Annotated in this window: 55 protein-coding genes, 1 tRNA gene and 2 pseudogenes (2 of these 58 running past the window's edge); 33 read left to right on the forward strand and 25 right to left on the reverse strand. The window is 60.5% G+C overall.

Features of this window, described 5'->3' with window-relative positions:
• The 3 genes from OU999_17090 to OU999_17100 form a co-directional block, all read right to left on the reverse strand.
• Window positions 1-482, reverse strand: the start of a protein-coding gene (locus OU999_17090; protein WAC23426.1) for a fumarylacetoacetate hydrolase family protein. The gene continues 652 nt to the left of window position 1, outside the view; 482 of the gene's 1,134 nt are visible here — the first part of the coding sequence; the start codon lies at window positions 480-482; its stop codon lies beyond the left edge, outside the window.
• 524 nt (window positions 483-1,006) lie between these two features.
• Window positions 1,007-1,150, reverse strand: coding sequence for a hypothetical protein (locus OU999_17095; GenBank protein WAC23427.1), 144 nt, complete (start codon window positions 1,148-1,150; stop codon window positions 1,007-1,009).
• Window positions 1,151-1,177: 27 nt separating this feature from the next.
• On the reverse strand, window positions 1,178-1,513 hold the full coding sequence (locus OU999_17100; protein WAC23428.1) for an Arm DNA-binding domain-containing protein: 336 nt from the start codon (window positions 1,511-1,513) through the stop codon (window positions 1,178-1,180).
• A 569-nt stretch (window positions 1,514-2,082) separates the two neighbouring features.
• Here OU999_17100 and OU999_17105 point away from each other — a divergent pair.
• Window positions 2,083-2,451, forward strand: a complete 369-nt coding sequence (locus OU999_17105) for a hypothetical protein (GenBank protein ID WAC23429.1) — start codon at window positions 2,083-2,085, stop codon at window positions 2,449-2,451.
• Between the two features lie 65 nt (window positions 2,452-2,516).
• On the opposite strand, the pseudogene OU999_17110 reads toward OU999_17105, so the two are convergent.
• Window positions 2,517-2,903: pseudogene (locus OU999_17110) on the reverse strand (transposase).
• Here OU999_17110 and OU999_17115 point away from each other — a divergent pair.
• From OU999_17115 to OU999_17180, 14 genes and pseudogenes are all read left to right on the forward strand, one after another.
• Window positions 2,848-3,327, forward strand: a pseudogene (locus tag OU999_17115) (transposase). The pseudogenes OU999_17110 and OU999_17115 sit on opposite strands and share 56 nt — an antisense overlap.
• A gap of 785 nt (window positions 3,328-4,112) precedes the next feature.
• Entirely contained in the window at window positions 4,113-8,354 is a 4,242-nt protein-coding gene (locus OU999_17120) for an RHS repeat-associated core domain-containing protein (GenBank protein WAC23430.1), read from the forward strand.
• A gap of 11 nt (window positions 8,355-8,365) precedes the next feature.
• Window positions 8,366-8,740 (forward strand): energy transducer TonB, encoded by a 375-nt coding sequence (locus OU999_17125; GenBank protein ID WAC23431.1) that lies wholly within the window; start codon window positions 8,366-8,368, stop codon window positions 8,738-8,740.
• Between the two features lie 258 nt (window positions 8,741-8,998).
• A complete protein-coding gene (locus OU999_17130; GenBank protein ID WAC25464.1) occupies window positions 8,999-9,622 on the forward strand; it encodes a transposase in 624 nt (207 codons plus the stop codon).
• A 243-nt stretch (window positions 9,623-9,865) separates the two neighbouring features.
• Window positions 9,866-10,156, forward strand: a complete 291-nt coding sequence (locus tag OU999_17135) for a TrbC/VirB2 family protein (GenBank protein ID WAC25465.1) — start codon at window positions 9,866-9,868, stop codon at window positions 10,154-10,156.
• A 4-nt stretch (window positions 10,157-10,160) separates the two neighbouring features.
• A complete protein-coding gene (locus OU999_17140; GenBank protein WAC23432.1) occupies window positions 10,161-10,445 on the forward strand; it encodes a VirB3 family type IV secretion system protein in 285 nt (94 codons plus the stop codon).
• Window positions 10,445-12,811 carry a VirB4 family type IV secretion/conjugal transfer ATPase gene (locus OU999_17145; GenBank protein ID WAC23433.1) on the forward strand — a complete coding sequence of 789 codons (2,367 nt, stop codon included), beginning with the start codon at window positions 10,445-10,447 and terminating at the stop codon, window positions 12,809-12,811. The genes OU999_17140 and OU999_17145 overlap by 1 nt, the downstream gene beginning before the upstream one ends.
• Window positions 12,811-13,998, forward strand: coding sequence for a type IV secretion system protein (locus OU999_17150; GenBank protein ID WAC23434.1), 1,188 nt, complete (start codon window positions 12,811-12,813; stop codon window positions 13,996-13,998). Before OU999_17145 ends, OU999_17150 begins: the two co-directional genes overlap by 1 nt.
• A complete protein-coding gene (locus OU999_17155; GenBank protein WAC23435.1) occupies window positions 13,995-14,786 on the forward strand; it encodes a VirB8/TrbF family protein in 792 nt (263 codons plus the stop codon). The genes OU999_17150 and OU999_17155 overlap by 4 nt, the downstream gene beginning before the upstream one ends.
• Window positions 14,783-15,487 (forward strand): TrbG/VirB9 family P-type conjugative transfer protein, encoded by a 705-nt coding sequence (locus OU999_17160; GenBank protein ID WAC23436.1) that lies wholly within the window; start codon window positions 14,783-14,785, stop codon window positions 15,485-15,487. Before OU999_17155 ends, OU999_17160 begins: the two co-directional genes overlap by 4 nt.
• Complete coding sequence (locus OU999_17165; protein ID WAC23437.1) at window positions 15,487-16,605, forward strand: TrbI/VirB10 family protein; 1,119 nt, start codon at window positions 15,487-15,489, stop codon at window positions 16,603-16,605. Before OU999_17160 ends, OU999_17165 begins: the two co-directional genes overlap by 1 nt.
• Window positions 16,602-17,612: a P-type DNA transfer ATPase VirB11 gene (gene virB11 / locus OU999_17170; GenBank protein WAC23438.1), complete on the forward strand. Its 1,011-nt coding sequence runs from the start codon at window positions 16,602-16,604 to the stop codon at window positions 17,610-17,612. The genes OU999_17165 and virB11 overlap by 4 nt, the downstream gene beginning before the upstream one ends.
• A 5-nt stretch (window positions 17,613-17,617) precedes the next feature.
• Window positions 17,618-17,980 carry a TrbC/VirB2 family protein gene (locus tag OU999_17175; protein ID WAC25466.1) on the forward strand — a complete coding sequence of 121 codons (363 nt, stop codon included), beginning with the start codon at window positions 17,618-17,620 and terminating at the stop codon, window positions 17,978-17,980.
• A gap of 674 nt (window positions 17,981-18,654) precedes the next feature.
• On the forward strand, window positions 18,655-18,999 hold the full coding sequence (locus OU999_17180; GenBank protein WAC23439.1) for a hypothetical protein: 345 nt from the start codon (window positions 18,655-18,657) through the stop codon (window positions 18,997-18,999).
• 830 nt (window positions 19,000-19,829) lie between these two features.
• Here the strand turns inward: OU999_17180 and OU999_17185 are convergent.
• The 3 genes from OU999_17185 to OU999_17195 form a co-directional block, all read right to left on the reverse strand.
• The gene (locus tag OU999_17185; GenBank protein ID WAC23440.1) at window positions 19,830-20,864 is read right to left on the reverse strand and encodes an IS110 family transposase; all 1,035 of its coding nucleotides are present in this window, start codon (window positions 20,862-20,864) and stop codon (window positions 19,830-19,832) included.
• A gap of 1,590 nt (window positions 20,865-22,454) precedes the next feature.
• Window positions 22,455-23,222 carry a hypothetical protein gene (locus tag OU999_17190; GenBank protein WAC23441.1) on the reverse strand — a complete coding sequence of 256 codons (768 nt, stop codon included), beginning with the start codon at window positions 23,220-23,222 and terminating at the stop codon, window positions 22,455-22,457.
• Window positions 23,222-24,139 (reverse strand): zincin-like metallopeptidase domain-containing protein, encoded by a 918-nt coding sequence (locus OU999_17195; GenBank protein ID WAC23442.1) that lies wholly within the window; start codon window positions 24,137-24,139, stop codon window positions 23,222-23,224. Before OU999_17195 ends, OU999_17190 begins: the two co-directional genes overlap by 1 nt.
• Window positions 24,140-24,682: 543 nt before the next feature.
• Between OU999_17195 and OU999_17200 the strand changes: the two genes are divergently transcribed.
• Window positions 24,683-25,255 carry a hypothetical protein gene (locus tag OU999_17200; GenBank protein ID WAC23443.1) on the forward strand — a complete coding sequence of 191 codons (573 nt, stop codon included), beginning with the start codon at window positions 24,683-24,685 and terminating at the stop codon, window positions 25,253-25,255.
• Window positions 25,252-25,395 carry a hypothetical protein gene (locus OU999_17205; protein ID WAC23444.1) on the forward strand — a complete coding sequence of 48 codons (144 nt, stop codon included), beginning with the start codon at window positions 25,252-25,254 and terminating at the stop codon, window positions 25,393-25,395. Before OU999_17200 ends, OU999_17205 begins: the two co-directional genes overlap by 4 nt.
• 32 nt (window positions 25,396-25,427) lie before the next feature.
• Here OU999_17205 and OU999_17210 read toward each other — a convergent pair whose 3' ends face one another.
• The gene (locus tag OU999_17210) at window positions 25,428-25,595 is read right to left on the reverse strand and encodes a hypothetical protein (protein ID WAC23445.1); all 168 of its coding nucleotides are present in this window, start codon (window positions 25,593-25,595) and stop codon (window positions 25,428-25,430) included.
• A gap of 383 nt (window positions 25,596-25,978) precedes the next feature.
• Here OU999_17210 and OU999_17215 point away from each other — a divergent pair, with 383 nt between their 5' ends.
• The 4 genes from OU999_17215 to OU999_17230 all read left to right on the forward strand — a co-directional run bounded on the left by OU999_17215 (window position 25,979) and on the right by OU999_17230 (window position 30,869).
• Window positions 25,979-27,499 (forward strand): DGQHR domain-containing protein, encoded by a 1,521-nt coding sequence (locus OU999_17215; protein ID WAC23446.1) that lies wholly within the window; start codon window positions 25,979-25,981, stop codon window positions 27,497-27,499.
• A gap of 142 nt (window positions 27,500-27,641) precedes the next feature.
• A complete protein-coding gene (locus tag OU999_17220) occupies window positions 27,642-28,766 on the forward strand; it encodes a hypothetical protein (protein ID WAC23447.1) in 1,125 nt (374 codons plus the stop codon).
• On the forward strand, window positions 28,763-29,899 hold the full coding sequence (locus tag OU999_17225) for a DNA adenine methylase (GenBank protein ID WAC23448.1): 1,137 nt from the start codon (window positions 28,763-28,765) through the stop codon (window positions 29,897-29,899). The genes OU999_17220 and OU999_17225 overlap by 4 nt, the downstream gene beginning before the upstream one ends.
• Window positions 29,900-29,981: 82 nt before the next feature.
• Window positions 29,982-30,869 (forward strand): hypothetical protein, encoded by an 888-nt coding sequence (locus OU999_17230; protein ID WAC23449.1) that lies wholly within the window; start codon window positions 29,982-29,984, stop codon window positions 30,867-30,869.
• A 38-nt stretch (window positions 30,870-30,907) separates the two neighbouring features.
• Here the strand turns inward: OU999_17230 and OU999_17235 are convergent, their stop codons facing one another.
• From OU999_17235 to OU999_17255, 5 genes are all read right to left on the reverse strand, one after another.
• On the reverse strand, window positions 30,908-31,102 hold the full coding sequence (locus OU999_17235; protein ID WAC23450.1) for a helix-turn-helix domain-containing protein: 195 nt from the start codon (window positions 31,100-31,102) through the stop codon (window positions 30,908-30,910).
• A 717-nt stretch (window positions 31,103-31,819) separates the two neighbouring features.
• Complete coding sequence (locus OU999_17240) at window positions 31,820-32,749, reverse strand: HEPN domain-containing protein (protein WAC23451.1); 930 nt, start codon at window positions 32,747-32,749, stop codon at window positions 31,820-31,822.
• Between the two features lie 52 nt (window positions 32,750-32,801).
• Entirely contained in the window at window positions 32,802-33,050 is a 249-nt protein-coding gene (locus OU999_17245) for a sigma-70 region 4 domain-containing protein (protein WAC23452.1), read from the reverse strand.
• A 1-nt stretch (window position 33,051) separates the two neighbouring features.
• On the reverse strand, window positions 33,052-34,203 hold the full coding sequence (locus OU999_17250) for a tyrosine-type recombinase/integrase (GenBank protein WAC23453.1): 1,152 nt from the start codon (window positions 34,201-34,203) through the stop codon (window positions 33,052-33,054).
• Between the two features lie 143 nt (window positions 34,204-34,346).
• A tRNA-Ser gene (locus tag OU999_17255) sits at window positions 34,347-34,439 on the reverse strand.
• 289 nt (window positions 34,440-34,728) lie between these two features.
• Between OU999_17255 and OU999_17260 the strand changes: the two genes are divergently transcribed.
• From OU999_17260 to dut, 5 genes are all read left to right on the forward strand, one after another.
• Window positions 34,729-35,508: a DUF1134 domain-containing protein gene (locus tag OU999_17260; protein WAC25467.1), complete on the forward strand. Its 780-nt coding sequence runs from the start codon at window positions 34,729-34,731 to the stop codon at window positions 35,506-35,508.
• Window positions 35,509-35,711: 203 nt separating this feature from the next.
• A complete protein-coding gene (locus OU999_17265) occupies window positions 35,712-36,887 on the forward strand; it encodes an aspartate/tyrosine/aromatic aminotransferase (protein ID WAC23454.1) in 1,176 nt (391 codons plus the stop codon).
• 62 nt (window positions 36,888-36,949) lie between these two features.
• Window positions 36,950-37,273 (forward strand): hypothetical protein, encoded by a 324-nt coding sequence (locus OU999_17270; protein WAC23455.1) that lies wholly within the window; start codon window positions 36,950-36,952, stop codon window positions 37,271-37,273.
• 33 nt (window positions 37,274-37,306) lie between these two features.
• Entirely contained in the window at window positions 37,307-38,515 is a 1,209-nt protein-coding gene (gene coaBC / locus OU999_17275) for a bifunctional phosphopantothenoylcysteine decarboxylase/phosphopantothenate--cysteine ligase CoaBC (GenBank protein WAC23456.1), read from the forward strand.
• Window positions 38,502-38,966, forward strand: coding sequence for a dUTP diphosphatase (gene dut, locus OU999_17280; GenBank protein ID WAC23457.1), 465 nt, complete (start codon window positions 38,502-38,504; stop codon window positions 38,964-38,966). The genes coaBC and dut overlap by 14 nt, the downstream gene beginning before the upstream one ends.
• Window positions 38,967-39,161: 195 nt before the next feature.
• On the opposite strand, the gene OU999_17285 is transcribed toward dut, so the two are convergent.
• From OU999_17285 to OU999_17300, 4 genes are all read right to left on the reverse strand, one after another.
• Window positions 39,162-39,854 carry a DUF4136 domain-containing protein gene (locus tag OU999_17285; protein WAC23458.1) on the reverse strand — a complete coding sequence of 231 codons (693 nt, stop codon included), beginning with the start codon at window positions 39,852-39,854 and terminating at the stop codon, window positions 39,162-39,164.
• Window positions 39,855-39,970: 116 nt separating this feature from the next.
• Complete coding sequence (trpS, locus tag OU999_17290) at window positions 39,971-40,975, reverse strand: tryptophan--tRNA ligase (GenBank protein WAC23459.1); 1,005 nt, start codon at window positions 40,973-40,975, stop codon at window positions 39,971-39,973.
• A 35-nt stretch (window positions 40,976-41,010) separates the two neighbouring features.
• A complete protein-coding gene (gene murJ / locus OU999_17295) occupies window positions 41,011-42,588 on the reverse strand; it encodes a murein biosynthesis integral membrane protein MurJ (protein ID WAC23460.1) in 1,578 nt (525 codons plus the stop codon).
• Window positions 42,589-42,627: 39 nt separating this feature from the next.
• Window positions 42,628-43,134 carry a protein-export chaperone SecB gene (locus OU999_17300; protein ID WAC23461.1) on the reverse strand — a complete coding sequence of 169 codons (507 nt, stop codon included), beginning with the start codon at window positions 43,132-43,134 and terminating at the stop codon, window positions 42,628-42,630.
• Window positions 43,135-43,352: 218 nt separating this feature from the next.
• Here OU999_17300 and OU999_17305 point away from each other — a divergent pair, with 218 nt between their 5' ends.
• From OU999_17305 to OU999_17315, 3 genes are read left to right on the forward strand one after another with little or no spacing between them, the layout of a single operon-like run.
• On the forward strand, window positions 43,353-44,015 hold the full coding sequence (locus tag OU999_17305; GenBank protein WAC23462.1) for a Tim44/TimA family putative adaptor protein: 663 nt from the start codon (window positions 43,353-43,355) through the stop codon (window positions 44,013-44,015).
• 23 nt (window positions 44,016-44,038) lie between these two features.
• Complete coding sequence (locus OU999_17310; protein WAC23463.1) at window positions 44,039-45,352, forward strand: murein transglycosylase A; 1,314 nt, start codon at window positions 44,039-44,041, stop codon at window positions 45,350-45,352.
• A 3-nt stretch (window positions 45,353-45,355) separates the two neighbouring features.
• Entirely contained in the window at window positions 45,356-45,991 is a 636-nt protein-coding gene (locus tag OU999_17315) for a Smr/MutS family protein (GenBank protein ID WAC23464.1), read from the forward strand.
• Between the two features lie 125 nt (window positions 45,992-46,116).
• On the opposite strand, the gene msrB is transcribed toward OU999_17315, so the two are convergent.
• The 5 genes from msrB to OU999_17340 form a co-directional block, all read right to left on the reverse strand.
• Window positions 46,117-46,515: a peptide-methionine (R)-S-oxide reductase MsrB gene (msrB, locus tag OU999_17320; protein ID WAC23465.1), complete on the reverse strand. Its 399-nt coding sequence runs from the start codon at window positions 46,513-46,515 to the stop codon at window positions 46,117-46,119.
• A gap of 46 nt (window positions 46,516-46,561) precedes the next feature.
• Window positions 46,562-47,599, reverse strand: coding sequence for a DNA polymerase III subunit delta (locus tag OU999_17325; GenBank protein ID WAC23466.1), 1,038 nt, complete (start codon window positions 47,597-47,599; stop codon window positions 46,562-46,564).
• A 12-nt stretch (window positions 47,600-47,611) separates the two neighbouring features.
• Window positions 47,612-48,109, reverse strand: coding sequence for an LPS assembly lipoprotein LptE (gene lptE, locus OU999_17330; GenBank protein WAC23467.1), 498 nt, complete (start codon window positions 48,107-48,109; stop codon window positions 47,612-47,614).
• 154 nt (window positions 48,110-48,263) lie between these two features.
• Window positions 48,264-50,774, reverse strand: coding sequence for a leucine--tRNA ligase (gene leuS / locus OU999_17335; GenBank protein ID WAC23468.1), 2,511 nt, complete (start codon window positions 50,772-50,774; stop codon window positions 48,264-48,266).
• A 24-nt stretch (window positions 50,775-50,798) separates the two neighbouring features.
• Window positions 50,799-51,242, reverse strand: a complete 444-nt coding sequence (locus OU999_17340; protein WAC23469.1) for a DUF3576 domain-containing protein — start codon at window positions 51,240-51,242, stop codon at window positions 50,799-50,801.
• A 296-nt stretch (window positions 51,243-51,538) separates the two neighbouring features.
• Here OU999_17340 and OU999_17345 point away from each other — a divergent pair, with 296 nt between their 5' ends.
• Window positions 51,539-52,273, forward strand: a complete 735-nt coding sequence (locus OU999_17345) for a hypothetical protein (protein WAC23470.1) — start codon at window positions 51,539-51,541, stop codon at window positions 52,271-52,273.
• A gap of 147 nt (window positions 52,274-52,420) precedes the next feature.
• Here OU999_17345 and OU999_17350 read toward each other — a convergent pair whose 3' ends face one another.
• Entirely contained in the window at window positions 52,421-53,200 is a 780-nt protein-coding gene (locus OU999_17350) for an SDR family oxidoreductase (protein WAC23471.1), read from the reverse strand.
• A complete protein-coding gene (locus OU999_17355) occupies window positions 53,197-53,526 on the reverse strand; it encodes a nuclear transport factor 2 family protein (GenBank protein WAC23472.1) in 330 nt (109 codons plus the stop codon). The genes OU999_17350 and OU999_17355 overlap by 4 nt, the downstream gene beginning before the upstream one ends.
• 110 nt (window positions 53,527-53,636) lie before the next feature.
• Here OU999_17355 and OU999_17360 point away from each other — a divergent pair, with 110 nt between their 5' ends.
• Window positions 53,637-54,542: a LysR family transcriptional regulator gene (locus OU999_17360; protein ID WAC23473.1), complete on the forward strand. Its 906-nt coding sequence runs from the start codon at window positions 53,637-53,639 to the stop codon at window positions 54,540-54,542.
• Between the two features lie 37 nt (window positions 54,543-54,579).
• On the opposite strand, the gene OU999_17365 is transcribed toward OU999_17360, so the two are convergent.
• The gene (locus OU999_17365; protein WAC23474.1) at window positions 54,580-55,131 is read right to left on the reverse strand and encodes a thiamine phosphate synthase; all 552 of its coding nucleotides are present in this window, start codon (window positions 55,129-55,131) and stop codon (window positions 54,580-54,582) included.
• A 23-nt stretch (window positions 55,132-55,154) separates the two neighbouring features.
• Here OU999_17365 and OU999_17370 point away from each other — a divergent pair, with 23 nt between their 5' ends.
• Together OU999_17370 and OU999_17375 are read left to right on the forward strand one after the other, a co-directional pair.
• On the forward strand, window positions 55,155-55,826 hold the full coding sequence (locus OU999_17370) for a YggS family pyridoxal phosphate-dependent enzyme (GenBank protein WAC23475.1): 672 nt from the start codon (window positions 55,155-55,157) through the stop codon (window positions 55,824-55,826).
• 114 nt (window positions 55,827-55,940) lie between these two features.
• Window positions 55,941-56,514, forward strand: partial view of a hypothetical protein gene (locus OU999_17375; GenBank protein WAC23476.1) — the 5' portion only. Its footprint extends 206 nt past the window's final position; 574 of the gene's 780 nt are visible here — the first part of the coding sequence; the start codon lies at window positions 55,941-55,943; its stop codon lies beyond the right edge, outside the window.

Consider the following 56,514-nt stretch of genomic DNA (forward strand, 5'->3'; position numbering starts at 1 on the left):
CCGATCGCGACCTCCAGATATTGCGACCACAGCCCATCCTCGATCAGCGCCTGCTTGAGCGCAGCTGCTTCGGCGCTCGCCGGAACAACCGCAAGGATCGACCCACCGACGGAGGCTTCCAGACGCTCGCGAATGGCAGCCGCCACGCTCCAGTCACCGCGCGCGCGTTCCTCGATGACGCGCTCGATCGCCGAGACCGCGAAGGTGACGCCGCAGGCCTTGATGCACTGCAAGTCAAGCGGGCTAAGCAGCCTTGTCTCGTCGGGAATATAGCGGCCGAGATGGCGGCCGCCCGATGCGGTAAAATCGCCGCGTTCGACCAGGGCGGCGCAGGTGGGGGCCACTTGCGCCATGTCGTACAATTCGCCCCGCACGATAAGGATGGGGCTTGGTCCTGCTTCACCGAGCATCCGCCCCAAGAAGACACCCGTCTCCCAATCGTCAGGCAGCGCCGAACGAAGTTCCTGCAAATTCCCCTCCATAGAATAGCCTTATAGCGACTGATAGCGCTACCATGTCAGTTTTCCATGGCTTGTCAAGCATGCAACTGGGAGCGTGTTGGAATGATGCGGCAGCACTCGCTTTGCCTCCGTAGCGCAGGGGTCGGCAGCGATCGCGACAACAGCGATTGCGAGTGCTACCTCCTCTGACCGAGCGCGGGGATCATTGACCGTCGTCGACGGGCCGCAGCCGGGCGGGCGCGCCACGCCGCAAGCTGCCACAGGCCTCCCCCGGCAAGCGCGCCCGCGCCCATTTGGCGAAGGCCGACGCCGTCAATATGGGGTCCGCTTGAGGTGGCTGGCGGAAATTTCGACCTTCCCGAAAACGTCCGGCAAATCGCTTGCGTGATCGACCGAGAAAAAGCCCTGTATCTCGCGAGGCAAGTCCTGCAGTGGGAGCGCGGCGGGCACCGTTGCAAGTCCGGCTGGGTCTACATTCCCAAGCGCCTACGGTCGAACCACCGGCTGATGGAAATCCTTGGCTGGGACAACGCCGCCGCGCTCGTTCAGGAGTTTTCAGGAATGGCGCTGCCCATTTCGTCTTGCAAGCTCGCGGTGCCGCGCTGGCGAGACAGTGAGGTTCGGCTTTTTGCCGCCGCTGGCATCGCGATCGACAACATTGCGGAAATTTGCGGTTCCATGGTGCGCATCCACTGCCCATGGTGCTTTCCATTGCGTCAGGTCTTCGAACGAATGTCGAAAACCTTCTGCGCCGCGTCCTTGAAGTTGGGCGCCGCTTCGACCTTGCGCCGCTCGAACTGCGGGTCATAGCCCTGTTCGACCTGACGGCGCACAACCAGCGCCCGCTCGCGCGTTTCCTCCAGCCCGACCGTCTTGCAGCTGCCCAGGCCGAAATCTCTCAGGTGGCCCTTGTGCTGCACCCGGCAGACCCAGCTGCTGGTTCCTCCCGGCCTATCGCAGCGAAAGAGGCCGTCGCCAAAACTGACACGGCGGCTGGGCTGACCCTGAGCCTTCGGGCCAGTGTTCGAAGTCGTGCCCATGGAGCTGATCATAAAATTTGTTCCCACATTGGCAAAAATGTCGGTCTGGACGACGTGGGAAACGTGAGGATCCGAATCTCTAGCGAACCCCGCAGGAAAGCTGGACTGTCGGAGCTGATCAGCGATGTTGTGGGATTAGTAGGTGGCGGAGACGGAGGTTTGACGAAGTTAAGTATATGTATTTGATAGCAAAATTTAATATTCTTCCGCTATTCATATTCCCACGCCCGGTTCCCTGCGCATCAAAACGACGATCTCGGACCGTGCCTTTACTATGCCAAAATGCGCTATTGCTGTCGATGATTTTCTTCTCGCTACAATGCGGCTTCTGACCTCGGAGTTATCATGCGGATCGCCTTAGGCGATCAATGACTGACCTTGCTCTCACGAGTTACCATTGAGGCTGACCCTCAAGCTGGAGAAGCCAGCGAGTTGGATTGAAGAGAAGGGGCCGGTCGCTCTTGGCGCACCGCCCGTGAATGCGGGCGATACTGGTCGCGGTCCAAGTCTCGTCGATGAAGACCAGGCGCTCGGGATCGAGATCGAGCTGACCGTCGAACCACGCCTGACGGTGCCTCAAGATGTCGGGACGGTCTTGCTCGATCGCATGCGCGGTCTTTTTTGCGCGCGATGCCGCGGCGATCAAAGAACCGCCACAGTGTGCCGATCCCGATGTGAACGCCTTGCGCGGCGTGGCCCGACTGATTCTCCGCCAGCGTGATATCGCCGTTCTCGACCAGCATCGCCATAATCCGGTCAGCGTGAATATCGGTCTTCGACGAGCATTGATCGCCGCTCGGCTTGCCCACAATCGCCTGACCATGCTCGCGCGCCATTCGCCGCCGGCGAACCGCCGTAGCAACGCCAACCCCCAAAAGAGCCGCTGCTGCTCGGCAACTCATATCATCGTCAGTCGCCGCAACGACCCGGTCACGCAAATCTTGAGATAAAGCTCTGGCCATCCATGCTGGCCTCCAACCCAGCCAGCAGGATGAATAAGAGTCCGTTTGGAAAATCAGGGATGAGCGTTTCGTCGTAGGAGATTTCCGCCCATGGCGACGAGGATCATGGCCTGTGAGACATCGATGCGCTTCTCGTAGTCGCGGACCAATCGGCGCCACCGGATCATCCAGCCAAAAGTCCGCTCGACGACCCATCGTCGTGGCAGCACCTTGAAGCCTTGCTGCTGATCGCTGCGGCGGATGACCTCGATGACGAAATCCAGATAGCTGGCCTTGTCCATGAGCTTGAGACGGTCATAGGCGCCATCGGCAAACAGATGCTTGATCCATGGCCATCGCCTCCGAATGCCATCGAGGATGGTCTGGGCACCTGCGCTGTCCGAAATGTCTGCGGTGGTGAGGTTGACCATAAGCAACCGGCCGTCAGTATCCACGGCGAGCCGAGGGCGGATGGCCCGGATTGCCAAGAAGACAAAACGCTACCCCAGTGACCTGACCGATGAGGAATGGGATCGCCTGGCACCGTTGATGCCCAAGCCGGGGCGCAGGGGCCGTCCACGCGAGGTGGACTTTCGCGAAGTGATCAACGCGGTGCGCTATCTTGTTCGATCGGGCTGTGGCTGGCGCATGCTGCCGATCCATTTCGGGGCGCGGCAAACGGTCTATGGCTGGTTTCGTGAATTGGCGCGCAGATTCCTGTTCCAGACGATCCATGACATCGAGTTGATGCTGGATCGTGAGCGTCAAGGGCGCGAGGCAAGTCCGAACGCTGCGGTGATCGGCAGCCAGTCGGTCAAGGCGCCATCGGCAGATACGCGCGGGTTTGACGCGGCAAAGGAGGTTGTCGGACGCAAGCGGCACATCTGCTGCGTCCACATACAGAGCATGAATCAGACTGCTAACCTCAGCGCAACCCCTTCAGGCGATTTTCCAAACAGCCTCTTAGAAACGCTCTATACTCCGATAACTTTGCAGAACAGCCAACACGAATGGAGAAAATTTACCGATCAATTCAAAATGGATGTTTTTGATGATAGACTACTTGCTGGTTCTGTGTTGTGCTTCCAAGGTTGAATTCGTCGAAAGCAGCATTCAGCATAATGGCTCGATTCTTGCAAATGCGGGGCTCTAACAATAAATCTGAGCGTTATGGGGGCAATATGCTGAGAAGCGGCTTGGGACTTGGGCGCGCAAGCATGTTGGCGGGGGGGGTATCAACGCGAGGCCAGCTGAGTGACGGGGTGGCCAACATTTGCAATGCGATGGGACTGATGGCGCAGGCGTGGCGCACCTCAGCGGCGAATGGTGGTGTCCCTTCGAGTTGCAACCAGGATGCGGTCGGCGACCGCGCGAATGTGGCTATATCTGGCTCCAGCATTTTTAATGGTGAGCAACGTGGGTTCGGCAGCTCTCTTGGCGAAGTCAATTGAGCTCGGGTTTTTCATCTATTTTTCGCGAGATTTCGAATGTTAACAGGGGTTTTTAGGCGTTTCGCTTCAGGGGACATGGTTGAATCCTACCCATCTTCGTTAGATGCGGTCTTTCAAGCTCAGAGATATTGCGCAGAGAAGAATAGGTGGCATAGAATTTTGTGCAATTGCCTGTTTATTGCTATATTTTATTGTGCAATCTCTTCAGGTTGTGATCTTATGGCTCAGGACGCGTCTGGAGCCAATGTGCCAGTGATCAATCCTAAGCCAGATATAAACGGTGTCGATGTTGCGTCGGGTCAGTATTCGGTCGTCTCACCTTTTGGCTTTAACGCGCCTGGCGCTAGCGCATTGAACATCAAAACGGTCTTCAACGGTCGACGATTTACCAGTACCCTCAACACCTACTTAGATGATCAGACTCTGACTCGGCCCGATATCGGAGACCCTAATGAGCGCCACATTCGGGTGCACTTTGGTGGCGCTGACCAGCTCTTTATTTGCCAAGGCATTGGTGCCTGCAGCCAGGTTGGCAACATAGACGGATCGCAACTGATGCGCACCGATTCAACTTCATATGTTTATCGAGATGGGCAAGGTACTGAGGTGGCATTTTTTCCGATGTCTATTCAGTCACTTGATTACTGTGAGGACGTTGAAACTGGATGTAATGCGGCGCAATATAACGGCTACTCTTATGCAAGGTCGATTCGCTTCAGTAGCGGGGAAACTTTAAAGTTTGCTGATTTTCCGATCGTGGTTTCAGGAAATTTCGTTGATACGATTGAAAGCAATCTTGGATATTCGCTGGATATCGTGACTCCATGCAGCCCATGCTCGGTTAACTTTAGCTTCGCTGGAGCTTACTGGTTAACGCACAGGACCGGTATGTCTTCATCTACGTTTCGACTTAGAAGGGGTGGGAGCGTTTTAGGCAGTATATCTTCTAGTCGGTCGGTTACGCCCGGAGGAAGCTCCGTGTACGAGACAGTTGTAATCACTGATCAGCTTTCTCGTCAATTTACAATTGAATCACGATCTGATGAAATACTGGCCTGCGGCTCTTTTGATCGAACATTGATTGTGCCCCGGACGATCACAAGTGCGAGTGGTAGGATTACCACTATTGGATACAAGCAAATTCCAGGGGTTAGGCTAGTTCCGGTTACTTCCGTGGCGCGGGGCGGGTTTGTCTGGACATATGACTATTTCAACCCCGGTGCGGGGCCGGATGCAACATTGACATCAACAGATCCTAGCGGGGGCACGCGCTCGGCAAGATCGCGTGGCAATGAGGTTCCCTGGCAAACTGAATGGGGTGGCTCTGCAAGATGTATCTTTCCGTTGACTGGCTCGGACGTTGTTGAGTCAACTAATGAGCTTGGTAAAAAAATGTTCTTCGAATATATAATGCCTGCGGTTCTTGGTTCTGTAAATTTGCCTGAGTCGAACGGATTTACCTATGAGAGCGATTATCGCGGCAATATTACGCGCGTTATTTCTAGGGCTAAGCCTAATTTTGGATCGTCAAATATTATTTATGAAGCGAATTATGATTCAAATTGTTTCAATCCACTAACGTGCAATAAACCAAACTGGACTCGTGACGCTAGGGCAGTTCAGTCAGGACTTGTCGAGCATCGTACGGACTACGTTTATGATCCAATCCATGGTGGTCTGATTCAACTGACTGGGCCTGCGGATTCTAACGGGGTCCGAGCACAAAAGCGTTTAACGTATGAATCAGTCTGGACGCCCACCGGAACTTTGTATCGCCTGCTGCGCACGTCCGAGTGTCAAAGCGTGGCCAGCTGTGTCGGAACAGCCGATGAGGTCGTTCATTCCTATACCTACTGGGAAAATACACTCCTCCAGTCGACAAGTTCGGTTAGCGCTAACGGTACAACCCTAACTACAAGCTTCAACTATGATGCCGCAGGCCGATTAATTCTGACTACGGAACCCGGCGGGGCTACCTCACATGTTCTTTATGATGTCGCTGGCAGGAGGGTGGGACTCATAGGCGAGGATCCAGACGGAGCGGGCCCAGCCATGAGGTCGGCAACGCGTTTCACGTACAATCTTGAGGACGAAATTGTCCGAACGGATGAGGGAACTGCATCGGGTGTAACCGCACAAGCGCTGGCAGACATGACTGTGAATCGGTCCACAATCATCACCTTCGATGATTTGGGACAAAAGACAAAAGAAGTGATTATAGGGAACGCTGAGGTCGCGGTCACTCAATTTAGCTACGACGCAGCAGGTCGTCTCGAATGCACGGCTATTCGGATGAACCCTGCAGCATTTGGTTCACTACCTCAGACAGCTTGCTTACTCGGTGCTGAAGGAGGATATGGCCCAGACCGTATCACGAGGAACATCTACGACGCGGCGGGTCAACTTGTTCAGATACGCAAGGCTGTTGGTACGTCCGTCGAACAGGCTTACGTCAGCCACACTTACACTGACAATGGCAAGCGGGCCAGTGTAACTGATGCCAATGGCAATCCGGCGGCCTTCCAATATGATGGGTATGACCGGCTGTCGGTGCATTATTTCCCGACCGCCAATCGCACTGGCGTAAACTGGGGCGACTACGAGGCTTATGGCTACGACGCCAACGGCAATCGCACCTCTCTGCGCAAGCGGGACGGCTCAACGATCACCTATCAATATGATGCGCTGAACCGAATGACAGCGAAGTTCGTTCCCGAGCGCGCAGGCCTGTCATCGATCCATACACGCGATGTTTATTATGGCTATGACCTGCGAGGACTGCAGACCTACGCTCGCTTTGATGCGCCATGGGGTGAAGGAATAACCAATGTCTATAATGGCTTTGGTCAGCTTACCACCAGCATCACAAACATGGGCGGCACACCGCGGACGCTGAGCCATCAATACAATCCTTCTGGCAACAGAACTGTGATCACCTATCCTGATAGCGTCAGCGTGATTTCATCCTATGATTTAGCTGATCGATTTATCCAAAGCCAGATCGCGGGCGGGGACGCGCTTGTCCATCAGACCTACAATTCGGCTGGTCGGCCTGCAAATCTGTATCGCGGAGTTCCGGGTGGTTGGGGTTTGACCCCTGGCTATGGATGGGGGCCTTATTCGGCAGTTGGCTATGACGCTGCCTTGCGCCCTAACGTTCTCGCGCTGGCGTTTATGAACGGGGTGAACAATGTCTCGACCAGCTACAGCTACAACCCCGCCAACCAGTTGGTGAGCCTATCGAGCAACACCAGTGCCTATGCGTTCAGTAATTATTACAATGTGGATCGCCCTTACGCGACAAACGGGCTGAACCAATACAGCAACGCAGGCGCTGCCGCTTTTGCTTATGATCCCAACGGCAATCTGACATCGGATGGCAGCACCAGCTTAACCTATGATGTGGAGAACCGTCTTGTCTCGGCGTCGGGTGCGCGCAATGTGAACCTGGCCTATGATCCACTGGGCCGGTTGTGGCAGGTGAGCGGTGGTCCGAGCGGGACGAGGCGGTTCCTCTATGATGGCGATGCCTTGGTCGCGGAGTACGACCAGTGGGGCAATATGCTCAAGCGCTATGTCCATGGCGATGGCGCAGATACGCCGCAGGTGTGGTTTGAGGGTGCGGGCACCTCCGCCTCCGTCCGGCGCTATCTGTTCACCAACCATCAGGGCTCGGTCACCGCGATCGCCGATGGCTGGGGCAACACCATCGCGATCAACCGTTATGACGAATATGGCATCCCCGGCGCGGGCAATATCGGGCGGTTCCAGTATACGGGACAGGCCTGGCTTGAGGATCTGGGCATGTACCATTACAAGGCCCGCATCTACTCGCCGACATTGGGCCGGTTCCTGCAGACCGATCCGATCGGCTATGAGGACCAGATCAATCTTTACGCTTATGTCGGCAATGATCCGGTTAACAAGCGTGATCCGACTGGAATGTGCCAGTATGACGAAAACGGAAAGCCCACGGGGGGATTTTGTTCGGCAGGTGCCCAAGGAGACGCCGCTGACAACTTTATAAACAGCCGATTGTCCGATCCGACCAGTTCATGGAGTGATATTGAAAAGGCGGCAGTTGATTCCGGTAATATCGTGAGCGTTTCTCTAGTCGATGGTGGGGCAGCGGAGGTGTCCATTTATCGTCAATTTGAAACTGTGGAAGGTGAATACTATCCAGCGGAAATGAAAATTGGAATGCAAGATTCTGTTGTGCCTGGTCAAGGGATAGACGGATCTAGCTATACAATGACACCAGAGGGAGCAGCCGAGCATGAAGGAACTCATTTTTGGGATCAAATGAGAGGGGTGTCAGGGGTCACCGGTACGATTGATGTTAGTGGATTCACTGTAAGACAAACAATTGGCATGGGCGGTCGATCGGAAGCAAACGCAGTTAACGCTGAAAATAGAAGAAACGAGCGTTTAGGAATAGGGCAGCGGCGCACTAGATATTGATTGGAATAATCATGATATTTTTGGTTTTAGCTGGCTTGACTGGACATCAAGCGGAGAAAATACCAGAGCTGGATCTCAGGGTGCGTCCGGAGCATTTTGAGAATGCTATTCCTATTAATCCAGAGAAATGGATCACATCTAAAGACTATCCGGAAGGCATAGTTCAAAGAAGTGATAGTGGTATAGTAAGCGTGAGTTTAGAGATAAATAGAAGTGGAAGGATTTCCGACTGTAAAGTTACGTCTTATAGTGGATGTTCCGTTCTTGATAATATTCCTTGTCGCTTATTGGAGCGTAGGGCTCGTTTTTTTATACCTAACGATATGACTCCTGCGAGTGCACGGATGACATTTTATTTTCCAGAGCCAAAGATGGAATTACGGTGACAGGTTCAACAACCCCAAAATCGCCCATGCTCTCAGCGGGGTAGTCATCGCTGGCTGATGGCGCGTATGTCCCACCCCGTTCAGTCGGAAACCCCATCGCATGATCCGGTGGCTTGATGCTGAATTACGGTGACACGTGCATAGAATTACGGTGACACGTGCATAAACCCCTAAATACCTCTCCCCTTCAGACGGAGCGAAGCTGATCGCATCATCGTCCGCCTTCCTCGCCTTGTCCGGCCGGGCATCCCGCATCACATCACGCAGCGTGGCAACCGGCGGGAGCGGACGTTTTTTGAAGGTGGCGATTATGCGCTGTTTCTCGATCTGCTGGCGCAGGCTGCGGGGCAGGCGCGCGTGGCGATCTGGGCCTATTGCCTGATGCCCAACCATGTCCACATCATCGCCGTGCCTGAAGATGTGGACGGATTGCGGCGGACCTTCCGGTTCGTGCATCGCCATTATACGGGCTATATCAACGCGCGCCTGCGTACGACCGGTCATCTGTGGCAGGGCCGGTTTTCATCGGTGGCGATGGATGAGGAGCATCTGCATCACGCTTTCCGTTATATCGCGTTTAATCCGGTCCGGGCGCGGCTGGTGGAGCGGGCGGAAGACTGGCGCTGGTCCAGCACCTCGGCGCATCTGGCAGGAGCGGACGATCATGTCGTCAAGGTCGCGCCCGCACTCGAACCGGTCGGTGATTTAGCGGCGTTTCCGGGCGAACCCTTCGATGAAGCGATGAGCTATGCGGCATTGCGCAAGGCGGAGTCCATCGGGCGACCAATTGGCTCACAAGCCTGGCTCGCCGCGATGGAGGCGAAGACCGGCCTCAGCCTCATGCCGCAGAAGCGCGGGCCGAAGCCTGCAAGCGGGCCGTAAGAACGCGGAGCTGCTAAATAGACTGCAAAAAATTGCATCCATTATGGAGTTATATTTTCTTCATAATGAATTCATTTCGTCGCATCGCTGAGTGACGTAGTTGGTGATGCCAAGGCTAGTGTCTCAATCACTGCCAATATTCTTTGGGTTGGCAAAGTCTTGGCGCACCTGCATATTCGCCGCCGAATCTGATTTCATACGGGGTGCAGGGTGAGGGCGATCGTTTCGCGATTTTCTTTGGGTTTGACAGGCTTGCTGGTCGCCGCATCCGATGCGGCGCTGGCGCAGGATGCGCTGGGCGATCCGGCGGGATCGGGCGTGCTGGTCTCTGCCGTGCAGTGGCTGCAAGGCACGCTGCTCGGCACCATCGCGACGGTGGTGGCGGTGATAGCGGTGGCGGCGGTCGGCTTCATGATGCTCACCGGGCGGATCAACTGGCGCTATGGCGCGACGGTGATCCTGGGCTGCTTCATCCTGTTCGGCGCGGCGAGCATCGTCGCGGGAATCCAGTCGACCGCGACGCTGGGGAATTGACGCGGTGGAGAGCATCGAGCGGACATCGGTGTTCATCGCGCTCACGCGGCCGCAGATGTTCGCCGGGGTGACCTATAGCTATTTCGTCGCCAATGCGGTGGTGGCGACCGAATTGTTCCTGATCTTCCGCTCGGGCTGGATCGTCGCGGTGGCGCTGCTGATCCATCTCGCCGGCATGCTTTTGTGCCTGCGCGAGCCGCGCTTTTTCGACCTGTGGCTGGTGCGCCTGGGGCGCTGCCCGCGCATCCGCAATCACGCGATCTGGCAATGCAACTCCTATCAGCCCTGATGCTGCCAGCGCTGACGAATGATCCCAAGGTCATTGCGCGCGAGAAGCAGGCGGGCGAGCATCTGCCTTATGCGCGGCATGTCAACGATCACACCATCGAGACGCGCGATGGCATGCTGATGCAGGTACTGCACCTGCGCGGCCTGCATTTCGAGACGGCGGACAGCGAGGAGATCAACTATCGCGCCCGGCTGCGCGATGCGATGCTGCAGGCGATCGGCAGCCCGAGCTTTGCCATCTATCACCATATCGTCCGGCGGCGGGTGGACATGGCGCTGGAGGCCGAGTTTCCCGACCGTTTCTCGCAGCGGCTCGATGCGGCCTGGCGCACGCGGCTGCAATCGCGCCAGCTCTATATCAACGACCTGTTCCTGACGCTGGTGCGCAGGCCCCTGCGCGGCCAGATCGGCGCGCTCGACCGGGTGCGCGCGCTGCTCGGGCGCACGACGCTCGACCGCGAGGCGGAAGCCGCGCAGGACCTGCGGCAGCTCGACAATGCGCGCGACGCTCTGGTCTCGGCGCTGGGCAGCTATGGGCCGCACCTGCTCGGCGTCTATGATATGCCGCAGGGGCCGTGTTCGGAGCCGCTGGAGTTCCTCTCCTCGCTCTTTCACGGCGAGATGCGCCCGGTGCTGCTGCCGCGCCAGGATATCGGACGCTATCTGCCCTATCGCCGTATCAGCTTCGGGCAGGAGACGGTCGAGCTGGGCAAGGCGGGGCTTTCGCCGCCCAGTTTCGTCGGCATCGTGTCGATCAAGGATTATCCCGCGCAGACCGCGCCGGGCATGTTCGACGAGCTGTTGCGACTGCCGTTCGAGATGGTGCTCTCGCAGAGCTTCGGCTTTGTGGATCGCTCGGCGGCGCTGTCGCGGATGAACCTTGCGCTGCGGCGGATGCGCTCGGCCGAGGATGAGGCCTTGAGTCTTCGCGACGAACTCGCCACCGCCAAGGATGATGTCGCGGCGGGCCGCGCCGGTTTTGGCGAGCATCACATGACGCTTGCGATCCGGGGCAGCAGCCTGGGCGAGGTCGATCAGGGCGTGGCCGAAGCGCAGGCGATGCTCGCGGACCTGGGCGCGATTGCGGTGCGCGAGGAGATTGCGCTGGAACCCGCATTCTGGGCGCAGTTTCCGGGCAATTTTCGCTATATCGCGCGGCGGGGCCTCGTCTCGACGAAGAACTTTGCGGGGCTTGCGAGCTGTCACAATTTCCCGCTCGGGCAGCCCCAGGGCAACCATTGGGGCGATGCGGTCAGCCTGTTGGAGACCACAGCAGCGGGACCGTATTATTTCAACTTCCACCAGAGCGATCTTGGCAATTTCACCGTCATCGGTCCTTCGGGGTCGGGCAAGACGGTGGTGCTCAATTTCCTGCTCGCGCAGGCGCGAAAGTTTTCGCCCCGGATCGTGTTCTTCGACAAGGATCGCGGCGCGGAGCTGTTCATCCGTGCCATCGGCGGCAGCTATGATGTGCTGCGCCCCGGCCAGCCTTCGGGGCTCAACCCGTTGCAGATCGAGGACACGCCCGGCAACCGGCAGTTTCTGATCGAATGGCTGAGCCTGCTGGCGGGCAGCGTCGATGTCGAGGAAGCGGCGCAGATCAAGGATTCGATCGACGCCAATTTCCAGCAGCCTGCCGAGCATCGGCGGCTGCGCTATTTGGTCGAGCTGTTCCGCGGCGGCCATCGTCCGCGCAGCGATGATCTGTGGTCGCGCCTCCGACCCTGGTGGGGCGAGGGCGAGCATGGCTGGCTGTTCGACAACCCACATGACCTGACCGATCTCGATGCCGAAACGGTCGGGTTCGACATGACGCAAATCCTCGACAATGCGGCGTTGCGCAGCCCGGCGATGCTGTACCTGTTCCACCGGGTCGAGCAGCGGCTGGACGGGACGCCCGCGATCATCGTCGTCGACGAAGGCTGGAAGGCGCTCGACGACGACGTGTTCGTGCGGCGGATCAAGGATTGGGAAAAGACCATCCGCAAGCGCAACGGCATAGTTGGCTTTGCCACCCAGAGCGCGCAGGATGCGCTCGAAAGCCGGATCGCGAGCGCGATTATCGAACAGGCCGCAACACAGATTTTCATGGCCAATCCCAAGGCGCGCGCGGCCGACTATATCGACGGGTTCGGACTGACCGCGCATGAGTTTGATCTGGTCCGCACGCTGCCGGACAGCGCGCATTGCTTCCTGATCAAGCACGGCTCGCATAGCGTGGTCGCGCGGCTCAACCTGTCGGGTGAGCGCGAGATTCTGACCATTCTGTCCGGGCGCGAGAGCAGCGTGCGGGCGCTCGATGAACTGCGCGGACGGGTGGGCGACGATCCGGATGTGTGGATTCCGGCGCTGATGGAGGCGCTGTGATGGCGTGCCCGGTTCCCACCCCTGGCGGCAATTTCCTGGGCGACACGCTGCGCTTCCTCGATTGTCAGGCGCTGACCATCGGGGCGTCGGGCTATCAGGCGCTGGCAAGCCCCGGATCGATCCTGTGGACGCTGCTGACAGGGTTGCTCACCATCTTCGTCGCGATCTTCGGCTATCGCATGATCCTGGGCGAAGTCCCCAGCGTGCGCGAGGGCGTGCTGGCCTTTGTGAAGATCGGGATCGTGCTGACCCTGGCGACCAGTTGGCCAGCCTATCGCACCCTGGTGTTTGATGTCGCTGTCAGGGCACCTGCGGAGCTCAGCGCGAACATAGGCCGCGCGTCGGGTCTGCCGGGTAGCGAAGGTGGCATGGTTTCGCGGCTGGAGGCGACCGATGCCGCGATGGTGACGCTGGCGATCGAGGGGACGGGCCTGAGGTCCGCCAATCTCAACACCATGCCGCCACTTTTTGCCGGATTTGAGCCGTTCGCCCTGGGCGGGGCACGGATGCTGTTCCTGCTCGGCGTGCTGGGCGCATTCGGAGCGGTGCGATTGGTCGCCGGGTTGCTGCTGGCAATTGCGCCCTTGTTCATCGCCTTCCTGCTGTTCGATGCGACGCGCGGGCTGTTTGCCGGCTGGTTGAGGGTGCTGCTCGGCGCAGCTCTGGGAAGCCTCGGCACCGCGATCTTGCTCGGCGTGCAGCTCGCGCTTTACGAGCCCTGGCTTACCAGCCTCCTCAGCGCGCGTGCCGCCGGGATCGCCGTGCCTTCCGCGCCGGTCGAGCTGCTGACCCTGGGGCTTTTGTTCGTGATCCTGTTGATCGTGACGATTGTGGCATTGGCGCGGCTGGCCTGGGGCTTCAGCTTCGCGCCGTCAGCACCGATCTGGCCCTTGGTCGGCCTGCCGACAGGACGTTCGCATGCACCGGAGCGCGTCGCAACGACCTTGTCCGCACCTTCCGGACCGGACCGGTCGCGCGCAGCTATGGTCGCCGACGCCGTGGCCTCGGAACAGCGGCGCGAAGCGAATGCAGCGGTGCTGGCCCTAGCGGGGCCACAGCGCGTTCCCGTGCAGGCGGTGACCCGCCAAGCAGGCTCGGCAGCGATCACCCCCCTCGGCCAATCGCACCGCCGCAGGACGGTGCGCCACGTCTCGCGCAGCGCCAGCACAAGGGATGCCCGCGCGTGAAGCAGGATAGCAAGGCCGAACGCGAAGCCTATTATCGCGAAGCCGCCAGCTGGGCGCAGGACCAGCAACAGGCGCTGCGCTCCTCCCGGCGGATCGCGTGGATCGTCGCCAGCATCGCGACCGGCGTTGCGGTCATGCTGGCGCTCACGATCATGCTGCTTACGCCGCTCAAGACCGTGGTGCCATACACCCTGCTTGTCGATCGCCAGACCGGCTTCGTCCAGGCGGTCGATCCGCTGGAGCCGCAGCGCATCTCGGGCGATGCGGCACTGACCCAGTCGTTCCTCGTGCAATATGTGATCGCGCGCGAGAGTTTCGATATTGATGCGGTCCAGGCCAATTATCGCAAAGTCTCGCTCTGGTCGGCAGACAGCGCGCGCACGCGCTATGTCGCGATGATGCAGGCGACCAATCCGGAAAGCCCCCTCTCGCGCTATCCGCGATCGACCGTCATTGATACTCTGGTCAAGAGCGTGTCGCCCATGGGCAGCGGCAAGGCGATGGTGCGCTTCGAGACCCGTCGCTCGGACAGAGGTGCGGCGCCGCGCGTCACCGGCACTTGGGTCGCGCTCGTCAGCTATCGTTTTGCGGGCGAGCCATTGCGGGTCGAGGACCGGTTCCTTAATCCGCTCGGCTTTCAGGTGGTACGCTATCAGCGCGATCCTGAGGCGCTGCCTCCGCCTGAGCCGGTGATAGTGCAGCCCGCAACGCGCTCGCCATTGGATCCGCTGCGTCCTGCTGGGCCGCCAACTGGCCTGCGGCGGCTTTCAGACAGGCCCGTGCTATGATGCTGACGGGCTTATTCGCCACGTTGCTACTGCAGGTAGCGTATCCCGGCTCGAACATGTCGCCGCCATTTCGTGCGCCAGGCGATCCTCGATTACGTGAAATTGTCTATCAGGCTGACCAGATTGTTCGCCTTGACGTGGCAGCAGGATATCAGCTCAGCGTCGAGTTCGCGCCAGACGAGCGGATTGAGACGGTGGCAGTGGGCGATAGCAGCGCCTGGCTGGTAACGACCAACCAGCGCGGTTCTCACCTGTTCGTCAAAACGTCGGGCGGGCAAACCGACAGCAATATGACCGTGATTACGGATACGCGGGTCTATCTGTTCGATTTGCACGCCCTCGACAGTCCGGGCGGCGCCATGCCCTACACGGTGCGGTTCGTTTTTCCACCGCCTCGACCAGGGATCATGACGAGTAGCCTGGGCCCCGACCGCGAGGAGGGCGAGTACAGGATGAGTGGTGACCGCCGGCTCTACCCTAGCAAAATGGGGGATGATGGCGTGCATACCTACATCGTCTGGCCCGAAGAGGCTGCGCTTCCCGCGATATATAGTGTGGACGATCGCGGTGAGGAACGGCTGGTAAACGGTGCCATGCGCGATGGCATGTATGTCATCGATACGGTGGTCCCAAAGCTTACGTTCCGGATCGATAATCGCACGGCGCGTGCTCGCCGCATCCTGCCAAAGGAGGAACGCTGATGGTGAGCCTGCCTGAGAAGGACAGCGCAGTTGAGCTCGATATCCGCCCCAGCGTTGCTCGCGCTAGCCGACCGCTTCCCCCATGGGTATTTGGTGCAGGCCTGACGTTACTGGCAGTTTCATTGTTCGTCATACTCGATGGGCGCCGCCGCGCGCTGCAGGCACCAGCCGTTGCGACCAGACAGATCGACCTTTCTGGCGGGAGTTCGGCTCCGACCCTTTATGTGCCACCGGAGCTGGAGCAGCCATCGCCGCCGCCACCTCAGGGCACTCCAGTGCAGGTGATTACAGACCGACCAGCACAGACGATACGCCCGGTAGCGGCTCCCACTCAGCCTGTGCAGTCGCCACCATCTCCCGTTCAAGCTTATTACCCATCGTCGCCGCCCGTGGTGCAGCCAGCGCAACCGCAACGGACGACCAATACATCGCCAGTGGTCGTGATCGATAACGGCAATCCCAACCGTGCGCAGTCGCCCGCAAAACAGGAAGGTGACGATCAACAGGCGACAGCAGGCACAAGAGCAGTGCGCGATACCGGCCGCAGGCGCGCCGGGGCGTTTGCAAATCGAAGCACATCGGTTGTTCAGGGAACGCTTATACCAGCAGTGCTCGAGTCAGCGCTGGATTCAACGCGGCCGGGATTTGTCCGTGCAATAGTGTCACGCGATGTCCGAGGATATGATGGGACGCGTGTGCTTATTCCTCGCGGGAGTCGTCTGATCGGGGAATATGATTCCGATACGCGCTCCGGCGAGAGCCGCGCTCTGATCAATTGGACCCGCTTGATCAGGCCCGATGGCGCGACAGTCGCCATTGATTCACCGGCTGCTGATCCGCTGGGCCGGAATGGTGTTCGCGCTCGGGTAGACACGCATTTTTTTGAGCGTTTCGGCGGAGCCATTCTCCAGTCGATCCTGGATATCGGGGTCAATGCTGCAGCCCGCGCTGTGGATTCGCCGACAGTGATTGCGCTCCCTGGATCATTTGGCGGTGTCGCAAGTCAGCGCATCCAGCCGCAACAGGTAACGCCGACCCTCGTTGTTAAACGCGGAACCAGCATTAGCGTATTTGTAGCACGTGATCTCGATTTTACAGGCGTAGAGCAGGGGCGGTGACAGGGCTCCGTTCAATCCCTGCTGGTCAGCTATACCTCACCAGTTATCTGGCACCACTCGGCGCAGCGCTTAGCAGGCCCGATGTCACCGACATCTATGTCAATCGACCTCATCAGATATGGCTTGAGACGACGGGAGGACAAAGCGAGGTTTTGCCTGCGCCGGAGCTTGATGCCGTGACATTGGAGAGACTGGTCCGACAGGTGGCAGCGCTTTCCCATCAGGGGATCAGCCGCGAGCACCCCCTGCTGTCAGCCGCTTTGCCGGATGGCTCGCGCATTCAGGTGGTTATGCCGCCCGCAACACGCGGGCACATAGCGTTAGCTATACGCAAGCATGTTTCGTCGGATTTGACCTTGGCGGATTATGCAGCGTCCGGCGCGTTCGGAGCGACGCAGCGCGGCATTCAACGCACAGACACCAGGCGCAACATTTTGGAAGCATTGCTTGCCTCTGGCGATATGGCAGGGCTCTTGGGCGGAGCGGTGCGTCAGCGCAGAAACATCCTCGTCTCGGGCGGAACTTCGACTGGCAAGACGACATTCCTCAATGCTTTGCTGAGGGAGATACCAAATGATGAGCGGCTGATACTGATTGAAGATACGCCTGAGCTCCAGATCACGCACGCGAACGCAATAGGGCTGTTGGCCGCGCGCAGCGAACTGGGAGAAGCGCAGGTGACCGCCAATGACCTTGTTGCGGCATCGCTGCGCCTGCGTCCGGACCGGATGATCTTGGGTGAGTTGCGCGGAACCGAGGCCCTAGCCTTTCTGCGGGCCGTCAACACAGGGCATCCGGGATCGATGACAACAGTACATGCCGATAGCCCCCAAGGTGCGATCGAACAGATTACCCTGCTGGCTCTCCAGGCCGGCACACAACTCAGCAGGGAAGACATCCACCATTATGTGCGTTCGACCATCGATGTGTTTGTGCAATTGTCGCGAGACAAGGGGCGTCGCTACGTGTCGACAATCGCATTTGCCTGGCAACTCCTAGAAGCGTGATGGGAATGGTCGATCCCTTGTCCGGTGACCCGAGAGCCATCTCGATCGGTTCAGCCGTCGTCTGGTTGCAGTCTGCCATGCTAGGCCAGCTGGCAACTGCAATTGCTGTGACTGCAATTGCTGCGGTTGGCCTGGCACTGATGTCAGGTCGTCTCGACTTGCGGCGTGGAATAGTGACGGTGATCGGTTGCTTTGTAGTGTTTGGCGCCTCGGGCATTGCAGCAGGGATAGTGGCTGCAGCGACGTCAGCTTCCATGTCAACTGCTGGGCTGGATGGTAGCGGTAGGACCCCGCGGCCACCTATTCCTGTCGTCAGGCCGCCTGCCGATTATGACCCCTATGCAGGGGCGGCCATGCCGGCCCAGTGATTACATTATAGCGGAAATGTGGGTCTGCGTTTCTGTATCCGCCACCGCCAATGAGCTGGCCCGAATCAAGACATGACACGTTGAAATGCCACTTGGTGGACGGCATCCACCACACAGCGTTCAGGTAGTTCCAATACTGACTAATAAGCCTAGTTATAAAAGCTCGAATACAACTAGAAATTTGCATCAAAGTGAAGGTATAATTCGTCCATTTTGGACCAATAATTTCCGCTAGGCTTTTGGGGGGAGGTGAAGTTAGTATGTGTGCCGTAAAGAATAAGGGGGCGAATCATGAGGTCAAGGTTAGCTGCAGCAATTGGGCTCGTTTTGTCTGTGGGTGCAAGTGCCCCCGTTATCGCTCAGGAAGGCGAGGCTACGACGATCACCTATGACGCGTTAGGTCGGGTCGTCAAAGTTCAGAAGTCTGGAGGCCCCTCCAATGGTGTCGAGACGAATTATGAATTCGACGCTGCTGGAAATCGCACGAGGGTGAAGGTCGAGGGATCGGCCGATGGAGGTGGCGGCACCGGTGGCGGCGGAGCTACCACACCTTCCAAAGTCTATATTGTAGTTCCGTTAAACGGGTTCACCATTATCCCTATATCCAAATAACATATAAGTTTTATTCGTAATTTCAATAAATATCTTATTGGTTGATTTTGGAGAAATGATCAATGCTTGTCAAAGCTTATAAATTAATGGCTTTGTTAGTGAGCCTGTGGATGCTGGCAAATTCACCCGTATCAGCTGCTGGAGCTAGTGGTTCTTTCAATATCACCAGAATCACCGTCGAAGGCGACCGAGTGTACATATTCGGTACCGGGATACAGAATCCAGATCAATGTTCAACTGCCAATTATGCTGTCATCTTGCCCTCGGCGGCGAATGTTGATCGCTTTCTGAGCGTGGCTATGACGGCAATGACCAGCCAACGCCGCATTTCACTTTGGTTCGTCGGGTGCGTCGCTAGCAATTGGGATGCATCGGCGCCGTATGCAGTTTCGATATTTCTTGAATAAGGAAGTAAGATGGCCATGTATTTCAGATGGAGCATAAAGATCGCTGCCTTCTTAACGGGTGTCAGTCTTGCGATTGTAAGCACATCTGGCGCTGCCCAAACGGTACAGTACGCAACCGGAAGAGTTACCCTCACTGAAGGGCATGAAAGCCCTAGCTGTCGTCGGGTGAGGTTGGAGCGGATAGGGGCTCCAGTCCTCTGGTTTCGCATTCCCGATGGGGAAGGGAGCGGTATTTTGGCTGTTGCGCTCACTGCCTTGACGACAGGCAAGATAGTCCACGTCGCCTACCAAGACGGTGTTGGATCGGGTTGTGGTTCCGAGCCAAGAATAATTTACTTATCTATAACAAATGAATAGTGAGTTGATGGTAGTATGATCTAGCGTTAAATTTTTGTTTTAAAAAACTTGTGGGCGATGCCTGCAATTCGGATTTGAAAGTCTTGGTGGTTAAAATGCGAATAAAAATTGGTTTTCCCAGATTAATTACGTTATTGCTGTTATTGATGAGTTCGACAGCCGCGTTTGCAGGGCAAACGGGAGCAACAAAAATAGTTGGGCTAGAGAACGGCTTCTGTGGACGCCCCTTTGGATGCAAGCATTAAATTGGGGTATTTTGGCACGTAGTCGGATGCTGTCATCTGTCCGGCCTCGATGAGCAGCGCCATAGCTGCGGGCCAGTATGGGAGTTCGCGGACCGGATCCATTACAGGTTTACGCGCTTGGCTAGCGCCCTGCCATTCCCTGGTTCTTCCAGCCCCGTCTCGCCGACTGTTGTGCCATACCCTCCTTCGACCGCCTACGTCCCCGACGTCTCTGACTGCTGCCTTGGCTTACACCACGACCACTGCCGGAGCTTTGTAGTCTTCCTTCCTGGTGAGCAGCGCCCACACCATGCGCGCCATCTTATTGGCGAGCGCGACCGAGACGAGCATGCGCGGTTTGCGCGCCAGCATGCTTTCCAGCCATGAGCCACGCGGTGCACCGCGCCTGTTGGCCTGCAGCACCACCGAGCTTGCGCCGATGATGAGCAGCCGCCTGATCGTCCGCTCGCCCATCTTGGTTATACCGCCAAGCCGTTGCTTGCCTCCGGTTGAGTGCTGTCGGGGTGCAAGCCCGAGCCAGGCCGCAAAATCGCGGCCTTTGCGGAAGGTCTCGATCGGCGGGGCCAGCGCGATGATGGCGGTCGCCACGATAGGACCGATCCCTGGGATGGTCATCAGCCGCCGGGCTGCTTCGTCTTCCTTGGCGCGCCGCGCGATCTCGCGGTCGAGCACAGCAACCTGCTTGTCGAGCTCGGCTAGCATGTCGATCATGAGCTTGAACATCGGCTGTGCCGCCGCTGGTAAAGTGGAGGTCATCTCACCTTCTTCCAGGAGTTCGGTCAGCAACGTCATGTGCGCGGTGCCGCGTGGCGCGACCCAGCCATATTCCGCCAAGTGGCCTCGGATCGCGTTGATCAACTGGGTGCGTTGACGTACCACAAGGTCGCGCGCTCGAAACACAAGACCTGCGGCCTGCTGTTCCTCGCTCTTCACCGTCACGTAGCGCATGCCCGGGCGCTGTGCCGCCTCGCAGATTGCCTCCGCATCGATCGCATCGTTCTTGTTTCGCTTCACGAACGGCTTCACGTAGGCGGGCGGAATGAGCCGCACATCGTGCCCCATCGCCTTCAGCTGCCGCGCCCAATGATGCGCGCCCCCGCACGCTTCAAGTGCAACAGTGCACCCCGGCTGACTTGCAAAGAAGTCGAGCAGTTTGTTCCTGGTAAGCTTGCGACTGAAAACCATCGCACCGCGTTCATCGGCACCGTGCGCATGAAAAACGTTCTTGGCGATATCCAGACCTATTGTGCTAACTTGCGACACGGACGCCTCCCTCAGTGGTGAATCAACACCTCCACTTTGGCACATAGATGCCGTCGGGGGGCGTCCACCCCATCAGGTTTGGTGAGGGGCTTGTTATCACTGCCACTGCATCCACTCCGGGTTGTGGTTCATACCCCAATGACTATGGGGTCGACGCCAGTCATCCGAACTTTGACACAATAGTCGCAATGGCGTTAAGTGCATTTCTAGCAGAAGCTAATGTTGTATTAATCACGGATGATACTGGTTGCGCATTTGCCAATCGTAAAAAAATCCTAGCTATAAGATTAATCAAGTAGATTTCTGATTCTGAGCTTTAAATCTCAATTTAGTATTAAAAGCGTTGTTGATATATCGACGCGGAAAATTTGCAAGTCTAAGGTTTCTTTAATTCAGTAAAAATCTATGAGTTCTCGGGTTAACTACCGCGCTGCGGTCCGTATTGAGAGGTGCTGTCCGAGGTCGACTGAGAGCGATGGGGCGAAATGGAGGGGTGTATGCGTAAAATGAAGTGGTTGTTCGCTGCTGCCGTTGCGTTTGTGTCGATATCTGCAAATGCAGCGCCTCATTGGTGCGCAGGTCGAGTGACTAGAATAATTGTTGATCAGGGCGGTAATGTGTATGTGTATCCGATGTTTAAAGAGGATTTTGTTCAGATCTGCAATTTAAGTTCATCGTGGAAAGGTGTAAGTACCGAAACATGTGGTTCATGGCAAGCTCTTGTCATGTCATCAGATTTGGCAGGTAGGGCAATGATAATGTTCTATGATGATATTTCGAGCTGTAGCGCGCTCGCTACATATTCAAATGCACCCGCTCCGGGTTTTTTAATGATGGAGATTGAGTAATGGGTGCTATCCGTTTTGCCGCTTGCGTAATTGTACTATTTGCTGATGGATTCTTGTTTACTGCACGTGCTGAATCATGTTTGCCGTCATATAAGCAAATGGGAATCATTAAAAATAAAGCTGAAAAAGGTGGAGGCAGCGCTAGTGCGCGCCAGGCACCGTTTGTATTTGGTTATGCGACCCGGCCGCCACTCCAGCGGAAAATTGAGTCAAGCAAAAGGGCCCCTCAGGCACTGGTCCCTTGTAAGGGTGAAGACCTGGATTCAAGCAAAAAGTAGATCAATTTTTCATAGCATATAGATTTCTGTATGATTGGGATCTAGAGGTGGTATGATTAAGTTAAGTGTATGTAATTGATAACAAAATTCAATATTCTTCTGCTATTTCTATTCCCACGCCCTGTTCCCTGCGCATCAAAACGACGTTCTCAGACCGTCCCTTTACTATGCCAAAATACGCTATTGCTGTCGATGATTTTCTTCTGCCGACGGTCCGGGTTCCAACTTCGGAATCAACTTGTGGATCGCTTTTGGCGATCAGTGGTTGAACTTGCTCTTTGCTATGCTGACCGGTGGCCATCGAGTGCGTTGGCAGACATGCGAACCTGCGTTTGGGTTAGCACAGGATGCCGTATCTGATGTGCCGCAACAACATCATACAGCCCCGCCAAGGGCGGCTGAGGGTGGGCAATGGCGCTGGCCGTCCCAATGGGGCGGCCTCTACTGATCGGGGCTGTGCCCGGTCAGAACGCAAATGCGCCCTGACCGGTGGCAGTCGTGAAGGTGTCAGCTTCTCCGGCAGTATATCGCTCGCGGCCTTGCTCGGTCCAATGCAGGAAACCGGAACGATCATGGGCGAACCACCCATCTTCGATGCCGTAGACCATTGCCCATGCGACATCGTTGGCGGGAAGGCCAGGGTGATTGACTGGCCAATGGAGGGTACCTGTGTCGGGCTTGCAGGCGCACGGAGTGCTGAATGCCAGCATGCCGCGTCGACTGGCAGGCTCGGGAGCGCCGATCGCGGCCATGATGGTGCGGGCCTCAAACGGCGAGAGATGGCCGGTCGGCTTTCCGTCATGCCGCGAATAGGTGAGGCCGTATGCCACGGCGCGGGCAATGTCCTCTGCCGTGGTGTACTCACGGGTATCGAGCAAGGCGCGCCATTGCCCGGCACTGACAAGATCCACCGCATGCCACCACTGGCCATTGCGGGCCTTGCTGACGCCATAGGCATTGGGTGCGCCGTGCGCGTCCAGCGTGAGGCCAAGGCCGGCTTCCACATGCTGAACGAAAGGATGAGCAGCCAGCAGCGGGTGCATCAGGCCAAGGCGGGTACCGTCGCCTTCGGCTGCGCTCACCTCGATCGGAAACTGAAACAGCCGGGAGGGCAGATTCCATGGATAGGACAGCGGGAAGTCGCGCGGCATGGTGAAACTGCGGTTGATGTCCAGAAGGAAGGTGGAGGCGGCAAGGCCGCGCTCCACGATCTGCGTTGCAAGACTGTCCATTATGCGGCCTCCTGTATGTCAGCAGGGGCTGCCAGCTGGTGGAGATAGGCCACTGCTCGCTCTGCATGGGCTGCGGCCTGCACGATGGCGCGTTTGTCGTTCCTGAGCACTTCCAGCCAGCTGGCGATGTAGCTGGCGTGGTCTGCGCGCGGTTCCAGTGCTAGCCCTAGGTCGGCAGCAAGAAATGCTGCCCCGATCTCGGCCACCAACTCCTCACGGGCATAGCCTTCGTCGCCCCATGATTTGCGACCGAAGGAACGATCAAGGCGGGTGGGATGGCGCGTCCAGTGGACCGTCTCATGGCCGCGAGTGGTGTAATAGCCGTGACTGTCCTCGAATGCTTCAAAGGGCGGAAGCTGGATGCGGTCCTCGCCGATCATGTAATAGGCGCGATCGCCACCATGCCGCACCTCTGCCGGGATGCTGGCAAAGAACGCCTCGGCGCGGGCATCGCGCTCCATGCCGGGAAGGACCGGGGCAGGGGCCTCGATGGCGGCAAAGCGCTCGGGCAAACCCTCGATCTGCTCCGCGTTGAACACGGTGTAGGATTCCAGGAAACGAAAGCCTTCCTCACGCTCTTCGCCGCTCTGCTCGTCGGTACGGGTTTTGCTGCTGCTGCCGTAATAGACGATCGGCGCGCCTTTCTCGCCCTTGCGCACCTGAGCACCCAAAGCCTTCGCCTGCCGGTAGGTCATCCATGTAGGGCTGCCATAGCCGGAGGCGACGGCCTCCAGCCACAGCAACAGGACGTTTATGCCGCGATAGGGTTCGCCCGTCGCCCGCAAGGGACGCGTGACGCGTCCGCCGAGCCTGTCGATGCTCCATGGTTTGACCCAAGGGCGGATGCCCTGCTCCAGCTCGGCGATGATGCGCTCGGTGATCCGGCTATGAGGGTCGATGGTGGTGGTCTTGGTCATGATGATTTCTCCTTCCTGATCCGCGCAGCGGGTCATGCGCCGCGCATGACCCCTGCCGACCCGGCGAGGGGCGGAGAGGGAGGGGGGCAAGTTCTGCCGCCGGGGGTGGTGCGGGCGCAGCCAAAGGCGAGCCTCGGCCCCAAGGCAGGACTTGCGGGGGAGGGAGAGGCAGAGCCCCTTCCTCCCCGCTCATCATCAAGGAAAAGCTGCGCCGACATTGCCGGCGCTCATCAGAGGGCAGGGAGCAGCCCTGCCCTGGACCGGTCAGGGATCGTCACCTGCATGGGCGTAAACCGGAGCAGCCGGGTTACGGGCGTAAGCCTAGAGCCTGGTCCGAAGGGGACCGCAACGGATAGCTTCATCCCAAGCAAAAGGGGCTGGCAGCTTATGGCCCCAGGCTTTTCCGTCCAACAATGCAGGGGCTTCCTGTTACCCGACGCCTACCCAGTGATTCTACCGAGCCTCAGGCAAATCTCCAAAACCAAATAGAACCGGGAGCGGTGCCATTGCCAACCCCGTTTTATCGCGCAACAGTTCGCCGCTATGCTACGCGATGACGACTCCGAATTGGCAACGATCAACGAAGCAATTCGGCTCAGGGGCCTATTCATTCATCGATATAGCGGCATTGAATTCTCAGTCAGCGAATTGATCGTGCGGGCCCGGGAACACCCGACTTACCGCGCTTTGGGTGACCTTCCGAAACCCTGGGCGAGGAAAGTGAAGCGCTTAAAGACGCTGTTTAAAATGGATGGCCCAATCAAAGCCTATGCGGCCGATATGCGGTCAACGTTTGAAGGTTTCCGCAGCTTCGAGACCAATCGGCATTTTCTCGTCCATGCCATGATGACGATACCCCGAGACGCCGTCGATCGAACCATGCTGGGTTTCTCGATGTACGATCATCGCCCCATTAGGGATGACGGCGAATCGATATCCGTGGTGCATGCGGGACGCCTGGAGATGAACCTCAACGCGCTCGACCAATTCGTGGCCAGTCTGCAGCCCATCTCCACGAACTTCACTGCACTGGTCGCGCGGATATGCCGCGAGATTCCACTGCCGGTGTTATACCTCCGGGAAAGTGTGGAAAATCAAACTGAGGAAAATCCATGACTGCGATTCTGGACAGCTGGCCCTGGTATGATCGCGCAGTTGTCGGCGCGGCGGTGGTCGGTGGACTGCTGTTTTGCGCTGCCATCCTGCGAAAGCTCGACCGCATCGTTCAACTGCTGGAAGGGCAACAGAAGCAGTAGCGTTAGGGCTTCCATTTTTACGACGTTAGCGGTCAGCTCGGGCTCAACAAATTCACGCACGCCATTTCTGCATGCTCGGCGTTGCCATTCGCTTCCTGAGCACGAACACAGACTTGGTGCGGTGAAAAATAGACATAGATAGCCACTGCCAGAATGATGGCCGATCCCAGAATAATCGCCGCTTTGATGTTACTGTGCATGAATTTGCCATAGCCAGTGGGGGCTGACTTCAACCTGTTTCAGAACGCGTCGGCGGTCGCCTTCGCCGAGCACGATTTCCCTTTTCAAAAAGGCAAGCCGACTAGAATGCAGCCTCTGCCCATGTCTGTAAAGATCGCCGAACGCGTTGTTCGCACGCTCAGCATTCGCGCGAGTCGCAAAGTAGGGTCCTTACACAAGCTTATGGTGGGATTGAAAGAGCTAAACATTAAGTGGCAATATGGATTGCGCGGTGACTTGATGCCGATCGAAAGCCCGAATTGCACTGGCTGGGCAGCCCGCAGAATGCCAGATCTTTCCAATTAATTTACAGCATTGTAGGATGTGGAAGGTCATGACATGGAGCGCGGGGAGGTGCTGACTGGTGGATAAAATTCAGGCAATTCGGTTCAAGCAGTGGCTCCCGGAGTGGGACCATTTTGATTTCGATCCGGTCCAGCATCGTCGCAAACCAGACGAGCATATCTTGCTCTTCTCGATGTCAGCGGTACAATTGCGGGCGCTGAGTGGCGTGTATCGCCGCACCCGTGGGCAAGCAGGCGGTGAAGGCCTGCAGCGCTTGCACGATCCGAGGCGGTCAGCCGCGATCCGGGATTTTGTGCGCTTTGGGCACCCCTACAGTGGCCTACCTTCAGTCGCGCGCGATGCTGCATCTGCTGCTATGCGCAAGCCTGGCTGGTTGCCGACTGCAATCGTCGTTAACATCCTGACCGACAGTGACGAACGTCGAGGCCGAAAGGTTGCCGCAACAGACCTTGTGACGATCGACAACGATGGGGATAGTCGCGCCGAACTTACCCTTCCATATTCCGATCGCTTCGAACACTGGATGCCTTCCGACCTTGAACCCTTTGAGGTGATCGATGGACAGCATCGCCTCTGGGCGTTTGACGAAGCGTTGCAGGATGGGAGCCTCCCTGGCGACTTCGAGCTCCCGGTCGTCGCCTTCACGGGCTTGGATGTCGGCTGGCAGGCATATCTATTTTGGTCTATTAACGTTTCGCCGAAGCGCATCAACCCGAGCCATGCATTCGATCTTTTTCCTCTTCTACGCTCGGCGGAGTGGCTTGAGACACTGTCCGATCTTCGCATCTATAGACAAGCACGAGCGCAAGAATTGACAGAAATCTTGTACACTCAACCAGAAAGCCCATTCCACAACCGTATCAATATGCTTGGGGAGTCTTCGAAAACCGCACCGCCAGGGGCTGGAGTTACCCAAGCGGGCTGGGTTCAGGCTATTACAACTAGTTTCCTGTCAACAGGCAGTGGACGTTCAGCCTCTGGACTATTTGCCGCTGACATTACTCCAGCATCGGGTCCGCTTCCATGGTCTCGCCCGCAGCAGGCCGCCTTCCTCATTATGTTGTGGGATCGAATTCGTGCGTCGATAATGAACGATAATCACCAATGGGTTGAGCAGCTTTCACGTCCTGACGGACAGGCCACTCTGGCACCCGACCCCGGTTACGCCTTTATCGGAAACCGTACTATGCTAAATCAAGAGCAGGGCGTTCGTGGCGTGCTGGCCGTTGCAAACGAGATATTTTTTAGCATAGCTCAGCTGAAGCCCGAGTTGTTCGACCTTGAAACTAGAATCGTGGCGGGCGCTGCAACCACTCAGGATGATGTGACTGTCGCTATTGGCGAGCTTGGCCGTTCAAATCTCAGTAAATATATCTCAGATTTTTGTGATGCGATCTCCGGATTTGATTGGCGATCTGCGGATGCCCCAGGACTTGGAGATGATTTGCGAATGCTGAAGCGAGCTTTTCGAGGAAGCAGCGGCTATGTCGCTCTCCGAGAACAATTGTTCCGCCATTTAGCGGCAAATGCGAACGAGATTGCTAAAGTTGCCGACGAAGCACTGAAGCGGTTTTCTTGAGGTGACTGCTCAGCTAAGTGCGAACGACAAGGCAATCTTGTCCCTTGCGGATCCTGCAACTGTGGTTGCCGCGCTGGGTCGGTTTCGTGCTCAAAACGGGACTCCTTGGCTTCCGCCGACGCATCCTTATCAGGATGGCGCATTGCCCCGTGGCGAAGCCGCCTTCGCCTCCGTATCTGGAGCAAATTTGCTTGAAGTTATTGCTGTACGGGGTCCACTTCATGCGATTGATGGTTGGAGTTATCTTGGCCGGGCGTTTTCTTCGCTGGTAAGCGGCCAAGCCCATGCTGCACGTCACTTAGCTTACTATGCCGAACTCCGGGCGGCTCTCTCTATTCTCGCTAGTTCGGGCATAGGGGTATTCAATTGGCGAAACGCCGTCGTGGATGCGAGCGGAAACGCACATATCATGTCCGCGTTTGGCACCCACGATATGGCTTGGCTTGCGCTGGCTGAATGGTCTGCAAGCCCACTGAGCTTAGACCGCCTCATTGCGCCACTCCGGCTGGCTGGGGCTTCCCTACTGGATCCGTTCCGAGAGTTTTTTCCTGGTCAAATATCTACTGCGGCGGGCCAGTTGATGACCGAGTGGGGGTTCGACCTCCAACAAGGATCAGCTGATCGGAATGAACGAAACTGGTCCAGCTATCAACCGACAGCGCTTGGTCCAATCATTACCACGCCTGCATCGGATGCTGAATTTCTAAGGATGTTCTGGAATTCGTGCCGACCGAATGGCGTAGAGCTTGAGCGTCATCTTTTGCGCATATTGCTCGAAACAGAGGCACGTTCGTGTAATTCTCAGATATCAGAATATCCTCATCGTTATGATCGGCTACAAGAAAGCACAAAGGCAACCGTCTCCTTTGATTTCTTGAGCCGAATAGATGATCCTGTCGACCATGAATTTCTAATCCAGCTTTCAAGGCGGACGTTGCCTGCCCCTCCATACGCCATGATTTGCAGGGCTGGCTTACTGCTCAGGTTGGCAACTGGCATGGCTGAGGAAAATTTGCGTGCGGCAGGTGTTCAACCAGCCGTGCATTTCAATGATTGGTGGCAAGATTTTGGCGTAAGTCATGGGCTGTGGGATCCCAATTTTCCACCCGGCGCAAGCGGGGAGCTTTGGGACGACATCGACTTGGCACTGGAAGAATGCGCTATGGCCCCTACAGGCCATCGACACGAGTGGATCACAGGCCTAGCAGGCAACGCCATGCGCATGTGTCAGGCTGAGCGGGCAGCGCTATGGGGGCTGTTCCAATGAAGTATATGGGGTCGAAGCGAGCTATGCTCGGTAATGGCCTGGGCGAGGCACTAGGTCGCTCCCTAGGCCAAGCAAATCGTGTGCTCGACCTTTTTACCGGATCAGCAGCTGTTGCGTGGTACGTCGCAGAACGTTGTGGCAAAGAAGTGATCGCCAGCGATTTGCAAATGTATTCCACCGTCCTCGCCGCCGCAGTGATTGAACGCACTGAGACTGTCACCCAGGGAGACTGGATAGAGGTCTGGATGAGAAGCGCCCGTGCTCGTGTCGCAGCGCACAAATCTTGGCGTGATATCAAGGAACTTCAGGCTTCACTTTCAGTAATTCCGGTATCTGAAGCAGCTTCGCGAGCGCGTGCATTTGAGTTCAGCCGCAGATTTCCGCTCAGTAGGGCGTATGGCGGTTACTACTTCTCGCCAATGCAGTCACTGTGGCTCGATGCTCTGAGGTCGTGCCTGCCGGAAACCGTGGTCCACCGGAACGTCGCACTCGCGGCGTTAATTCAAGCAGCCAGTCGTTGCGCCGCCTCTCCAGGGCACACGGCCCAGCCATTCAAGCCGAACGAAACCGCAGGCCCCTACCTTATCGAGGCATGGGAACGGGATCTTCCTGCCATTGTCCGAGCGCGAGTCGCGGATATAGCGCCTCGGGTGGCTCAGAAGACAGGTAAGGCTCACTGCGTGGACGCGAACGAACTCGCAAATGAGGCGCGCGAGGGAGATCTTGTTTTTCTCGACCCACCTTATTCTGGCGTCCATTACAGCCGCTTTTATCATGTACTTGAGGGTGTCGCGCGAGGAGCTGTCGGTGATGTATCGGGCTCAGGCCGCTACCCCCAGTTAAGTGAACGGCCATCTTCTGACTTCTCAATGTTAACCACTTCTAAGCGTGCTTTCGACGACCTTCTAGCTATCCTTGCTCGGAATAAAGCCAGTGTTATTATCACATTCCCGGCAGGTAAGGCATCGAACGGCCTTAGCGGTGATGATGTAAAGGCCATTGCTGCTGAACATTTTCGGATCGAAGAGGCTAAGATTTCATCGCGTTTTTCTACACTTGGAGGGGATTTAAAACATCGCGCTGCTCGGCATCAAGCGGATGAGTTGATACTGACTCTATCTGCAGGTCGGTGATTTTATTTGTCATCTATTTGAATGCATTGGTGTAATTGCTTCCTAGTCTGTATAGGTTGATTTATTTTTGGAGGTTAGGCGAATGGCGATGCCACCAATCGATCTGAAAAATCGTCAGTTCGCAATTCACTTTGAAACAAATCAAGCAATCCGCGTGGAGCGTCTTGGAGCATTTCTAACTGCTCTCGGCATGTTCGCCGATGAGCATCTAGGGCCTGACGCTGAGTTTGAGCTGACCCACTTATCCAAGGGTAGCGTGATTGCAATATTTGATGCGTGGGGCTCAGTTATTGGCGGGTTGGGCGGGTTTGGTTCCTTCGTCTTAGCGGTCTCAATGTGTATTGAAAGCAACCGACAGCGTCGGCTTTCCAAACGTGCTGCGGAGCTGGTGGTCGATGACGGTGTGGTGGCTATTACGATCGACTCGGCGACAACGGGGAGGATTGTTATCGAGGGTGCGTCTACGGCTGCGGTCCAAGCCCTCTTGGCCGTTCGACAAAACGAAGCGAGGCTGTCAGCGCGATGGTATGCGAATCGGCGAGAATTGGGTGGGGACGCGAAATACTTGCCTGATAGTTTTGATGGTGGGCGCATCTCTTCTGAAAATTTAGTCACGCAGGATGGCCGGTCTATAGTTACAGAATCGGGATTGCCGATTCTTCCGGAGGCGGTTTATTCAGATGGACCGAACTCCCTCGAATACTCTGAATTCATTCAAGCGGTTAATCGCAATCCAAAGTCTTACAGCGATGACCCCCGCAACTTCGGTGTTTTTGTTGGGCGCATTGAGCTAGTGAATTCAAGGCGGTATCTTGTAACTCAATCTGGCCGTAGATTTAGACTCGTCGGGGTATCAGATATCGCCTACTCGCCGCATCAGATCTACGTGGTGCGCGGTCCTGTGGTAGAGGATGTCGTTGGAGGTCATCATTGGCTGGAGGCAAAGGATCTGTTCATAGCGACCGAATGAGTGAATTGATTGTCGGCGAATGGCCTGTTCTGGCTGCGTTAGATTGTCCCATCTGGCCCTATCCGATGGCTTTTTTTACATGTGCGGTGCTGTTCCACTAGGCTCCGGAGGCTCTCGGTCAGCACAAGCGTGGAAGCTCCCATTTTTACAACCTCGACTTCGCCTCGCGCAATAAGCAGGTACAAGGTGCTGCGGCTGATGCCAGTATACCGGCAAGCATCGGGAACCCGCATACTGATCGGCTCGATCGATAACGGAGAAGACGGGGGGATGCGCGTTCCGGGCATAGCGGGACCAACTGTTTGAGAACCAGCGACTGAATGAGCCGAGTGCGCCATCCGCCGTGCACTGGATTATCCCTTCTCGGCTCTATAAGCGCCACAAGACATTCTCACGCCAGGATATCCGTTTGCACGATTGCTGAAGCGGCATCCATCAAACCTCACCTCGGCGAACGGATTAGAATTTGTGCACAGCTGCCGGGGCAGCTCCATCATGCCTTGGCCGGTCGGCGGCTTGCTACCTGCCCCGAAAAAGGGGGGTAACATTGGCTCTCGATAGGGCCAAGTCCGGTCCAGCCGCCAGTCGATTTTGTCCGCCATCATCCCGTCCGACGAGGCAGCGATGCGCCGCCGCGAAACCCCGCAGAAAACCGCCATTCTCGAGAGGGGTGGCGTCACGAGGCAGCGGATTGGCACCTCGAAAAGTGGCAGAAATCCTGCATGCACCCGTGCGTAAGGTGTGTGACTATAAAATGTGGGTCCGATGCGAAGCATCGCGGCCCTGCAACCCAGCCGGATTTGATGCCGGTGCGGTGGCAGAAAATGGGTGCGGCTGGGGCTGCCGAACGGACGGCTCGAATGGTCTTCAAAGGGTGAGATTTGAGAGTAGGTGGCGGCAGAAGGACAGTGCGAGGCCGTCGTCCAGGTCCGGCTCACGAATCTGCGCTCTCAACCCGATGCTGAAGCCTTTGCCTCAAGATCGGCAATCCGTTCCGAGCAGATAGCGTGGACAGCCCGTCCAAGCTCCTCCACGCACCCGCCAAGCCACAAAAGCTCATCTTCGGTAATCCGATAGTGCTTGGAGTATCTTGCCTTCACATAAGCCTCTTTCAGCTTCTCGAACCGCGCCCGATCAAGCCGGCTGTCACGAGGCCAAGCATCGACCAGACGCATGTCGATCCGCTCGGCCTGGGTGCGCAGGAGACCAAGGTTGTGCACGTGCGGCGTGTAGAAGGTGCAGACAAGCAGAACGCAGTGGTACAAGAACTCAGCTGACTGATGGGTATCAAAGGCTGCCTCACGAAGGCGACCCTGGCCGCGAGTATATTTCGCGGTATCGAGGCGACCTGCCGCCGCAGGAAACCACTCGTCAAAATACTCGCGCGCCATGGCTAGCGCCTGCTGAGGCGTCTTTGGCTTCGGCGTATGCAGCTCCCGCTCATCGGCCTCGTGCAAGGCGATGCCGTCTTTCGCCACATCCATGAAGAAATACCGGCCATGCGCCAGCCCGTCGTTCACCTCCTGAAGCGTGTGGACGATGAAGTTGACCGGCGTGTGCAGCGTCCGGTCGATGGCAAGCTCGCGGATCAGGCGATCCTCTAGCTTGAGCCAGTAATCGACGCGCTCGGTCAGCCGCTTGTCGTTGACGATGATCAGCAGATCGAAGTCGGAGCGATAGCCCTTGGCCGTGTGCGGCTCATCGACCCAGCCGCCGCGTGCGTAGCTTCCATAGAGGATCAGCTTCTCGATCCGGCCCTTCTTCTTCCACTTGTTCGTCGCGAGCGAAAGGGCGTCCTCGAACTCCTCGAAGATGATCTGCTTCACGCGCTCAAGCTCGCGCTGCTTGTTGGCAGGAAGATGGTCGAGGTCGGTTCTCATGGGCAGCGGCACCCTGTAGAGATGACAGACGATTGGCAAGCTGGAAGCCGCATCACCAGCGCCAGAACTGCCACCAGTCTGGCGGCTTCTCGGTCGGCATCTGCATCAGCACAAACAGGGCATTGGCAAAATGCTGTTCGACTTGTTGCAGGGTCATGCCGTGCTTCGTGGCTAGCTGGCGGTAGCTAAGTTCATCGACGCGGATGCCAAGGAAGATTTCTCGGTCGAGCGGCTCCATCCGCTCGACCGCCCGCTCGAACCTGCGCAAGCGCCTGCGCTCTGCGCGCGACAGGCGGGGCACCTCAACTTTCCTTGTCGCAGTATGCGGCCCATTCGGCCATCATCACCCGACGCTTCTCCAGCAGGTTGCCTCGCCGGTAGGCGGCTTCGGTCTTGTTGCCCACTGTGTGCGCCAATGCTGCCTCTGCAACATCGCTCGGATGGTTCGTCTCTTCACTTACCCAGTCGCGGAACGATGAGCGGAACCCGTGGGGCGTGTAAGGCTGGTTCATCTCCTTCATGAGCTTGGACAGCGTCATGTCGGACAGAGGGCGATTGTTCTTGAAGCCAGGAAACACATAGGGCGATTCCCGCAGGCGCAGCTGGGCACAGCGACGGATGATCCGCAGCGGTCGCGGGCTGAGCGGTACGACATGCTCGCGAAACGCCTTCATACGCTCCCTGGGAAGCGTCCAGAGGCCGCTTTCGAGGTCAACCTCATCCCAGGTCATCCCGCGCACCTCGCCCGATCTGGCGGCGGTGAAAATGGCAAATTCAAGGGCCAAGCGACTGAACGATTCCCGCGCCCGCAGCTTCTGGATGAACTTGGGCACCTTCTCATAGGGCATGGCCGGGAAATGGCCATCACGGCGTGGCTGGCGGGGCAGGCCCTTGGTGATCGCCCGCATCGGAGCCTCGCTCTCCCGATAGCCGGATGCATAGGCCCAATCGAGCACCATACCGATCCGCTGCCGGACCCGGCGCGCAGTTTCGGGCTTGGCCAGCCAGATTTCCATCAGCACGTCGCGGATCATTGGGCCGGTGATCCGATCGACCCTCATCTTGCCCAGCTGTGGAAAAGCATACATTTCCATGGTGCGCATCCACTGGCCATGGTGCTTGCCGTTGCGCCAGGTCTTCGAATGAATGTCGAACACCTTCTGCGCCGCATCCTTGAAGTTGGGCACGGCCTCGACCTTGCGCCGCTCGAACTGCGGATCGTAGCCCTGCTCGACCTGTTTGCGCACAACCAGCGCCCGTTCGCGCGCTTCCTCCAAGCCAACCGTCTTGCAGCTGCCCAGGCCGAAATCTCTGCGGTGGCCCTTGTGCTGCACCCGGCAGACCCAACTGCTGGTCCCTCCCGGCCTCTCATAGCGAAAAAGGCCGTCACCAAAACTGACACGGCGGCTGGACTGCCCCTCGGTCTTCGGGCCGGTGTTTGAAGTCGTTTCCATGGACCTGATCATAAAATTTGTTCCCACATTGGCAAAAATGTCGGTCTGGACGACGTGGGACACACAGGGATCCGAATCACCAGCGAACCCCGCAGGGAAGCTGGACTTTCGGAGCTGATCAGGGATCGTGTGGGATTAGTAGGTGGCGGAGACGGAGGGATTCGAACCCTCGGTACCGGATTTACCAGTACGACGGTTTAGCAAACCGTTGGTTTCAGCCACTCACCCACGTCTCCGCATGGCGCGCATTTCGATGCTTGCTTGCCCCTGCTAGGGGGCCGGTCGATTGGCCAGAGCGCGCTATAGCGGCGGGTGCAGCGGGGATCAACCGGTTAAGTGCGCTTTTGTTTGCGCGCCGCGATCAGCGCGGTGCCATCGGGCGATTTGCGGCTGTTCGCTCGATTTGTCGCAACCGGGACTCGGGTCATCGCGTGCGCGACTCGGGTCATCGCCCATTCATTGTCACTCGCGCACAAATCCGGGATTCGTGGTTAATCGTGCAGAAGCGGGAGGCAAGGCATGCAGATGGGCTGGTTCGGACGAGGTCTGGCGGTTGTCGCGCTGACCGTGGCAGGTCTTGGTGGCCCGCTGGCGCCATCGGCCTTCGCGCAGGTGCAGACGGTCGATCCCAATGAGGCGATCGATGCCGATCTGGCGCGCCCGTCGCGTGCTGCCCCATCGGAGCCCGTCACCGAAGCGCCGCTCGATCAGGGCTATGATTACGGCACGCCCGACAGCGGCACGACCAGCAGCGCCGATCCGCTTCCCCCCGTGGCCAGCGATACGGTGCCTGCCGCTCCTGCCGGGCCTGGCGTCGCCGGCAACGGCTATCAGAAGGACGACCTGATCGGCGCGGCAGAAGGCGTGTTCGGCAAGGGGGCCGAAGGGCTGGCCGGGCTGATCGAGGACATCTTGCGCAAGCAGGGCGAGCCCAATGGCTATATCGTCGGGCGCGAGGCATCGGGCGCGTTCGTTGTCGGCCTGCGTTATGGATCGGGCACGCTGCACCACAAGGTCGAGGGCGATCGCCCGGTCTACTGGACCGGCCCCTCGATCGGCTTCGATGCCGGGGCCAATGCCGGTAATACCTTCGTGCTGGTCTACAATCTCTATGACAGCGAAGAGCTCTACAAGCGCTTCGGCGCGGGCGAGGGCGCGGCCTATCTGGTCGGCGGTTTCCACACCAGCTATCTGCGCCGCGGCGATGTCGTGCTGATCCCGGTGCGCATGGGGCTGGGCCTGCGCCTGGGCGTCAACGCCGGTTACATGAAATTCACCCGCAAGCGCAGCTTCGTCCCGTTCTGACGAGGTGCCGAGCGGCACGCCATAGCCCGCAGGGTCGCAACTGCCACATAAGGGCATGGAAAGGCCGGTCGCAGCCAAAGCGCTTCGACCGGCCTTTTTACCTTGCCCCGGCGCGCATCGGTCGGCATGGAGGCTCGCGCATTTTCCTGACGCCGGAAGGGGTGTTTCCGGCAATATTCAAAGCTGAAATGGGGGATTGACCCGTGCTGGAACTATTGAAGGCGCAACCGGCGGATGCGCTGCTCGCGCTGATCAAGCTTTACGCTGCCGATGAACGTTCGACCAAGATCGACCTGGGCGTGGGCGTTTACCGCACCGCCGATGGCGCAACGCCGGTGTTCAAGGCGATCAAGGCGGCAGAAGCGCGCCTGCTCGATGGGCAAGACAGCAAGAGCTATCTCGGCCCCGAGGGCGATATGGGCTTTGTCCGCGCGATCATGCCTTGGATGCTGGGCGATTTCGACCCGGCTGGCCGGATCGATGGCTTGCAGACACCCGGCGGTACCGGCGCGGTGCGGCTGGCGGCGGATTTGCTGCTGAAGGCCGGCGTCAAGCGCATCTGGATGGGCACGCCCAGCTGGCCGAATCACGCCCAGATCCTGAGCGCGGTGGGCCTGGCCTGCGAAACCTTCCGGCATATGGATGTTGCCACGCAGAAGCTTGACTTCACTTCGCTGGAAGCCGCACTCGACAAGGCGGATGCGGGCGATGCGGTGCTGCTGCACGGCTGCTGCCACAACCCGACCGGCGCGGATTACAGCGAGCAGCAATGGCAGCAGATTGCCGAAACGGTCGCCGCCAAGCGGCTGTTCCCGCTGATCGACCTCGCCTATCACGGCCTGGGCCATGGGTTCGAGGCGGACGGCTATGGCCTGCGCACCGTGCTGTCGCAGGTGCCCGAGGCGCTGATCGCCTATAGCTGCGACAAGAATTTCGGCCTGTATCGCGAGCGCGTCGGCGCGCTGTATGTGATGACCGAAAGCCCCGCGCAGCAGCCTGCGGTGCAATCAAACCTTGCCGCGCTCGCGCGCGCCAACTGGTCGATGCCGCCCGATCATGGCGCAGCTTCGGTGCGCATCGTGCTGGAAGACGAAGGGCTGACCAAGATCTGGCTGGACGAGCTGGATTCGATGCGGACCCGCATGCGCGGCGTGCGCGATGCGCTGGCGGCGCATCAGTCTATCGGTTCGGTCAATCTGGCCGCAGTCGGGCATCAGAACGGCCTGTTTTCGGTGCTGCAGCTGACGCCCGACCAGATCGCCGCGCTGCGCGCCGATTGGGGCGTGTACATGGCAGGATCGGGCCGGATCAACATTGCCGGGTTCACCGACGCCAACATCCCGCACTTCATCGAAGGCCTGCGCGCGGTCACCGCCTGATTTCTTTGAGTCCTGCGATCTGCCGCACAGCGCGCATACTGGCGTTGCTATAGGCAGATCGCATGACCTGGACTGCGACCCTTTTGAAACTGCGTGATCACCTGGCCGCCATGGCGGCATCGGTGCTGTGCGCCCATGTCATCGGGCTGATCCGGCTGAGCGATCATATTCCGCAAGGCACGCTGCTGATCGACGGGCGCGCGGGCCAGCTGATCGGCGTGGCGCTGTGCGCGCTGGTGCACGCGATCGTGCTGACGTTGCTGTATCGGCGGCGGCTGGTGGCAGGGCCGCTCTATCGCTGCGGCGAGACGCGGCCGCTCCATGCTTATGGCCAGCCGTATCGCCCGGGCACATCGTCGCTGCTCGAAAGCTGGCACTATCGTTGACCCGCGCGTGCGCAGCATTTACCGCTGGGCCCCATGAAACCACCCCATATCCTGCTCATCGTCGGCGGCGGCATTGCGGCGTACAAGGCGTGCGAGCTGATCCGGCTGATCCGCAAGGCGGGCATGAGCGTGCGCTGCGTGCTCACCGATGGCGGCGCGCAGTTCATCACGCCGATGACGCTGGCGGCCTTGAGCGAGAACGAGGTGTTCACGACGCTCTGGGATCTCAAGAACGAGACCGAGATGGGGCATATTCAGCTCAGCCGCGAGGCGGACCTCATCGTGGTCTGCCCTTCCACCGCCGACCTGCTGGCCAAGATGGCGGCGGGGATATCCGACAGCCTGGCCACCACCGTGCTGCTGGCGACCGACACGCCAGTGCTGGCGGTCCCGGCGATGAATGTGCGGATGTGGCAGCATGCCGCGACCCAGCGCAACGTGGCGCAGCTGCGCGGCGATGGCGTGATGGTGGTCGATCCCGACGATGGTGCGATGGCCTGCGGCGAATATGGACCGGGGCGCCTGCCCGAGCCGGTGGCGATCATGGAGCGGATCGAGGCGGCGCTGGCTGGCCATCCTGTCCCTGACGACATCCAGCGTCGGCCACTCGCAGGCAAGCGCATCCTCATCACCGCAGGGCCAACGCACGAGCCGATCGATCCTGTGCGCTATATCGCCAACCGGTCGAGCGGACGCCAGGGCTTTGCCATTGCCGAAGCCGCCGCGGCGATGGGCGCGGATGTGCAGCTGGTTGCAGGTCCCGTGCATCTGCCGACGCCGCCGGGCGTGACGCGAATCGAGGTCGAGACCGCGCGCGAGATGGCGGCAGCGGTCGAGGCGGCGTTGCCTGCCGATATCGCGATCCTGGTGGCGGCGGTAGCCGACTGGCGCACCGCGGATGCGGCGGACCAGAAGATCAAGAAGACAGGCGGTGCGCTTCCGGTGCTGCAGCTGGCCGAAAATCCCGACATTCTGGCAGGTCTGGCGCGCGACGCGCGGCGTCCGGCACTGCTCGTCGGCTTTGCCGCAGAGACCGAGAATGTGATCGATCACGCCAAGGCCAAGCTGGCGCGCAAGGGGTGCGACTGGATCGTTGCCAATGACGTGTCGGGAGACGTGATGGGGGGCAGCGAGAACGCGGTCCATATCGTCACCGCCCAGGGCGTCGAAAGCTGGTCCAACCTGCCCAAGGACCAGGTCGCGCGCAAATTGATGGAGAAGATTGCCGATGCCGTCCGCTGAACACCCGCTGCTGCCGATCACCATCCGGCTCAAGCGGCTGGCGCATGGCGAGGGGCTGCCGGTGCCCGCTTATGCGACGTCTGGCGCGGCGGGCATGGATGTCGTCGCGGCCGAAGAGCTCGACCTGATGCCGGGCCAGCGGCACGCGGTGGCGACCGGCTTTGCCATGGCGATTCCCGATGGATACGAGGTGCAGGTGCGCCCGCGCTCAGGTCTGGCGCTCAAGCACGGGATTACTGTGCCGAACACGCCCGGCACGATCGACAGCGATTATCGCGGTGAGCTCAAGGTCATCATGATCAACCATGGCGATGCGCCCTTCCCGATTCGCCGGGGCGATCGCATCGCGCAACTGGTTGCCGCACCGGTGCAGCGCGCGGACTTTGCCGAGGTCGACGATCTCGACGCGACGGCGCGCGGGGCAGGCGGCTTCGGCTCGACGGGGACATAAAAAATCCTCCCACAGCTTGCTGGGGGAGGGGGACCGCCCGCGAAGCGGGTGGTGGAGGGGCAGCGAATGTGCGCTGCGCATTTCAACCATATGCCATCTCGCTTCCCCTCCACCACCGACCTGCGGTCGGCGGTCCCCCTCCCCGAGACAAGCTCGGGGAGGATTTTGAGAGGTTCGCCCGAGGGAAGAGAACCGTCACCGCATTTCGCGGATGGGCTTCACCTTCTTGCCTTCGGGCGCAATCGAGATACGCACGGTCTCGCCCGAGCGGCCGGGGAAATCGGTGAAGATCGCGTCGACCAGGTTCGGCACCAGATATTGCAGGTTCTTGCTGCGCGACTGAGCCTCGGCCTTGCCTTCGAACAGCCGCTGGTTATCGGCAACGCGGTCGATCTTCAGGTCGAGCGCGCTGGTGTACACGGTGTAGCTGCGCACATCGTTGTTCCAGCCGGGGCCGAAGATGAACGGATCATAGAAGCCGAAGCCAAAGGCGCGGCGTCCGTAAAAGCCGCCCCACGGGCCGCCCCAGGGACCGAAGCCAGCGCCCCAGCCGCCGCCAAAGCCATCGGACACGACCTTTTCACGGCCATTGTCGACAGCATAGGCAAAGCTCACCACCATGTCGGCGCGTGAGGGATCATTGGCGGGCACATAGCCCATCTGCGTCATCTGGCGGGTAACGAGACCGGCATATTGGCCGAACTCCAGCCCACCCTGCAGGCGGGGATCGGAAGCGGTGACGACAAAGCTCTGGCCCTGGGGAGCGGGCAGAGCCTGGAAGCGCGCGACATCGGCCTTGAACGGGGTGGCGCAGGCCGACAACGCAAGCGCTAGGGCGGGCACCGCGAACAGCGCGGTGCGGCGGGTAAAGCGGCTGCGAGCAGTCATGTTGTTCTCTCCATCGCGAACCGGCGCGACCCTGCCCGGTCCGAATATGGATATAGGACTAATCCGCCGTGAATGAACCCCGTTTGAACGCAAATCCTGATGCGCGGCCTTTCGGCTCAGCGCATCAGGCCCAGCGCTTCATAGGCCCCGCTCAAGGTCGGTGCAGCCACGCTGCGCGCCTTTTCCGCGCCCTTGTCGAGGATCGCATCGAGCGCGGCCTCGTCTTCCTTCAGCGCGACAAAGCGCTCGCGGATCGGGCGCAGCGTCTCGACCAGGATCTCGGCGAGCGCGGGCTTGAACGCACCAAAGCCTTGTCCGGCAAACTGCGCGCATACCGCATCGGGCGTCGATTCGGTCAGCGTTGCATAGATGCCGACGAGATTTTGCGCCTCGGGCCGACCGGCCAGATCAGCCGCCAGCTCGGGCAGCGGTTCGGGGTCGGTCTTGGCCTTGCGGACCTTCTGCGCGATGCCGTCATCGTCATCGGTCAGGTTGATGCGGCTCATGTCCGAAGGGTCGGACTTGGACATCTTGGCGTTGCCGTCGCGCAGGCTCATGATCCGCGCCGATTCCTTGGGGATATAGGGATCGGGCAGGGTGAACAGCTCGACGCCGAAATCGGTGTTGAACTTCATCGCGATGTCGCGGGTCAGTTCCAGATGCTGCTTCTGGTCCTCGCCCACCGGAACGTGCGTCGCCTGATAGAGCAGGATGTCTGCCGCCTGCAGCACCGGATAGACGAACAGGCCGACGCTCGCGCCTTCGCGGTTCTTGCCGGCCTTGTCCTTGAACTGGGTCATGCGGTTCAGCCAGCCGATGCGCGCGGTGCCGTTGAGCAACCAGGCCATCTCGGCATGGGCAGGCACGCGGGCCTGGTTGAACAGCACGCTGCGGTCGGCATCGATGCCGCAGGCGATCAGCGCGGCGGCCATTTCGCGCACGTTGCGGATGCGCGTCTCGCGCTCCTCATGCACGGTGATCGAATGCAGGTCGGCGAGGAAGAAGAAGCACGCGCTGTCTGCGTCCATCTCGTCCTGCATCTTCACCCAGTTGCGGATCGCGCCCAGATAGTTGCCCAGGTGCAGATTGCCGGTCGGCTGGATGCCGGAAAGGACGCGCATGTGTGTTACTTTCTTGCCTGAAGCGGAGGGCAGCTTCACGCCTTGCGGCGCAACATGCCCTTGATCTCGCTGAGCCGGTAAGCGCCCAGCGCCAGCGTTGCGAGCCCATATACCGCTGCACCGCCACCGCACAAGACGGCGAGTGCTGCGATCCGATGCTCCAGCCGGCCTTCCATCCAGCTTTCGGCCAGATGCCCGCCCAGCCACAGCGCTAGGCCCATCAGCGCAGCGGCGGTAATGATCCGCCACAGCTTGCCCAGCAGCCGCTTGTCGGGCTGGATATGTCCGCGCCTGTACAGCACGCCGAACAGCAAGGCGACATTGACCCAGGCAGACAGCGCGGTTGCCACGCCGACGCCGACCGGGCCGAGCGGCCAGATCAGCACCAGATTGCCGACCAGGTTCACCAGCATCGCGGCCAGCGCCAGCCGCACCGGCGTCTTGGTATCGGCGCGCGCGTAGAAACCGGGGGTGAGCACCTTGATCAGCACATAGGCCGGAACCCCGCAGGCAAAGGCCGCGAGCACCTGTGCGGTGGCAAAGGTATCGGCAGCGGTGAACGCGCCATACTGGAACACGCCATGGATGATCGGCCCGGCGGCAATCACCAGCGCGACAGCGGCGGGCATCGCGAGCAGCAGCGCAAGCTCGAGCGCCCGGTTCTGCGTGTTGAGCGCGGCTTGGCTGTCGCCGCCGCCGATCTGGCGCGACAGCATCGGCAGGATCGCGGTGCCGACCCCGATGCCGATCAGCCCCAGCGGCAGCTGGTTCAGCCGGTCGGCATAATAGATCCACGATACCGCGCCTTCGCTCAGGTAACGGGCGGCGAGCGAGGTGGAGATCAGCAGGTTGAACTGGATCGCCCCCTGGCCGATCGCCGCCGGCGCGATCAGCAGCAGCATCGCCTTGACGTCGGGCGACAGGCGCGGGCGCGAGAGCTTGAGCGCGACGCCATTCGACCGGCATGCCAGGATCAGCCACAACAGCTGCAGCGCGCCCGAAATGGTGACGGCAATCGCCTGGGTCACGGCGGTCTCGACCTCGCTGTCGCCGCGGAAGAACAGCAGCGCGACGATCATGCAGATATTGAGCAGGATCGGCGCTGCCGCGTTGACCCAGAAACGGCCGATCGAGTTGAGAATGCCGCCGAGCAGCGACACCAGCGAGATCAGCGCGAGATAGGGGAAGGTGATGATCGTTAGGTGCCGGGCCAGCGCGAACTTTTCCGGCCCGCCATCGGGGAAGCCGCCGGTCATCGCATAGACCACGGGGCCTGCCGCCAGCATCATCAGCGCGGTGAAGACCACCAGGAACGGCACCAGCACCGACAGCACCTGCCCGGCAAAGGCCTTGGCGACCTCCATGCCGGTGCCGGGTGCGTCCTTGTCGGCTTCGGCCAGCTTGCGGTTGAACATCGGCACGAAGACGGCGGCAAACGCGCCCTCGGCGAACAAGGCGCGGAACAGGTTGGGCAGCCGCCAGGCGATCAGGAACGCGTCCGACGCCATGCCGGCGCCGACATAGCGCGCCATCAATATGTCGCGCACCATCCCCAGCACGCGGCTGACCAGCGTCAGCCCGCCAATGGTGGAGACGGCGCGAACAAGGTTCATGGAAGCAGGCTCATCGGGCGATGACCCGGTCTGCGAAGATCAGGCGTTGCCTTCCGCCGGCGGCATGGCTGCGCCGAAATTGGGGTCCTGGCTCTGCTGCTCGTACAGGCCGACAAAGTCGATCGGCTCCAGCACCAGCGGCGGATAGCCGGCATCGCGGATGACGTTGCCGATGATCAGGCGGATATTGGGGAACACCATGCGCGGCGTATCGGCAAACAGGAAGCGGCGGGTCTGTTCCTCGTCCATCCCGCGCAGGCCGACCAGCGCGCCATAAGCGAGCTCGACCAGATAGGCGGTGCCCTGTTCTGCCTTGGCGGCGATGGTATAGGTGCACAGCATTTCATGCACTTCTTCGTTCAGCTGGCGCGATTCGGCGCGGAACTGCACGTCGAAGCTGAGCTGGCCCGGCCACTGATAACTATCGGGCGCATTGGGATTTTCGACCGAAAGGTCCTTCACATATTGTGAAATCAGGCCAGCCTGCGGACCGGAAGCGCCATTCAGCGCCGGGTTTTGCGAGTTGACGGTGCCGTCTTCGGCCATGGATATTCCCTTTCACATCGTGCACGCGCGTCCCCGCGCTCCGGTCAGCGCTCTAATCCTGCCTTGGCGCATGCGCAAGCGCTGCGACAGCTGCCGATATCAGGCCCAACTATCGGGCCAAACCGATTTGCATATTGGCGGACATGTCCTATGTTGTGCGTTCAACCTGCTGCGTTGGCAGCATCACGTTCCACACGGGTGGGCAAACGGGAAGTCTTGTGACGGTAGAAATCATCATCCTGGCCATGGTTGCAGCCTTTCTGGGCCTCCGGCTCTATTCGGTGCTGGGCAAACGCACCGGGCACGAGCAGGAGCCGCTGACCCGTGGCATGGATAGCCCTGCCGCCAAACGGCCGACCGCCATCGAGCGCCCGCAGCTGGATGACAAGCCCGCAGCGCTGACGCCGGGCACCTCGACCGTGTTCGACATTGCCGCCGAACCCGGCATTCGCCAGATGCTCGCCGCCGATCGCACCTTTGACGTCGGCCGCTTCCGCGAAGGCGCCAAGGCAGCCTATGCGATGATCCTCGAAGCCTTCTGGTCGGGGGATCGCGAACAGCTGCGCAGCCTGTGCGACGACGAGGTTTACGAGAGCTTTGCCGAGTCGATCGAACAGCGCACCACCCGCGGCGAAACGCTGGAGAACCGGCTGGTGCGTATCGACGAGACGCGCATCATCGATGCCGAATATGACGCCCCGACCGCGCGGATCACGGTGCGGTTCGATTCCGATATTGCTGCCGTCGTGCGCGGCCCCGATGGCGAGCTGGTCGCCGGATCGCTGACCGATGCAGTCGAAACGCACGATGTTTGGACCTTTGCGCGCGACCTGCGCAGCAACGACCCCAACTGGATCCTGGTCGAAACCGACCAGGCCTGATGGCGGGCAAGCGGGGGAAGGCGATGCGGCGGCTTGCGCTTGCCCTGCTGCCGCTGGCACTGGCCGGATGCGCAGGCGTCGTTCCTTCGGGGCAAACCGAGTCCACTCCGCCCGCTTCGCGCCTGCCTTATGAGACGGTAACGCCTGCACCTGGCCGTCCGGCGGCTCCTGCGCCCGCGCCCGCCGGTGCACCCTTGTCCAGCTATGTCATCCCGCGCGCTACCCCGCTGCCGGCCATCACCGGCGCAGGGGTGATCGCCAGCGCCGATATCGCCCAGGCAGCGGGGCAGACGCTGCGACGCGGCCCGGATATCGCCAGCCTGCCGATCACGCGTGATGATGCGCGCGCCGCTCTGGCCGCCTTTCGCCTGAGCTGCCCCGCCGTCACCAGGCGGCAGGATGCGAGCGGCCTGACCCGCCCCGAGGACTGGCGCGCGCCTTGCGACGCCGCGGCGCAATGGGGCGACAAGGACCCTGCGCGGTTCTTTGCCGAACAGTTCGAAGCGGTGCAGGTGGGCGAAGGTGCGGCTTTCGCCACCGGCTATTTCGAGCCCGAAATCGCCGGAAGCCGCACCCGCCAGCCCGGCTTTGACGTGCCCGTCTATGGCCGCCCGTCCGATCTGGTCGATGTCGACCTGTCGCAATTCTCCCCCGAATGGGCAGGCAAGAAGATCCGCGGCAAGGTCAAGGGCAGCGACTTCGTGCCCTATGACGATCGCACCCAGATCGAGCAGGGATCGCTTCAGGGCCGCGCGCCGGTGATCGCCTGGGCAGCGGACGAGATCGAATTCTTCTTCCTGCAGGTGCAGGGCTCCGGCCGGTTGCGCGCGCCAGATGGATCGGTGGTCCGCATTGGCTATGCCAGTCAGAACGGCCGCGACTATACCGGCATCGGCGCACTGATGCGCGATCGTGGCCTGCTGGCACCCGGCCAGGCGAGCATGCAGGGGATTGTCGCCTATCTGCGCGCCAACCCGGAAGAGGGCCGCGCGATCATGCGCGAGAACAAGAGCTTCGTGTTCTTCCGCGAGCTGACCGGACCTGGCCCGCTGGGCGCGCTGGGCTATCAGGTCGAGGCGGGCAGCAGCGTTGCGGCCGATCCCAAGTTCATTCCGCTGGGCGCGCCGCTGTTCCTGTCGATGGACCGGGCCGAGCCCAATGGTCTGTGGATCGCGCAGGATACCGGCGGTGCGATCAAGGGCGCCAACCGCATCGACACCTTCTGGGGTGCGGGCGATCAGGCGCGGATCATTGCCGGGGGCATGTCGGCGCGCGGGCTGGCGCTGATCCTGTTGCCGCGCGGCAGCTACGACCGGCTTGCCCAGCAGGGGCGCTGAGCGATGAGCCGAAGGCCGCTGACCGATGCGGAAGCGGCCCTGTGGAAGCGGGTGATCGCGACCGTCGAGCCTTTCAAGGACAAACAACCATCTCCCCTCCCGGCCCCGGGAGGGGCAGGCATGCTCGGCAAGGCCGGGCAGGCCGGGGGTGGGGCTGCAAGGTCGCTGGCTCTGGACAGCCCCACCCCCGGCGCAAAGCCTGCGGCTTTGGCCGACCCCTCCCGCTGGCGGGAGGGGAGAGAAGATAGACCCGGCAAACCCACCCCCGCATGGACTTTCACGCCGGCACCCGTCCCGACCGTCAAGGGCAATCTCGACGGCCATTGGGATCGCCGCATGGCCAAGGGCGGGGTGCAGCCCGATGTCACGATCGACCTGCACGGCCATACGCTGGCCAGCGCATATGCGCGGCTGGACCTGGCATTGGGCCAGGCGATCGCGGCGGACATGCGGCTGATGCTGCTGATCACCGGCAAGGCGCGCGCGCGGGAAAGCGGGCGTGGTGCGATCCGCGCGGCGGTGTCCGACTGGCTGGCTTCCTCGCGTCATGCGGGCGACATCGCCGCAGTGCGCAACGCCCATCCCCGCCATGGCGGAGATGGGGCGCTGTATATCGTGTTGCGGCGGCGGAGGGGTTAGGGCCGTCCATATGAAGGCCTGGCGCAACGCTTAGCCGTCACCCCCGCGAACGCGAGGGTCCCGCTTTTTCTCCATTTCCCTGGCGCACAAGCGGGATTCCCGCGTTCGCGGGAATGACGAAGGCTTCAGTCTTGCTTGGCCTCGAAATCCAGCGAGGCGCTGTTCATGCAATAGCGCAGGCCTTCGGGCCCCGGTCCATCGGGGAAGACATGGCCCAGATGCCCGTCGCAGCGGGCGCAGCGCACTTCGGTGCGGACCATGCCATGGCTGGTATCGACGATCTCGCTGACCGCTTCATGTTCGACCGGGCTGGTGAAGCTGGGCCAGCCCGAGCCACTGTTGTACTTGGTGTCGGATTCGAACAAGGGCGCGCCGCATCCGGCGCAGCGGTACATGCCGCTGCCCTTGTGGTCGTTATACTTGCCGGTAAACGCCCGCTCGGTGCCGCCTTCGCGCAGCACGTGATACTGTTCGGGGCTAAGCTTGGCGCGCCACTCGGCGTCGCTGATCCTGGTGTCGCTCATGTGTCTCTCCTGGGGAGAGACTAACATGGACCGGGCGGGGCTGCAGTCAAGATGCGCGTGCGGCGACGCGGGCGATTTCCAGCAATTCCTGCTCCAGCAGCAAGGCCGGGCCCGGGCTGGCCTTCATCATCGCCTGTTGCAGCGCCAGCAGGCGTTCGGATAGCCGCGCCATAGCCTGCGGGCGGCCCCAGGCGCGCAACTGGCGCGTCCAGTCACTCGCGCTGCCGCCGCCCCACAGCCTGCGGCTCTGCATCTCCTGCCGCACCCAGGCGGATATGTCGCGGGCGTTGCCCATGCGCTGGGCGTGGCCGGCAAGCTGCATCACCTGGCGCTGCATCACGATGACCAGCCCGACCTCGGACACCGCCTGCTCGCGCATCCGCTTCAATTCCTCGGGCAGGCGCTTCAGGTCGCCAGACAGCGCCGCGTTGATGATCGGCTGCATCGCGTCATCCTCGGCATCGGCGCGCAGCGCAGCGATCGCCTCTCGGGTGACGGGTCTGGGTTCGTCAGGGCTGGCATCGAGATAGAGCGACAGCTTCTCGATCTCCTGCGCCGCCAGCCTGCGATCGGCGGCGGTGAAGCCGGCGATGACATGCGCCAGGTCATTGTCGATGGTCAGGCCCGATGCTCGGCCCAGATCGGCCACGATCCGCGCCATGTCGTCCGGCCCCGGCGTCTTGGTCTGCACCGCCATCGCATTGGGCGCGGCCAGCACGGCCTTGGCGATGCGCGACTTGTCGGTGACGCTGGTGGCCAGCATGACCACCGGGTTCACGGCCTTGTCCGCCGCCAAGAGGGCTTCGACCGCAGCCAGGCTCTCTTCGCCATTTGTGTGCACGCGAATGTAGCGCGCATCGCCGAACAGCGAGAGCGAAGCCGCCTCGGCAGCCAGCAGCGAAGGGTCCTTCGCGAGCTGGTGTCCGTCGATATCGGTCCGCTCGATGCCCTTGGGGAAGCTTGCGACGATATCGGCCATCAGCGCGGCATTACCGCCCTCATCGGTGCCGAAGATCAGATAGAGCCGGATATCAGGGCGCGGCTTGCGCGCCAGGCCGTGGATTGCGGCGGCGTCACCCTTCATGGGCAGGCGCCTTCATTGGGCCGCCGAAACCTCGCGCGCGAACAGCGACAGCCGCGTCACGATCTGGTCCGCGATTTCGAGCGACAGGTTCTCAAGCGCGCGGTTCTCCGCCGCGATGGTCGCATATTCGCTGCTGACGATGTCGATACCGGCATCAGAGGCGGCGGTTGCATCGAGCACCGTCTCACCGCTGGCGATATCGACCAGCTGGTAGCGCGCGCGCAGCGTCCGGCGCTCGCGGGTCACCTGATCGTTGGCGAGCAGGCCGAAACCGGTGATCTTGTCGTCGAGCACCACCTGGAGCTTGTAGCGCTGATTGCCGTTGCTGAGCGCATCGAGCTTGTCGTCGAGCGCGTTCTTGACCAGCCAGCCTGCGCGTCCCTGGATCGGGCCCACGGTGACATCACCCAGCGTGGTGGCGACCGCGCCCTGCGAGCCGTTGGAATAGAGCGGCTTCATGCCGCACGCCGACAGCGTTGCGAGCAGGGCGAGGGGGAGAAGGTGGCGCATCAAATCGCTCCGGTGCACAAAGGGGCCAGCACGCTATCAACCCCGTCACCCTGAACTTGTTTCAGGGCCCATTTCTCCTCAAGCGGCTTTGGCTGCTGGGGCAAGATGGGTGCTGAAACAAGTTCAGCATGACGGAAGTTGATACGTAAAGCCATCACACCACCAGATTGACCAGCCGGTCGGGCACCACGATCACCTTGCGGATGGGGGCGCCGTCCAGACTACGCTGCACCTTGTCCGATGCGAGCGCAAGCCGTTCGAGCTCCTCATTGGGCAGGCCCTTGGCCACCGTCAGCGTATCGCGCAGCTTGCCCTTGATCTGCACCGCGATGGTCACTTCGTCCTCGACCAGCAGTGCGGGATCGACCTCGGGCCAGGCGGCATCGGCGATCAGACCATGGCCTTCCAGGATTTCCCAGGCTTCTTCGGCAAGGTGCGGCACCATCGGCGCGACGAGCCGGGCGAGCGCGCGCACCGCGATGTTGCGGCTGGCGGATGTCTCGGCCTTCTCGATGGCATTGGTCAGTTCATAGAGACGCGCGACCGCCTTGTTGAAGGCCAGTGCCTCGATATCCTTGCCGATCAGGTCGATCGTCTGGTGCAGCTTGCGTTCGAGCGGCTTGTCCTGGCCCTCGGCGGCCTCGACCGAGTTGAACACGCGCCACAGCCGCTGGACGAAGCGCCAGCAGCCTTCGATGCCCGCCTCGCTCCACGGCAGATCGCGCTCGGGTGGACTGTCGGACAACATGAACCAGCGCACCGCGTCCGCGCCATAGCGGTTCACGATCTCGTCGGGATCGACCACGTTCTTCTTCGACTTGGACATCTTCTCGACGCGGCCCGCAATCGCGGTCTCGCCGGTTGCGGTGATGATCCAGTCTTCGCCGTTCTTCTCGACCTGCTCTGGGCCCAGCCACTTACCGTTCGTGTCCTGCCAGGTCTGGTGGGTCACCATGCCTTGCGTGAACAGGCTGGCGAACGGTTCGGTCACCTCCAGCTTGCTGATCCGCGCCAGCGCGCGCGTCCAGAAACGGGCATAGAGCAGGTGCAGGATCGCATGCTCGACCCCGCCGATATACTGGCCGACCGGCAGCCATTGGGCGATTTCCTGCGCGTCGAACGGCTTGTCCGACGGCTGGCTCGCAAAACGCAGGAAATACCAGCTCGAATCCACGAACGTATCGAGCGTGTCGGTCTCGCGCTGCGCCGGCTTGCCGCATTTCGGGCAGTCGACATGCTTCCATGTCGGGTGGCGCACGAGCGGGTTTCCGGGGATTTCGAAGCTGACATCCTCGGGCAGCGTGACCGGCAGCTGGTCCTTTGGCACGGGCACGACGCCGCAATCATCGCAATGGATGAACGGGATCGGCGTGCCCCAGTAACGCTGGCGCGAAACGCCCCAGTCGCGCAGCCGCCAGACGGTGGTGCCCTGGCCCCAGCCTTCGGATTCGGCGCGCGCGATCACGGTCGCCTTGGCCTCTTCGGCGGCCATGCCATCGAGGAAGCTCGAATTGATGATCCTGCCCGGCCCGGTATAGGCTTCGTCATGGATCGGCGCGGATTCGTCGCCCTCGGCTGCGACGACGCGGGTCACCGGCAGCATGTATTTGCGGGCAAAGTCCAGGTCGCGCTGGTCGTGCGCGGGCACGCCCATCACCGCGCCGGTGCCATAGTCCATCAGCACGAAATTGGCGATGAACACCGGCAATTCCCAGCTCGGGTCAAACGGGTGGATGGCCTTGAGCCCGGTGTCGAAGCCCAGCTTCTCCGCGGTTTCAAGTTCAGCAGCGGTGGTGCCGCCCGCCTTGCAGCGTTCGATGAACGCGGCAGCGTCTGCGTTCTCGGCCGCGATGCCCTGCGCGATCGGGTGATCGGCGGCGATGGCGACGAAGCTTGCGCCGAAGATCGTGTCGGGCCGGGTCGAATAGACGGGGATGGTGTCGAAGCCCTGGCCGCTGAAGCTGAACGTCAGCCCCTGCGACTTGCCGATCCAGTTCGCCTGCATCGAGCGCACCTTTTCGGGCCAGTCCTCCAGCGTATCCAGGCCTTCGAGCAGCTCATCGGCAAAGTCGGTGATCTTGAGGAACCACTGGCTCAGCTTGCGCCGCTCGACCTGCGCGCCCGAGCGCCAGCCCTTGCCGTCGATCACCTGTTCATTGGCCAGCACGGTCTGGTCGACCGGGTCCCAGTTGACCGCGCTTTCCTTGCGATAGACCAGCCCTGCGGCATACAGGTCCAGGAACAGAGCCTGTTCGTGGCCGTAATATTCGGGCTCGCAGGTGGCGAGTTCGCGGCTCCAGTCGAGCGCGAAGCCCAGGCGCTTCAGCTGCTTGCGCATCGCGGCAATATTGTCGCGGGTCCAGCCGCCGGGGTGGACGCCCTTTTCCATCGCGGCGTTCTCGGCGGGCATGCCGAATGCGTCCCAGCCCATCGGGTGGAGCACTTCAAAGCCCTGCATCCGGCGATAGCGCGCGATGACATCGCCCATCGTGTAGTTGCGGACATGGCCGATATGGATGCGCCCCGACGGATAGGGGAACATCTCCAGCACATACGCCTTTTTCTTGGGGCTGTTGCTGTCTGCCTTGAAGGACTGGCGCTCGTCCCACACCGATTGCCAACGGGAATCGGCGGCCAGCGGATTGAACCGCGTCTTGTCGTTCATTGTTTCCCTCTGAAACGTAGGGGCTTATTCGCGAATGGCGGACTGGCGCAGATCGCGGGCCTTGGTGAGGATGATCTCTTCCAGCTTCTGCACCGTGGCAGCGCGGACCGGGGCATCGACCCACTGGCCGTTCTGGTTGACCTGGCGGCTGGCAGCGACACGCAGCGCATCGGCACGCAGATCCTGGTCGAGGATCGATACCGTCACCTTCATCCGCTCAGCCGGCGTCTGCGGGTTGGCATACCAGTCGGTCACGATCACGCCGCCGGCGCTATCGGCCTGGAGCAGCGGCATAAACGACAGCGCATCGAGCGAGGCGCGCCACAGATAGCTGTTCACGCCGATCGTGGTCACCTGGCTGGCGGCAATGTCCGCCTCGGCGCGCTTCTCACCGCCACCGCATGCGGAAAGCAGCGCCAGCGTGCCGGCAGCGCAAAGGGCGGCACGGGCAAAACGAGGTACGGGCATGGCGGCTTCCTTATATCTTCGCAGCTTGAAACAGCGGCCTTCTATAGTGGCTTGGCAGGCTTGGGCAAGCACTTGCGCAAGGCGTTGCGTGTTCAGCCCTCAGCAACATTTGCGCGCATATTCTGGGATGTAAGGGGCGGCTCATGACATCATGACAAGGGCGTAGCTCACGCAACCGATTGTGGATTGTATGCAACGGTTACAGATTATTTTTCGGGAAAGGCGCTTTGGCCCCCCATCCAGGGTTTTTTGTGATAACCCGATGGTCAGGGATGCGGCGGGGTCGGAATAAGACAATGAAACCGGGAGTCGGAAAAAAGCTGGCAGTTTCAGGGCTTTTGCTCGGTGGCGCTGCATTGGTGCCGTCCATTGCGCTGGCATTTTCCTCGGGTTTCGACTCGCACGCCGTTTCGATTGATGCACGTGGCGGCATTGGATCGTTCACCCCGGCTTCGGTCGACCCGCGTCTGGCGGACAAGCTCAAATTCTCGGCACTGCGCGGCGACAAGATGTTTCGCTTCACGCCTGCTGCCTCTGCGGCCACCGATGGTCCGCGCGCACTGACGATTGCGGTGCGCATCCGGCCCGACTCGGCCAAGGCGATCAACATCCGTCCCGACATGGCGAGCGCCGCCGGCAAGGGTGATGGCCTGGTCCAGATCACACCGACTGCGTTCAGCCTGGGCGTTGCCAAGGGCTTCCAGAAGTTCGCACTGCCCACCACCATCCGCCAGCAGGATGAGGCGCTGCCCGATATTGGCGAGCTTGGCCGTGGCGCGGCTCAGCGCAAGAGCCGGTTCAGCCCGCGGATCGAGATGGACGATGTCCAGGCACCGACGACTCGCGCGGTGCGTCCGTTCAACGACCAGGGCAGCTATTCGCTCGACGTGGGCGGGGCCTATAAGGTCACCCGCAACCTCGACGTCACCGCCGGCATCCGCCTGCGCAGCGAACGCGACCGCCTAACCGGGCTCACCAACGAGCAATATGACAGCCAGGCTGTCTATGTCGGGACCGAATTCCGCTTCTGATTTGCCGGACAGGCTGAGATTGCCGAGCCCTCGCACGTGCGGGGCAGCTCTTGTCGACGAATTCCTTCGTGATCCCAAGGTTGCTGCTTGTTTGCGGGCGGCGGCATTGCGCCTGATCTGATCGGCTGGCGCACTGGCACCATCGCCTCAAGCCGTGGGGATCGTGCCGCCATCGATGACATGTTCGGTGCCGGTGATGCTGCCCGCGCGATCCGATGCCAGAAAGGCAATCAGGCTAGCGACCTCATCGGGCGTGCTCGGCCGACCCAGTGGAATGCCGCCCAGCGATCGCATGATCAGCTGCTTGCCGGCTTCGATGTCGCCGCCTGACTGCTCCCCCAGCCGCTGCGCCAGGGCGATGGCGGCCTCGGTCTCGATCCAGCCCGGCGAAACGCGCACGACTCGCACGCCATGCGGTGCCGCCTCCTTGGACAGGCTTTTGCTGTACGCCGAAAGCGCGGCCTTGGCTGCGGCATAGGCGGTGGTCGCCTCGGGCAAGGGCAGCTGGCGCTGGATCGATGTCACATGAACCACGACGCCGCTGCCGCGCGCCATCATCGCGGGCACCAGCGCGCGGTCGATCCGCACGGCGGGCATCAGGTTGAGGTCGATCTCGCGCGCCCAGTCCGAATCGCCCAAGGCGCGAAAGCCGCCGGCAGGCGCCGCGGATCCGCCCAGCATATGGACGATGATGTCCACCCCGCCCAGCCGCTCATGCGCTGCCGATGCCAGGCTTTCCGCGCCGCTGGCGGTCGCCAAGTCGGCAGCAACAAACAGTGCGGCGGGCAGCGCGTCCGGCTTCGATCGGGCGCAGGTGAGGACCTGTGCACCCAGCGCGCGGAACAGTGCCACGGTCGCTGCACCCGCGCCGCGCGTGCCTGATGTGATCACCGCCCGCTTTCCCTCCAGCGTCAGGAACGGGGTCATGGCGCGATCTCCAGTGCCGCAATCCGATCGCCTTGCAGCGCAAAGCGATAGCGCAGGTCGACCGGGCTGCCGGGAAAATTCCCGGCCAGGTGCGCAGTGACGGTGATCTGGTCTCCGTCCTGATGGATGGCAAAGGGGGCCACTGTATAGCTGTACTGGGTCGATGCCCGGGTCTTCCACGCGGCGATCTCGCCATGGCCTCTATGGGTATTGCCCTCGTCGACCACCACCGCATCATCGGTGAAGATGGGCAACAGGGTCGCGATATCGTCGCTGCTGTCTGCAGCGAAATAGCCAGCAATCGCTGGGGGGAGCGGGATTGTCATGATGGCCTCCTCGTCAGATGCGCCTGCGCGCCGATGAAATCTATTTAGCGGTGGACCTTATCGAGGATAATCGGGATAAAACGGCATGAAACATTGCGAAATTCGGGATAATGGCTGATTCCGGGCTGGCCAGATTTGATGCGGTGCTCGCGGTTGCTCGGTGCGGGTCGTTTCGGGCGGCCGCCGGCGAACTGGGCATGTCGACGACAGCGTTGAGCCATGCCGTCGCCAGGCTTGAGCAGCAGCTGGGGGTGCGTCTGTTCAACCGCACCACCCGCAGCGTCGCGCTGACCGAGGCGGGGCGCGCCTTTATCGAGCAGATCGGTCCGGCCGTCCGGATGATCGATGAGGCGATGCAAGGCGCGCGGGCGCATCAGGATGTGCCCTCCGGCACCTTGCGCATCAATGCCTTTGCCAGCGCCGCGCGCGAGATAATGGCCCCGTTGATCCTCGCATATGTGCGGCACTATCCCCAGGTGCATATCGATCTGGTGACCGAGGGGCGGCTGGTGGATATCGTGGCGGCGGGGTTCGACCTTGGTATCCGGCGCGTCGATTTCGTGCCGTCGGACATGATTGCGCTCCGGCTGGGCGGCGCGCGCCGCCATGCGGTGGTGGCGACGCCGCGTTATTTTGCCGACCATCCGGCACCGCGCGTTCCCGCAGATCTTGTCCACCACGATTGCATCCGCATCCGGCTGCCCAATGGCGAATTGTACCGCTGGCATTTCGAAAAGGACGGGCAGGCCGAGCAGATCGAGGTTTCCGGGCCAGTGACGCTCGACGAATCCAGCCTTGCGCGCATCGCGGTGCTGGAGGGCATGGGCATCGGCTATTTCATGGAAAGCGATGTCGCCAGCGATCTGGCGTCCGGGCATCTGGTCCGGGTGCTGGAGGCATGGACCCCGACGCTGCCGCCTTTGTGCCTTTACTACCCCGATCGTCGCAACCCGCCTGCGGCATTCCGGACATTTATCGAGTTTGCCCGCAATTTTGCCGCCTCTGCCGCTGGCTGATCGGTCTGTGGTGCGACCAGACCGAGCCGAAAATCCGCTATCGCGACAGCCCGTCGATCGCGGCCCAGCCGTTAATGATCGCAGCAATCTGGCGGGACCGGGCGCGGGTCATGCCGCCGAGCGCCATCACCGCCAGGCGCGACAGCCGGGCGAGGGCAGCGAATCTCGGCACGCCCAGATGGGCACCGCCCGGATGGGTGCGCGTGGCAAAAACGGGGGAGATCAGCGCCAGCGCCGGGCCGATGGCGGCATTGGCACGGGCGAGTTCGCGCATGTCGTGCACGGTCGCCAGCCGGACCAGCCCGTGCGCTGCCCGGCCATCCGGCGCGCCATAGACCCCGTCCGCGCGCCAGCACCGCGCGGTCTGCGCATCGCCTGCCAGCACGATCAGCCCATCACGCGCGCGGATCAGCCTCGCCAGCCGGTCGAACCGCAGCCGCCGCACATCGGGGTCGAGGTGATAATGCCGGAACACCAGCCCCGATCCCAAGGGAAGGCGGCGGATCGCGCGCTCCAGCACGGCGTCGTTGCGCGCGTCGCTGATCAGCCAGAGCATGGGCAGGGTGTTTCCGGGCTGGCGGCGGCGCATGACCCGGCTTATAGCCGCGCCCCATGGATATACAAAGCCACGCCACCTTGAGCCCGCTCGCCACCGTCCGTGAAGCTATCGCCCGGTCGGAGAAGATCGCCGGACGCCCGGCCGGATCGACGACGCTGATCGCCATTTCCAAGACCAAGCCGGCAGACGCTATCGAGGCGCTGATCGGCGAGGGGCAGATGGTGTTCGGCGAAAACCGGGTGCAGGAGGCGGCGCTGAAATTCCCCGACCTGCGCGCACGCTATCCGCAGCTGCAGCTGCACATGGTCGGCCAGCTGCAATCGAACAAGGCGGACGAAGCCGTTGCGCTGTTCGACTGCATCCACTCGCTCGACCGCATGTCGCTCGCCAAGGCGCTGGCGAGCGCGATGGACAAGGCAGGCAAGCGCGTGCCGTGCTTCGTGCAGGTCAATATCGGCGAGGAAGAGCAGAAGGGCGGATGCGCTATTGCCGATCTGCCGCAGTTCCTCGCGGATGTGCGCGCGATGGGTCTGCCTGTCATCGGCCTGATGGCGGTGCCGCCCGCCAATGTCGAACCCTCGCCCTATTTCGCGCTGCTTGCCAAGCTGGTGCGCGATCACGGGCTCGATCAGCTCAGCATGGGCATGTCGGGCGATTATGAAACCGCGGTGCGGATCGGCGCGACGCATGTCCGGATCGGCTCTGCACTGTTCGGTGCGCGATAGGCCAATTCAGCTCGGTTCAACTATCGTATCCAGAATGAAGCAATTGCGCGCTTTTCTCTAGAAGACACGCGGCCAATACTCTTATGCTCCCTGCTGTAATCGGGGGGCGAGGATATGCGGGCAATATTCGGCCTGTTGGCGGCGATGCTGTTTTTCATGGCGATGAGCCCGGCACCATTGCGGGCGCAGGAGCGATCGGCAGTGCGGCAGGGTTTCACGTTGCCCGCACAGAGCGGCAAGACCATCCTGCTGCTGCGCCCCGCGATCAGGGTGAGCGAACAGTCGACTGGCGGCTTGCCCGAGCCGCGGGCCGAATGGACCGATCAGGCGCGCGTGCATATCGATGCGGCGCTGGTCGAAGTGCAAAGGCAATTGGGCAATACGGTCATCGTCGCGCCCGAAGCCTATGGCGAGGATGCACGCCGCGTCGCCGAGCATATGGCGCTGTTCGGCGCGGTGTCCGAAGCGGTGATCCAGTACCAGTTCTTCGTCGGAAACCGCCTGCCCACCAAGAAGCGCGACAACAAGGCGGGCCAGTTCGACTGGTCGCTGGGGCCTGAGGTCGCACGGCTGCCGGGCGCGGACCAGGCCGATTACGCGCTGTTCCTCTATACCAACGATCAATATGGCTCGACCGGGCGCAAGATGCTGCAGATTGTCGGGCTGGTCGCCGGGGTGGGCGTTACCT

The sequence above is a fragment of the Blastomonas sp. SL216 genome, from assembly GCA_026625625.1.
Lineage (GTDB): Bacteria > Pseudomonadota > Alphaproteobacteria > Sphingomonadales > Sphingomonadaceae > Blastomonas.

What these genes read in the sequence shown, in the direction of transcription:
- OU999_17095 (WAC23427.1), bottom strand. Translation starts at nt 1,150, where the DNA reads ATGCGCACCATGGAACCGCAAATTTCCGCAATGTTGTCGATCGCGATG.
- OU999_17100 (WAC23428.1), bottom strand. Translation starts at nt 1,513, where the DNA reads ATGATCAGCTCCATGGGCACGACTTCGAACACTGGCCCGAAGGCTCAG.
- OU999_17105 (WAC23429.1), top strand. Translation starts at nt 2,083, where the DNA reads ATGTCGGGACGGTCTTGCTCGATCGCATGCGCGGTCTTTTTTGCGCGC.
- OU999_17120 (WAC23430.1), top strand. Translation starts at nt 4,113, where the DNA reads ATGGCTCAGGACGCGTCTGGAGCCAATGTGCCAGTGATCAATCCTAAG.
- OU999_17125 (WAC23431.1), top strand. Translation starts at nt 8,366, where the DNA reads ATGATATTTTTGGTTTTAGCTGGCTTGACTGGACATCAAGCGGAGAAA.
- OU999_17145 (WAC23433.1), top strand. Translation starts at nt 10,445, where the DNA reads ATGCTGCCAGCGCTGACGAATGATCCCAAGGTCATTGCGCGCGAGAAG.
- OU999_17150 (WAC23434.1), top strand. Translation starts at nt 12,811, where the DNA reads ATGGCGTGCCCGGTTCCCACCCCTGGCGGCAATTTCCTGGGCGACACG.
- OU999_17160 (WAC23436.1), top strand. Translation starts at nt 14,783, where the DNA reads ATGATGCTGACGGGCTTATTCGCCACGTTGCTACTGCAGGTAGCGTAT.
- OU999_17165 (WAC23437.1), top strand. Translation starts at nt 15,487, where the DNA reads ATGGTGAGCCTGCCTGAGAAGGACAGCGCAGTTGAGCTCGATATCCGC.
- OU999_17175 (WAC25466.1), top strand. Translation starts at nt 17,618, where the DNA reads ATGGTCGATCCCTTGTCCGGTGACCCGAGAGCCATCTCGATCGGTTCA.
- OU999_17180 (WAC23439.1), top strand. Translation starts at nt 18,655, where the DNA reads ATGCTTGTCAAAGCTTATAAATTAATGGCTTTGTTAGTGAGCCTGTGG.
- OU999_17190 (WAC23441.1), bottom strand. Translation starts at nt 23,222, where the DNA reads ATGGACAGTCTTGCAACGCAGATCGTGGAGCGCGGCCTTGCCGCCTCC.
- OU999_17195 (WAC23442.1), bottom strand. Translation starts at nt 24,139, where the DNA reads ATGACCAAGACCACCACCATCGACCCTCATAGCCGGATCACCGAGCGC.
- OU999_17200 (WAC23443.1), top strand. Translation starts at nt 24,683, where the DNA reads ATGCTACGCGATGACGACTCCGAATTGGCAACGATCAACGAAGCAATT.
- OU999_17205 (WAC23444.1), top strand. Translation starts at nt 25,252, where the DNA reads ATGACTGCGATTCTGGACAGCTGGCCCTGGTATGATCGCGCAGTTGTC.
- OU999_17210 (WAC23445.1), bottom strand. Translation starts at nt 25,595, where the DNA reads ATGCACAGTAACATCAAAGCGGCGATTATTCTGGGATCGGCCATCATT.
- OU999_17225 (WAC23448.1), top strand. Translation starts at nt 28,763, where the DNA reads ATGAAGTATATGGGGTCGAAGCGAGCTATGCTCGGTAATGGCCTGGGC.
- OU999_17230 (WAC23449.1), top strand. Translation starts at nt 29,982, where the DNA reads ATGGCGATGCCACCAATCGATCTGAAAAATCGTCAGTTCGCAATTCAC.
- OU999_17235 (WAC23450.1), bottom strand. Translation starts at nt 31,102, where the DNA reads ATGCGGGTTCCCGATGCTTGCCGGTATACTGGCATCAGCCGCAGCACC.
- OU999_17240 (WAC23451.1), bottom strand. Translation starts at nt 32,749, where the DNA reads ATGAGAACCGACCTCGACCATCTTCCTGCCAACAAGCAGCGCGAGCTT.
- OU999_17250 (WAC23453.1), bottom strand. Translation starts at nt 34,203, where the DNA reads ATGGAAACGACTTCAAACACCGGCCCGAAGACCGAGGGGCAGTCCAGC.
- OU999_17260 (WAC25467.1), top strand. Translation starts at nt 34,729, where the DNA reads ATGGGCTGGTTCGGACGAGGTCTGGCGGTTGTCGCGCTGACCGTGGCA.
- OU999_17270 (WAC23455.1), top strand. Translation starts at nt 36,950, where the DNA reads ATGACCTGGACTGCGACCCTTTTGAAACTGCGTGATCACCTGGCCGCC.
- coaBC (WAC23456.1), top strand. Translation starts at nt 37,307, where the DNA reads ATGAAACCACCCCATATCCTGCTCATCGTCGGCGGCGGCATTGCGGCG.
- dut (WAC23457.1), top strand. Translation starts at nt 38,502, where the DNA reads ATGCCGTCCGCTGAACACCCGCTGCTGCCGATCACCATCCGGCTCAAG.
- OU999_17285 (WAC23458.1), bottom strand. Translation starts at nt 39,854, where the DNA reads ATGACTGCTCGCAGCCGCTTTACCCGCCGCACCGCGCTGTTCGCGGTG.
- trpS (WAC23459.1), bottom strand. Translation starts at nt 40,975, where the DNA reads ATGCGCGTCCTTTCCGGCATCCAGCCGACCGGCAATCTGCACCTGGGC.
- murJ (WAC23460.1), bottom strand. Translation starts at nt 42,588, where the DNA reads ATGAACCTTGTTCGCGCCGTCTCCACCATTGGCGGGCTGACGCTGGTC.
- OU999_17300 (WAC23461.1), bottom strand. Translation starts at nt 43,134, where the DNA reads ATGGCCGAAGACGGCACCGTCAACTCGCAAAACCCGGCGCTGAATGGC.
- OU999_17310 (WAC23463.1), top strand. Translation starts at nt 44,039, where the DNA reads ATGCGGCGGCTTGCGCTTGCCCTGCTGCCGCTGGCACTGGCCGGATGC.
- OU999_17315 (WAC23464.1), top strand. Translation starts at nt 45,356, where the DNA reads ATGAGCCGAAGGCCGCTGACCGATGCGGAAGCGGCCCTGTGGAAGCGG.
- msrB (WAC23465.1), bottom strand. Translation starts at nt 46,515, where the DNA reads ATGAGCGACACCAGGATCAGCGACGCCGAGTGGCGCGCCAAGCTTAGC.
- OU999_17325 (WAC23466.1), bottom strand. Translation starts at nt 47,599, where the DNA reads ATGAAGGGTGACGCCGCCGCAATCCACGGCCTGGCGCGCAAGCCGCGC.
- lptE (WAC23467.1), bottom strand. Translation starts at nt 48,109, where the DNA reads ATGCGCCACCTTCTCCCCCTCGCCCTGCTCGCAACGCTGTCGGCGTGC.
- leuS (WAC23468.1), bottom strand. Translation starts at nt 50,774, where the DNA reads ATGAACGACAAGACGCGGTTCAATCCGCTGGCCGCCGATTCCCGTTGG.
- OU999_17340 (WAC23469.1), bottom strand. Translation starts at nt 51,242, where the DNA reads ATGCCCGTACCTCGTTTTGCCCGTGCCGCCCTTTGCGCTGCCGGCACG.
- OU999_17345 (WAC23470.1), top strand. Translation starts at nt 51,539, where the DNA reads ATGAAACCGGGAGTCGGAAAAAAGCTGGCAGTTTCAGGGCTTTTGCTC.
- OU999_17350 (WAC23471.1), bottom strand. Translation starts at nt 53,200, where the DNA reads ATGACCCCGTTCCTGACGCTGGAGGGAAAGCGGGCGGTGATCACATCA.
- OU999_17355 (WAC23472.1), bottom strand. Translation starts at nt 53,526, where the DNA reads ATGACAATCCCGCTCCCCCCAGCGATTGCTGGCTATTTCGCTGCAGAC.
- OU999_17360 (WAC23473.1), top strand. Translation starts at nt 53,637, where the DNA reads ATGGCTGATTCCGGGCTGGCCAGATTTGATGCGGTGCTCGCGGTTGCT.
- OU999_17365 (WAC23474.1), bottom strand. Translation starts at nt 55,131, where the DNA reads ATGCGCCGCCGCCAGCCCGGAAACACCCTGCCCATGCTCTGGCTGATC.
- OU999_17370 (WAC23475.1), top strand. Translation starts at nt 55,155, where the DNA reads ATGGATATACAAAGCCACGCCACCTTGAGCCCGCTCGCCACCGTCCGT.